Source organism: Nocardiopsis sp. CNZ308, assembly GCF_004217075.1.
On record NZ_SHKJ01000001.1, the window covers coordinates 4253493 to 4311163 of the forward strand.

The window sequence follows — 57671 nt, forward strand, 5'->3', positions numbered from 1 at the left end:
GCCCTCTGAGCGGGGGCGCGACGCCCCTTCCGCGGTGGACAAGGAGAAGCACATGCGCTGGGTGACCTACCTGTCGCCGAGCGGCGGCAGCGAGCGCGTCGGAGCCCTGGACGACGGCGACGTGCTGGGCAGCCCCGACCCCGTCCGCCTCGCCGACCTGCTGGAGGCGGGGGGTGAGGCCCTGACCGGGGCTCACGAACGCGCCGTCGCCTCGCCGATCGAGATCATCGTCGAGCCGGAGGCGCGCATGTGCGCCCCGCTGGTCCCCGCCGAGCCGGTGCCGGTCCGGGCGGGCGACGACGTCTGGCGGGTTCCCCCGGAACTGGTGCGGGGCTCGGACGACGCCGTGCCGCCCCGGGCGAGTTCGGCCCGCGTGGGCGTGGCCGCCGTCGCCGGGGGAGGGGCGTCGGTGAGCGCCTACACGCCCGCCTGCCTGTGGCTGGACGGTGAGGGGCAGCCGGTGCAGCTGACCCTGGGGCCGGTGCTGACCACCGCCGACGAGGTGCCCGGGGAGCCGCTGAACGTGAGCGCCTCGGTGGAGGAGGGGGAGCTGGGCCGCGGCCTGGCCGACCCCGCGCACGAGTGGCTGGTGTCGGGCCCCGGGCGGGTGCGCGCGCTGCTGCCGGTGGCGACACCGCCGCTGGAGACCGACGACGAGCTGTTCGTGGACGCCGACGTCCTGGGCACCTTCGAGGTCCGGGTCGGCTCCCAGGTCTGACCGCGACCGCGGCGCTTCCCGGCGGACCGGCCGGAAACGCCCTTGGCGTGTCACGGGAGCCCCGACCCGCGGTGATCGCGTACCCGTGGCAGTGGTCGGGGCTCGGAGCCCGCCACGGGTACGCGATCCCGGCGAACCTGGTGGTCAGGCGCTACGGCGTGAACTCCCAGTGCCAGGGCTCGAAGCCGCCCCGGGCCCAGGGCGGGTTGTGCCAGCCGTGGGCGGGCGCGTGGGCCAGCATCCACTGGTGCTCGGCGGTGCCGAGGCGGTTCACGCCGCCGCACAGGTCCACGGCCAGGCCCAGTCCGTGCTGGCTGGTGCCGGGCCGGGCGGCCATGCCGGGCACCATCTCCTGGAACAGGCGCACCTGCTCGTGGTAGGGCCGGTAGGAGTCGGCCACGCACATCGGCCGTCCGAACGCCTCGCGGTAGTCCCCGTCGAGTTCGATGAAGGCCTCGGCCGCGTCGGCGCGCAGCCGCTCGCCGGGCTGGGGCAGGGGGCACAGCAGCGACTCCGGGATCCGCCCGTTGGCGTGCGCGGTCGCGACGCCCCCGGTGCAACCCCGGTCGGCGCTCTCCACGGACGGAACCTCCTCCCCGCCCTCCTTCCCGTCCTCCGCCGAAACGGCGGTGACGGCGGACTCCGCCGACCCCCCGGAGGAGTTCGCCGCCCGCGCGTCGCGCAGGGCCTGCTCACGGCGCCTCTCGGCGGCCTCGGCGTCGCGCACCTCCGCGAGCCGGGCCTCCAGCCGGGTCTGCTCCTCCAGCAGCTCCTCCAGCGCCGCCTCCTGGTCGGCCACGGCCTCCACCGCGTCCTCCCGGGCGCTCCTGGCGTCCTCGACCGCCTCGGCCTGCTCCGTCCGCGCGGTCTCGGCGATCCCGGCGAGGGTGTCGGTGGCCACCCGCGCGGCCTCGGCGCGGCCCACGTCGGCCTCCCGGTGCGAACCGAGCAGGGTGAGGTAGGCGCCCCGTTCGAGCATCCCGGTGGGCCCCTCGGGTCCGGCCCAGGCGTTGACCATGCCCAGATCACCGCCCTTGTAGGCGGTGGCGGCCTGTCGGGCGGCGGCCAGGCGGGCCGTCTCGCCGCGCTCGTCGGCCTCCCCCGCGCGCTCCTGCGCCTCGCGGCTGCGCTCGGTCAGCTCGGTGAGGCGTTCGCGCTCGGCCTCGTAGTGCTCGATCTTCTCCGACGCCTCCTGGCGCAGCGTCTCCATGCCCGCGCGCAGCGCGGCCAGTTCCACCCGCACGCTCCCCAGCGCGCTCCCCGACGCGTCGCCGTCGGAGGCGGCGCCGGGCGCGGCGGTGGAGAGGCAGAGCAGTACCGCGAGGCCGGCCGGGAGCGCGGTACTGACCGAAAAGGCGCGTACGGAGGGTCCGCGGGTTTTCCCGCGAACGGAACCCTCCGCTTTCGTTTTGTCACCGAGTGTGTGTGATCCAGGACATGACGAGGTACGCATTTCCGCTTCCTCCCCGGGACCTGCGTCTACCGTCTTGTCACGATGTCATGTCGGTGGGGTGTTGGTGGGGAAGCTGGCGGTGTGTCCAAAAAGTTACCTCAGTCCCGGGGTGGTTTCGGACTCTATCCCTGACCTGGTGCATCGGCCATAATGCCGACAATGGCGGGCATTATGTGCCGGTCGGGGGAAGAAGATCCCACCGATCGCCATCAAACGGCCGAAGCGAGTCCTTCGCGCCCATTGGTACGCTATCCACCGCACGCGCACCTACGGAGATCTTCGGGTGCGCGGCTCCTCTCATCCCAGGCGAGTCCAGCGGACAGTCTTCACATCTCCCCACATTCCCGCCGCTTCCGGCTCGGCGGACCACCTGGTCTGTACCGATTTCCCCGAAGAGCCTTCGGTTGGAGCGGTCGACCCTGGGGTCCAACCAGCCGCCCGAAGCGGTGACACGAAAGGTTGCGAGGGTCCGTGTCGACACGAGCGACGAAAAACGGGGCCGGCGCGCAGAGCGAGGCAGCGCAGGCCGAACATGCCGATGCCACGCCCAAGCGCAGAGCCGACTGGTGGCGGCCACGTAACTGGCGGGTGCGCTCCCGACTGGTGGCCCTCATCGTCATCCCCACCGCGGTAGCCCTGGCACTCGGCGGCCTGCGGGTCTACGAGGCGGCGGTCTCCACCGTCACCCACGCGCACATCCAGGACCGCGCCGAGGTCGGCGTCCTCATCGTGGAGCTGGCCAACCAGCTGGGCCACGAGCGCAGCGCCAGCGCGGTCTACATCTCCGACAACGCCGACCCCGCGCGGCGCTCGGACGAGCTGCGCCAGCGGATGGAGGAGGAGCGCGACGCCTCCCGCGACCTCCAGCAGACCCTCACCGCCCGCCTGGACGACATGGGAGAGGTGGACACCGAGACCGCCTCGAGCCGCCTGTCCAGCATGCGCAGCCAGCTCTCCACGCTGGACGCCCTGCGCACCGAGGTCGACGAGACCCGTATCACCGTCCTGCCGGTGGTCACCAAGTACCGCACGATCACCCGCTCGCTGGCCGAGTTCAACCAGACGATGGCGGACGAGACCGGCGACACCGACCTGCGCGAGAGCGTGCGCACGCTGACCGCGCTCTCCACCGCCCGGGACCAGCTCTCCTACGAGACCGCGCTGATGGGCCACTCCCTGGCCCGCAACACGATGACCGGCGGTATCGCCGAGGCCATCGACTCCGCTCGCGCCCGCTACGAGAGCGAGATCTCCAACTTCGTCCAGGCCGCCTCCGAGGAGCAGCGGCAGATCTTCGACGACAACTTCACCGGTCTGGAGGTCAGCCAGGTCTCCACGATGCGCATGCGCGTGATGTACCGCGCCGACCGCGGCGACGACCTCACCGGTGTGACCGCCAACGACGGCCCCGAGGACTACCGCGAGATCGCCGACGTGGCACTGGGACGCCTCCAGACGGTCGAGGAGGGCATCGCCCAGGGCATCGCGGCCGACGCCAACACCCTGCGCGACGAGGCCATGGGCCGCGCCCTGATCGACCTCTTCGTCGTCGCGGCCGTGCTCCTGGCGGTCTTCGTCCTCACCTCCCTCGTGGTCCGCTCCCTGGTGCGCCCGCTGCGCGCCCTGGAGGACGGCGCGCGCCGGGTCGCCGAGCGCGACCTGCCCGACGCGATCAACCGGATGCAGGAGGCCGGGACGGTCCCCGAGAACGTCAAGGTCACCCCGATCGAGGTCGACACGCACGACGAGATCGGCGAGGTGGCCCGCGCCTTCGACGACGTCCACCGCGTCGCGCTCACCCTGGCCTCCGACGAGGCCGCGCTGCGCAGCAACGTCAACGCGATGTTCGTCAACCTGTCCCGCCGCAGCCAGACCCTGGTGGAACGGCAGCTGCGCCTCATCGACGGTCTGGAGCAGTCCGAGCAGGACGCCGACCGCCTCTCCGACCTGTTCCAGCTGGACCACCTCGCCACGCGCATGCGCCGCAACAACGAGAACCTGCTGGTCCTGTCCGGCCAGGACAACACCCGCAAGTGGGCCCAGCCCGTCCCGCTGGTCGACGTCCTGCGCGGCGCCGTCTCCGAGGTCGAGCAGTACGAGCGCGTCAACGTGCGCGCCCCCTCCCACATCTCGGTGCTCGGCCGCCCCGTCAACGACGTCATCCACCTGGTCGCCGAGCTGGTGGAGAACGCCACCTCGTTCTCCCCGCACGACACCGAGGTCCTGGTCAGCGCCAAGACCCTCGACAACGGCGGCGTCCAGGTCGACGTCACCGACAGCGGCATCGGCATGGCGCCCGAGGACATGGCGGCGATCAACGCCCGCCTGGCCGCCCCGCCGGTCATCGACGTCGCGGTCTCGCGCCGCATGGGCCTGTTCGTGGTCTCGCGCCTGGCCCACCGCCACGGCGTCAGGCTGCGCCTGGAGGAGGCGCACGGCGGCGGAACCACCGCGCACGTCATCTTCCCGCCGGACCTGCTGATCACCCCGGTCGAGGGCCAGCACGCCCTGGGCGGAGCGGACAGCCGTCCCGAGCTCACCTCGGGCGCGCCCAACACCTACGCCGACGCCGAGGCGGCCTTCGCCTCCACCCCGGCGCCCGTCGAGCCGAACGACCCCTGGCAGACCCAGGAGAGCGGCAGCGTCCCGGGCGACCTGGGCGGCCTGCCCAGGCGCCAGGCCACCGGTTCCCACACTGAGGAGCACCCGCCCAGCGGCCAGGACCTGTGGGGCAACACCGGCACCGGTTCGGTGTGGGACACCACCAGGGGAGCCGGGACCACCGGCACCTCCTCCGGCGGCGCCAACGGCCGACCCGTGGTCGACCCCTACGACGCCTCCGAGGACGACGAGCCCCAGCGCCCGCAGCCCGAGACGGGCGGACGCAACTTCTTCGACCCGAGCCCCCGCGGCGACTCCTTCGGCGGCGGCTCCGTGGGCCGCTCGACGGACACCGGGTCCTTCAGCAGGCCCTCCGACACGGGCTCCTTCCGCCGTCCCACCGGCGACACGGGCGAGTTCCGCCGGCCCGACACCGGCGCGTTCCGCTCCACGGCGAACGAGTCCTACGACGCGTTCGGCGGCGCCGGCGCGCAGTCGGGCGGCCACACCGGAGCCCCCGCCGACAACGGCGCGTCCGCGGGCAGCGGGGCCTTCTCCGGCAACGGCCCGGGCCACGCGTTCGACGGCCGCGACACCGGCACCCACGAGCGCCCCGCGTCCCGCGAGCGCGACGACAACACCGAGACCTTCCCGGCGATCCCCTCGTCCCAGGACGGCGGCAACTGGCGCTCCGGCGGCATCGACTCCCGCGAGGGGTACGGCTCGACCGCCTACCTCTCCCGCCGCTACGGCGGCGCCCAGGGGCCGAACAACACCGTCGTGCCGCCCACCCCTTCGGGTGAGGAGAGCGACTCGCTGCCGATCTTCGACGCGATCGAGTCCAACTGGTTCAAGCGCCGCACCGGCGGCCCCACGGTGGACACGACCGAGACCGGCCCGATCCAGCAGGTCCCGGCGGCCCAGGAGCAGCGCTCCCCGGCCAGTACCGACCAGGCGCCCCGTTCCACCCAGGAGTGGACCTCCGAGGCCGACCGCGGCTGGAAGGCCGCGCGGACCGCGGCGGAGCCCAAGGCGGACGGACTGACCCCCTCGGGCTTGCCAAAACGCGTTCCCAAGGCAAACCTTGTTCCGGGGACGGCGCCCAAGCCGGAGAACTTCAAGCAGATGCCCACGCGCAGCGCGGACCGCGTCCGCAACCGCTTCTCCGGCTTCCAGAAGGGCGTCCGCGAGGGACGGGACCGACTCGGGGAAGGCTCGACGGAGGGGTGACCTCAGTGGAACCTGGCGGGACGGGGTCCCCCTTAATCCCGGGGGCTGGATGCAATAGCATCTACCGAGCTTCTCGGACGCGTCTTACCCACAGCTCGACGAGAGCAGAACACCAGACTCCCGGCCACCCCCACGGGAGGGGCCGGGCAGTTCGTAGAGGCAGTGCTGTCACATGCCGTGCCGGCGGTAGCAGTGCCCAGAGACCAGCCGGCGAAACTGGACAGGAGATCAGATGAGTCGACAGGTGAATGAACTCAACTGGTTGATCACTGACTTTGCCGACCGTGTCCCCGATGTCGCCCACGCGATCGTCGTCTCCTCTGACGGCCTTCCGTTGGCCTCGTCGGCGGGCTTCCCAACGGACCGGGCCGACCAGCTGGCGGCCATCGCCTCCGGTCTGTCGAGCCTGACGCAGGGTGCTGCCCGGGTGTTCGAGGGGGGAGCGGTCGCCCAGACCGTCGTGGAGATGGAGCGGGGGCTGATGCTCATCATGGCCATCAGCGACGGCTCCTGCCTGGCGGTCCTGGCGTCGGCTGAGAGCGACCTGGGTCTGGTCGCGTACGAGATGACCCTGCTCGTCGAGCGGGCGGGGCGGGCGCTGACACCAACGGCGCGCACCTCGGGAATCCACTGAACCACCACCGACAGGAGGAAGTGGTGGCACCTCACAGTAGAGATGCCGGGAGCGCCTCGTGGTTCGGACAACAGCCGAGCGGTCCCCCCACGGGGGGAATGCCGGCGGTTCCGGGCGGCGGAGATGTTCCCCGACCAATCCAACAACCATACGACCAACGATCCGCTGCGGGGAGCGCGCCCAGTTCTCTGGTCCGTCCCTACGCGGTGACCAAGGGCCGCACCAAGCCGAAGTCTCAGCTTCCCCTGGAAGCCCTGATCTCGGCCACCGCGGCGGCCCGCAACGAGTCTGGGACGCTGACGCCCGAATGGCAGGCGATCAGCGACCTGTGCCGGGAATGGCGTTCCGTGGCGGAGATCTCCGCGCTGTTGCGGATGCCGCTCGGTGTGGCGCGGGTGCTTGTGGCGGACATGTCCGAGCAGGGACTGGTCCAGATCAGGTCCTCGCTCAACAACGACGCCCGTCCCAACACCAACCTGCTTGAAAGGGTGCTCAGTGGACTTCGCAAGCTCTAGCCCAGCCGAGGAAGGCGGTGCTGGGGGGAACGCGATGACGTCGGTCAAGATCGTCGTCGCCGGGGGCTTCGGTGTCGGGAAGACGACATTCGTTGGCTCCGTCTCCGAGATCGTGCCGCTGACCACCGAGGCGGTCATGACCAGCGCCAGCGTCGGGGTGGACGACCTCGCAAAGACGCCGGACAAGCAGACCACCACCGTGGCGATGGACTTCGGCCGAGTCTCCCTCGACTCCGACCTGATCCTGTACCTGTTCGGCACCCCCGGACAGCACCGGTTCTGGTTCATGTGGGACGACCTGGTCAAGGGCGCCATCGGTGCCGTCGTCCTGGTGGACACCCGCCGTCTGGCGGACTGCTTCCCCGCGATCGACTACTTCGAGGAGGCGCGTCTGCCCTTCATCGTGGGGATCAACGGGTTCGACGGCTACTACCCCCACGCGGCCGACGAGGTCCGGGACGCGCTGACGCTCAGCCCGGAGATCCCGATCGTCCAGGTGGACGCCCGTGACAAGGCCTCCACCAAGTCGACGCTCATCACCCTCGTCGAGCACGCCATCACGGTGGGGGACCCCGAGGGCGCGGCCGGACAGCCCACTTCCACGGGCGGCCAGAGCTCCTGGCGCTAGGAGGGCCACCCGGGCCGGGGTCCCGCACAGAGCACGGCCCGGTTCCCGTCGGACGGGAACCGGGCGTCCGTGCTGGCATCATGGCGCCATGAGCTCTTCCTCCCAGCCCGACCCAGAGGCGATGACCCGGCGGTTCCGCGAGGTGGCCGAGCGCGTGCTCGACTCCCTGCTCCACGACGCCCCCGAGTGGGCGCTGGACCTGGGCGACACCCGTGGCGCCTCCCGTCTGTCCGACCACTCGGCCGAGGCCGACGTGCGCCGCGTCTCCGTGCTCACCGACGCCCTCGGATCCCTGGACGAGATCGACCCCGACCTCGTCCCCGCCGGCGACCGGGTCGACCTGGAGGTGCTGCGGACCCGCGTCAGCGCCGACCTGTGGCACACCGCGGAACTGCGCCCGCACACGTGGGATCCGCTGCTGTACTCGCCGGGAGAGGCCCTGCACGCCCTCGTGGAGCGCGAGGTCCTGCCCCTCCCCGAACGCCTGTCGGCGCTCGCCGCGCGCTGCGCGGCCCTGCCCGACCACCTCGCCACCGCGCGCTCGCGCCTGTCGGAGGGCCCCGGCATGCCCCGCGTGCACGTGGAGACGGCCCTGGCCCAGGCTGCCGGGGCCCGCGCCATGCTCACCTCCGACGTGCCCGCCCCGGCCGAGGGAGCGCCCTCCGCCCTGGAACCGGCCCGCGAGGCCGCCCTGGCCGCCGTGGAGGAACACGCCGCCTGGCTGCGGGACCGTCTGGAGACCGCCACCGCCGACCCCCGTCTGGGCGAGCGCGACTTCGCCGCCCAGCTCTGGTACACCCTCGACTCCGAGCTCTCGCCCGAGGCGCTGCTGGTGCGCGCCGAGAGCGACCTGCTGGCCACGGAGGAGGCGATCGCCGAGGCGGCGGCCGAGTACCTGGGCGGGGCGCGCCGCCGCGAGGGGGTGGCCGAGGCGCTCGCCGAGCTGGCCGCACGGGGCGCCACCGACGCGGGCACGGTCCGCCCCGTCTGCGCCGACGCCCTCCTGCACCTGAACGAGCGGGTGCGCGCGCTGGACATCGTGACGGTGCACGACGACCCGGTCCGGATCGTGCCGATGCCCGAGGCCCGCCGCGGGGTGTCGGTGGCCTACTGCGAGCCCCCCGGCCCCCTCGACCCGCGGTCCGGGGAGCAGCCGACCCTGGTCGCGGTGGCACCGCCGCCGGAGGACTGGCCCGCCGAGCGCCGGGAGTCCTTCTTCCGCGAGTACAACGCGGTCATGCTGCGCGACCTCATGGCCCACGAGGCCGTGCCGGGGCACGCGCTCCAGCTCGCCCACGCCGCCCGGCACGAGGGCGGCACCCGGGTGGGCCGGATCCTGTGGAGCGGCACCTTCGTAGAGGGCTGGGCGGTCTACGCCGAGGAGGTGCTGGCCCGCCACGGCTGGTCCGGCGACCGGCGCGAGGACCTGGCGCTGCGCCTGGTGCAGCTCAAGATGCGCCTGCGGATGATCATCAACGCGATCCTGGACGTGCGCCTGCACACCGGCGACCTCACCGAGGCCGAGGCGATCTCCCTGATGACGCAGCGCGGACACCAGGAGGAGGGCGAGGCCGTCGGCAAGTGGCGCCGCGCCCAGCTCACCAGCGCCCAGCTGTCCACCTACTACGTGGGCTACGCGGAGGTCTCCGACATCGCCAGCGACCTGGCCCTGGCCCGGCCCGCGCTCACCGAGCGCGAGCGCCACGACGCGATGCTCGCCCACGGCAGTCCGCCCCCGCGCCACCTGCGCACCCTGCTGGAGCTGTAGGGACGCGGCCACCCGACCGGACGGGCACTCCGGCCGCCCTCCACGCGTTGGCACACCGGCGGCCGCGGCGGGCACGACCGGTCCCCGCGGATCCCCGCGGGCGCCCGCGGAGTTGTCCACAGGCCGGGCGGGTCCGGCCCGCGGTCGCCATCGCGCTTCTATGCTGGAGGCGCGAGAGAGTACGGACAGGCGACGGAAACGGACGAGCCATGCGCGGTGCCGACGACGAGCACGGGGACGTTCCCGGCGACCCTCCCGCCGTGGGGACGGGAAGCCCCGACGGCTGGGAACGGCTGTGGACGCCGCACCGCATGGCCTACATCAAGGGCGAGGGCAAGCCCAGCGGCTCGCGCCCCGAGGACGGGTGCCCCTTCTGCCGCGCCCCCGGGCTGTCCGACCCCGAGGGCCTCGTGGTCGCCCGGGGCAAGTCGGCCTACGCGGTCCTCAACCTCTACCCCTACAACAGCGGCCACATCCTGATCTGCCCCTACCGCCACGTGTCCGACTACACCGCCCTGGACGAGGAGGAGACCGCCGAGGTGGCCGCCCTCACCCAGGAGGGCATCCGTGCGCTGGGCGCGGCCTACGGGCCGCAGGGCTTCAACGTCGGCATGAACCTCGGCGGCGCGGCCGGTGCCGGGATCGCGGCCCACCTGCACCAGCACATCGTCCCCCGCTGGGGAGGCGACGCCAACTTCATGCCCGTGATCGGCCGGACCAAGGTGCTGCCCGAGATGCTGGAGCAGACCCGGTCCAAGCTCGCCGCGCACTGGCCCAGAGAGTAGGGCGCGCCCCACGGGAGCACGCGACACGCCCCCCGGAGGCCGCCCCGGCTCCCCACGAGCCCACCCGTCCGGCCCCGCACGCCCGGCCCGACCCGCACACCCAGTCCGTCCCGTCCATCCGAGCCCGCACGGCCCGACCCCGAGCCGTTCCACCCGTGGGGTCCCCACTCCCGCGGTCGGGCTCCCACCTCCTCGGTGGGGTCCCCACTCCCGCCGGTGCGGTTCCCACCTCCATGACCGTTCCCGCCCTACGATTCCAAGAAGACATGCTGAGAATCCTTCGCCCCATGGTCTCCCGGGTCACCACTCCGCTCGGCCGGAGTCTGGCCCGCCTCGGCCTCACACCGAACATCGTCACCATCGTCGGCGCCCTCGGCGTCGTCGTCAGCGCCCTGTTCTTCTATCCGCAGGGACAGCTGTACGCCGGGTCGGTCGTCGTCACGGTCTTCGTGCTCTTCGACATGCTCGACGGGGCCGTGGCCAGGGCCCGCGACAGCGCCAGCGCGTTCGGCGCCTTCCTCGACTCCAGCCTCGACCGGGTGGCCGACGCCGCCATCCTCTCCGGGCTCCTGTGGTGGTTCATCGGCGAGGGCGACGACCCCCTGCTCGCCGGACTCACCCTCTTCTGCCTGGTCAGCGGCTTCATGGTGTCCTACATCAAGGCGCGCGCCGAGGGACTGGGCGTCAACTGCGACGTCGGCGTCGCCGAGCGCACCGAACGCCTGGTGGTCATCCTCGTCGCCGTGGGCCTGGGCGGCCTGGACGTGCCCTACGTGCTCGCGGGCGGTCTGTGGCTGCTGGCCGCGATGAGCCTGCTCACCGTCCTCCAGCGCCTGGTGGAGACCCGCGCCCGCCTCAACGACCCCGACTACGTCGAGGGCGCCGCGGGGACCGGCGAAGCCAACGGCGGAGCCTGAGCGCACGAGGGGACGGCGAAACGGGCAGAACGGGAAACGGGGACACGACGTGGACGAACGCACGGCCGACCTGGCCTACACGGCGGGGTGGGCGATGATCCGCCGCACGCCCGAGCGCGCGGGGCGGGCGCTGTTCCAACGCCTGGCCGACCGCTCCTGGCGCGCCCACGACGAGAGCACGCGCGGCCTGGAGCGCAACCTGAGGCGCCTGGTCGGCCCCGGGGCCACGGACGCCCAGCTGCGCGCGCTCTCCCGCGCGGGCATGCGCTCCTACATGCGCTACTACTACGAGATGTTCCGCCTCCCCGCCATGAGTGAGGAGTACGTCCTGGGCCGGACCCGCGTCACCGGGATCGAGGTCCTGGAGGAGCACGTCCGGTCGGGCCGCGGCGTGGTCGCCGCCCTGCCCCACATGGGCAACTGGGACCACGCCGGAGCCTGGATCGCGCTGAGGGGCACCCCCCTGACCACCGTCGCCCAGCGGCTGCGCCCCGAGAGCCTGTTCCAGCGCTTCACCGCCTACCGCGAGTCCCTGGGCATGGAGGTGCTGCCGCTGACCGGGGGCCCGAACACCGTGGGCACCCTGGCCCGGCGGCTGCGCGAGGGCGGACTGGTGTGCCTGCTCGCCGACCGCGACATCAGCGGCACCGGCCTGGAGGTGGACTTCTTCGGGGAGCGTGCGCGCGTGCCCGCCGGGCCCGCCGCGCTGGCCCTCAACACCGGCGCCGCCCTGATGCCGGTCTCGCTGTGGTACGACGGCCCGTACTGGAACATCCGGATCCACGACGAGATCCCCGTCGCAGGGGGAGCCACCCGCGCCGAGCGGGTCCAGGCCACGACCCAGGAGCTGGTCCGCGTCTTCGAGGGGGCGATCGCCGAGCACCCCGAGGACTGGCACATGCTCCAGCCGGTGTTCAGCGCCGACCACGCGCGCGTCTCGCGCGAGGCGACCGCGGAGACCGCCGTGCCCGCGGGGACGGACGAGAGCACCACGCCGGGAGGGGCGGGCGACGGCACAGCACCGGGCGGCGCTGTCCGGGAGGGCCCGGGCAACGGCACGGTGCCGGACGACGGCGTGCCGGGAGGGGCGGGCGACGGCACAGCACCGGGCACGCGGGGCGGGTTCCCCGCGGAGAACGGGGTAGGGGCCCCTCAAGGCAGCGGGGCGAGGCCCCCCGGACGAGACGAACGGAACGGGTGACCGTGGGCATGCGGGTCGGCCTGGTCTGCCCCTACGCCTGGGACGTCCCGGGCGGGGTGCAGCAGCACGTCGGCGACCTCGCCGAGGCGCTCATCGGCATGGGGCACGAGGTGTCGGTACTGGCGCCGGTGGGCGACGCGGACACCGGCGCCCTGCCGGACTACCTCGTTCCCGCCGGAAGACCGGTCCCGGTGCCCTACAACGGCTCGGTGGCCCGGCTCACCTTCGGCCCCAGGGCCGCCTCGCGGGTGCGCCGGTGGATCGCCGAGGGCGGGTTCGACGTCCTGCACATCCACGAGCCGTCCGCGCCGAGCGTCTCGCTGCTGGCGTGCTGGGCGGCCGACGGCCCCGTGGTGGCCACCTTCCACACCGCCAACCCCCGGTCGCGGGCGATGGCGGTGAGCTCCCCGGCGCTGCGTTCGGCCCTGGAGAAGATCAACGGCCGCATCGCCGTGTCCGAGGCCGCCAGGCGCACCCTGGTCGAACACCTGGGCGGCGACGCCGTGCTCATCCCCAACGGGGTCGCGGTGCGCAGGTTCGCGCACGCCGACCCCCTGCCCGGCTGGCCGGGGGAGGGCGGCTCGATCGGTTTCCTGGGACGCCTGGACGAACCCCGCAAGGGGCTGGGCGTCCTGCTGGAGGCCTTCGCGCTCATGGCCCCCGAACGCCCCGGCCTGCGCCTGATGGTGGCCGGGCCCGGCGACGCCTCGGCGGCCATGGAGGCCGTCCCCGGGCACCTGCGCGAACGCGTCGTGCTGCTCGGACGCCTGGACGACGCCGACAAGGCGCGCGCCTACCACTCCGCCGACGTGTTCTGCGCGCCCAACCTGGGCGGCGAGAGCTTCGGCATCGTGCTGACCGAGGCGATGGCTTCCGGAGCGGCCATCGCGGCCAGCGACATCCCCGCCTTCGCCGCGGTCCTGGACGGCGGGGCCGCCGGGGAGCTGTTCGCCGCGGGCGACCCCGCCCACCTGGCTGAACGCGCCGGTGCGCTGCTGGACGCACCCGCGAGGCGTGCCGAGCTCTCGTGTGCCGCCCGCCGCGCGGTGCGCGCCTACGACTGGGACACCGTGGCCGCCGACGTCGCCCACGTCTACCGGACCGTCCTGCTGTGGGACGGGGACGGCCACTCCGCGGGGGTGCGCCTGGACGGCGGGCCCCGGGCCACCGCCCTGCTGCGCCGGGGGACGACGTGACCGCGGCCGCCTCCCGGGCACCCGCCCCGGTCCTGCGCGCGCCCGCCCCCGCGGAACGGGGTGAGCGGCCCTGACCGAGGACGTCCTCTTCGCCGCCACCGTCGTCGGCATCCTCCTGGCCCTGGTGCTGTTCGGCTTCTACCTCTCCTGGCGGGCCACCCGCCTGCACCGCCTGCACCACCGGGTCGACACCGCCCGCGCGGCCCTGGAGGCCGCGCTGGAGCGGCGCCTGGACGCCGCGTCAGCGCTGGCCGCAGCCGACGGCACCGACGCCACGCGCGCCCTGCCCGGGGCCGCCGAGGCCGCCCGGGGGGCGCGCGACCGGCAACGCGAGCTGGCCGAGAGCGCGCTCTCGCGCACGCTGCGCGCGGCACTGGAATCTCCGGGTCCCGCTGAGCGTTCCAACATGCTGCGGCCCCACCTGATCGAGGTGGAGGCCGCCGCCAAGGGCGTCCACATGGCCCGCACGTTCTACAACGGCGCGGTCTCCGACACCCGCCGCGCCCGCCGTTCCCGGCTCGTCCGGACGTTCCGCCTGGCGGGCACGGCGCCCCTGCCGGACTTCTTCGAGATCGACGACCAGCCGCCGCGCATCCCGCTTCTCCCCGTCGGCCCCGACACCCCGTAGATACGGGCCCCGGCAAAACACCGATCTGGCCAAAACCCTCGAAAGGGGGTGGAAGTAGGATGGGGGGCTGGTCGACCAGGGTGCGCGGCGCCGACGGTGTCCGCGTACCGCCGCGTGGGGCCGCCGACTCCGCTGCCCGAGAGCAGCCCTCAGCAGAACCGAGACAACGGGAGTCCACCACCGTGGCCAACAACGCACCGAACACCTCCGACAACGCCGTCGGCACCGAGCGTGTCAAGCGCGGCATGGCCGAGCAGCTCAAGAACGGCGTCATCATGGACGTCGTCACGCCCGAGCAGGCCAAGATCGCCGAGGACGCCGGAGCCGTCGCGGTCATGGCGCTGGAGCGCGTCCCCGCCGACATCCGCAGGGACGGCGGTGTCGCCCGCATGTCCGACCCCGACATGATCGACGGCATCGTCGAGGCCGTCTCCATCCCGGTCATGGCCAAGGTCCGCATCGGCCACTTCGTCGAGGCCCAGGTCCTGGAGTCGCTCGGCGTCGACTTCATCGACGAGTCCGAGGTCCTCACCCCGGCCGACGAGGCCTACCACATCGACAAGTGGGCCTTCACCGTCCCCTTCGTGTGCGGGGCGACCAACCTGGGCGAGGCGCTGCGCCGCATCGGCGAGGGCGCGGCCATGATCCGTTCCAAGGGCGAGGCCGGAACCGGCAACGTCGTCGAGGCCACCCGCCACATGCGTTCCATCCGCGGCGAGATCCGGCGCCTGGGCACCCTGGACGAGGCCGAGCTGTTCGGCGCGGCCAAGGAGCTGCGCGCGCCCTACGAGGTCGTCAAGGAGGTGGCGGCGCTGGGCAAGCTCCCCGTCCCGCTGTTCTCCGCCGGAGGCGTGGCCACCCCGGCCGACGCCGCGCTCATGCGCCAGCTCGGCGCCGAGAGCGTGTTCGTGGGCTCGGGCATCTTCAAGTCCGGTGACCCGGCCAAGCGCGCCGACGCCATCGTGCAGGCCACCCTGCACTACGAGGACCCCGCGGTCATCGCGCGCGTGTCCCGCGGTCTGGGCGAGGCCATGGTCGGCATCAACCTGGACGAGCTGTCCGACTCCCAGCGCTACGCCGGCCGCGGCTGGTAGCCGCCGCCCGGCGGACGCCTCCCGCGTCCGTCGTGCGGGCGGCGGGGCCGGGCGCGGCCCCGCCGCCCGCACACGGCAGAACACGAGCCTACGTCCACGAGTGAGGCCGTACTTGACCGCGACACCCACCATCGGCGTCCTCGCCCTCCAGGGCGACGTCGCCGAACACCTGCGCGCGCTCCAGGCCCTGGACGCGCACACCGTCAAGGTGCTCTCCCCCGACCAACTCGACGCCCTGGACGGGTTGGTCATCCCCGGCGGGGAGTCCACCACCATGTCCAAGCTGGCCGTCCGCTACGGCCTGATGGAACCGCTGCGCAAGCGGATCGCCGCGGGGATGCCCGCCTACGGCACGTGCGCCGGGATGATCATGCTCGCCGACCGCATCCTGGGCGGGACCGCCGACCAGCAGACCGTCGGCGGGATCGACATGACGGTGCGCCGCAACGCGTTCGGACGCCAGACCGAGTCCTTCGAGGCCGCCGTGGACATCGACGGCCTGGAGGGGGACCCCTTCGACGCGGTGTTCATCCGCGCGCCCTGGGTGGAGTCGGTCGGGCCCGGGGCCGAGGTGCTCGGCGCAGTGCCCGGCCCCGACGAGGCCGGTAGGATCGTCGCCGTACGGCAGGGCGGCCTGATGGCCACGTCCTTCCATCCCGAACTGACCGGCGACACGCGCATCCACCGCCTCTTCGTCGACATCGTGAAAGGACATTCATGAGCGGCCACTCCAAGTGGGCCACCACCAAGCACAAGAAAGCCGTCATCGATGCCAAGCGCGGCAAGCTCTTCGCCAAGCTGATCAAGAACATCGAGGTGGCCGCGCGTACCGGCGGTGGAGACCCCGACGGGAACCCCACGCTCTACGACGCCATCCAGAAGGCGCGCAAGAACTCCGTACCGCTCGACAACATCGAGCGCGCCCGCAAGCGCGGCTCCGGCGAGGAGGCGGGCGGCGCCGAGTGGCAGACCATCATGTACGAGGGCTACGCCGCCGGTGGCGTCGCCCTGCTGGTGGAGTGCCTGACCGACAACCGCAACCGCGCCGCCTCCGAGGTGCGCGTGGCCGTGTCCCGCAACGGCGGCAACATGGCCGACGCCGGTTCGGTCTCCTACCTCTTCAACCGCAAGGGCGTCGTCATCGTGCCCAAGGAGGGCACCACCGAGGACGACGTGACCCTGGCGGTGCTGGAGGCCGGTGCCGAGGAGGTCGAGGACCTGGGCGAGTCCTTCGAGATCGTCTGCGAGGCCACCGACCTGGTCGCCGTGCGCACCGCGCTCCAGGAGGCGGGCATCGAGTACGACTCCGCCGAATCCAGCTTCCTGCCGACCATGGAGGTCCCGGTCGACGCCGAGACCGCCAAGAAGGTCATGCGGGTGGTGGACGCGCTTGAGGACTCCGACGACGTGCAGAACGTCTTCACCAACGCCGACATCCCCGACGAGGTCATGGCCGAGCTCGGCTGACCCTCCGGTCAGGCGACCTCCCGCAGCAGGTCGCGAACGCGCGCGGGCGCCTCGTGGAGTGCGAGGTGGCCCGCGCTCGCGATCGTGCGCACGTCGGTGCCCAGCAGTCTGCGCACCGCACCGCGCAGCAGCGCGGGGGTGAAGACGCGGTCGTGGGCTCCGGTGGCCACCGTGACGGGTGTGCCCGACCAGTCCCGGAAGTCCTCACCCCGCAGTATGCCCGGGACCGGGCTGGGGCGGCAGTGCCGCCCGACCAGGGTCGCCCACTCCGTGAGCGGGTGGGTCGCTCCGCCCGCGGCGACGGGCCCGCTGAGCAGGCCCAGGAGCCGCGAACTGGTCCGCTCGCCCGGTGAGAGCCGCCAGGAGAACGTGGCGCGCAGCCTCTCGCCGTCCATGACGGGGGCGGCCAGGCCCGCCGGACCGATCAGCACGAGCCCCGCCACCAGCGGCGAGGGCATCGCCGCCAGGGCGGCCGCGGCGCCCGTCGAGTGCCCGAGCAGGATCACCGGTTCGGTGGTGACCTGGGGTAACAGCGCGTCCAGCCAGGCGCCGTAGGCGTCCGCCCGGCCGAGCAGGGGGCGCCGGGAGTCGCTCGTGCCCGGGTGTCCGGGCAGGTCGGCCAGGAGCACGGTCCGGTCGGCGCGCAGCACCCGCGCGGTCGCGACCAGGTTCGCCGACCCCAGGAGGGCCCCGGACAGCAGCAGGACGGGGGTCCCCGGCCCGCCCGGGAGGACGTGCACCCGCGTGGCGCGTCCGGCGGAGGTCACCGCCCCCGGCGAGCGCAGGTCGCGGGCCCCGCCCAGTGCGCGCTCGCACCAGGAGCGCACCGCGATCTCACCGGCGTCGGACCGGTAGACCCGGGTGAGGGACAGCGTGGACATCGTTCACCTTCTCGTGACAGGGGCGTCTCCGCCGGAGAGCCGGGACGCGGGGCGGGGCGCGGGAAGGAGCCGGAGGGCGGGTGGGCCCGTCCACCGGCTCCGCGTTGGGGATCCCGCACGGAAGGGCCGGTGCCCCTCGGGGACATCGGCGCCGGCAGCGGGGGGTTTCAGCGCAGCGGGTCGAGCGCCTCCAACGCGCCCGGGCGGACGCCGGTCGTGATCTGCTCGGCCAGGAGGCCGCCGGTGACCGGGCCGTGCGTGAGCCCCCACATGCCGTGGCCGCCCGCGACGAAGACGCCGGGGGTGCGGGTGGCCCCCACCAGGGGCACACCGTCGGAGGTGACCGGCCTGGGCCCCACCCAGGCGTCGGTGCGCTCCTGCCAGCGCACCCCCCTGAGGTAGGGGCTGGCCGAGCGCCCGATGGCCTCGACCCGGCGCGGGTCGAGCGCGTCGTCGGGGCCCCGGAACTCCATCGTTCCGGCGACCCGCAGCGCCCCCTGGTAGGGGGTGCACGCCACGCGGGCCTCCGGCAGGTAGACGGGTCCGGGCACCGGCTCGTCGGTGGGGACGGTGAAGGAGTAGCCCCTCCCGGCGCGGACCCGGGCGCGTACGCCGTGCTCGGCGGCCAGCCGGTCGAACCAGGCGCCCGTGCACACCGCGACCGCGTCGGAGCGCAACCGCTCGCCGTCGCCGGAGACGGCGACGACCGCGCCGCCCTCCCGGTGGACGCCGACCGCCTCGAACCCGGTGCGCACCTGACCGCCGCGCTCGCGCACCGAGGCCGCCAGGTTGCGGACGAGGGTGCCGGGGTCCACGTGGCGCTGCCCGTCCAGGCGCACCGCCGCCCCCACGGCCCCCGAGGCGTGGGGGAGGACCTCGCGGACCGCCGCCCCGGTGAGGGCGGTGTGGCCGACGTCCAGCCCCGAGGCCGCGATCCGGTCCAGCTCGCGCAGGAGCGCGACGGCCGAACGCGGGGACCGGAACAGCGCGGTGACGGGTGCGGAGACCTCAGTGGTCTCCACGCCGCCCTTGGCCAGGGCGTCGAAGGCGTCCAGGGCCCCGGTGTTGAGGGGCAGGTTGGCGCGTACGGCCCTCTCCCAGGCGTCCCAGCGGCAGTGCGCGGCGAAGCGGGCCAGGAACAGCCACAGGTCCGGCGAGGGGGTCAGCGGAACCGACAGGGGCGCGTCGCGGTCGAGCAGGGAGCGCAGGCCGTAACGCAGCACGCCCGGCTCGTTCAGGGGGATGGCCAGGCCCGGCGAGAGCCACCCGGCGTTGCCCCAGGAGGCCCCGGAGCAGACCCCGTCCCGGTCCACGACGGTGACGCGGACGCCGCGCTCCTGGAGGAACCAGGCCGTCGACAGGCCGACCACCCCCGCGCCCACGACCAGCACGTGCTGGACCCCGCCGACACGCCCCACGTCCGCCATCGCGCCCGTTCCCCCTGTTCACCGTGTCCGTCGGTCCCCACCATGCTCGCTTTCCGCCGTGGGGGTCTTGTCGAGAAGCGACAATCAGGAGTGGGGTTCCTGTGCCGACCGGACAAAGGGGGTGGCGGGGTCCGCGCCCGGATCAGGGCAGGCGGGAGAGCACCTCGGCGGTGAACTCGTCCGTGCCCGCGCTGCCGCCCAGATCGGCCGTGCGCACGGGGGAGGAGGCCAGCACGGCGCGGACCGCGTCCATGACCTGCGCGCCCGCCTCGGGGTGGCCCAGGTGGTCGAGCATCATCGACGCCGACCAGATGGCCCCCAGCGGGTTGGCCAGCCCCCTGCCCGCGATGTCGGGCGCCGAGCCGTGCACCGGCTCGAACATCGACGGGTACTCGCGCTCGGGGTTGAGGTTGGCCGACGGCGCCACCCCGATACCGCCCGCCACGGCGGCGGCCAGGTCGCTGAGGATGTCGCCGAACAGGTTCGAGCCCACGATGACGTCGAACCGCGCCGGGTCCAGGACGATCTTGGCGGCCAGGGCGTCGATGTGCTCCTGCTCCCAGGCCACCTCCGGGTGGCGTGCCGCGCGCTCGGCCACCAGCTCGTCCCAGAACGGCATGGTGTGCACGATGCCGTTGGACTTGGTGGCCGAGGTCAGCCTGCCGCCGCGCCGCCCGGCCAGGGTGAAGGCGTGGTCGAGCACCCGTTCCACGCCCCTGCGGGTGAACACCGACTCCTGGAGGGCCGCCTCGTAGGGGGTGCCCTCGTGGATCCGTCCGCCCACGCGCGAGTACTCGCCCTCGTTGTTCTCGCGCACGACCACGAAGTCGACCTCGCCGGGCAGCGCCCGCGCGACCGGGCTGGGGACCCCCTCCAGGACGCTGATCGGCCGCAGGTTGACGTACTGGTGGAAGCCGCGGCGGATGGGGATGAGCAGCCCCCACAGCGACACGTGGTCGGGGACGCCGGGCCAGCCCACGGCGCCCAGCAGGACGGCGTCGTGGTGGCGGATCCGCTCCAGGCCGTCGTCGGGCATCATGGCGCCCTCGGCCAGGTAGCGCGCGCAGGACCAGTCGAACTCGTCGTAGGAGAAGGAGAGCGCGTGGTGGGCGCCGATCCGGTCCAGGACGGCCCTGGCGGGCGGCAGGACCTCCTTGCCGATGCCGTCACCGGGGATCGTGGCGACGCGGTAGTGCTTCATGGCGGTGTCCTTCCGTGGGGTGTTCGGGGGTGTTCGGGCCCGGCGGGGCCCTCGTCGTCCTGGCGGGGGCCGGTCCGTCTCATCGCGTCGGGGCCGACGGGGGCCCGGGGCCCGTCGGGGAGGGCCCGGCCGGGGGATGGGGACGCGGGAACCGCGCCCGGGGCGCGGGGCGTGTTCAGGGCGCGCAGCCCCCGCCCAGGAACGCGCGCAGGTGCCGTGCCGTGGCCTCGGGCGCCTCCTCGGGCACGTAGTGGTCGCAGTCCAGCGCGTGGCCGCGCACGTCGCGGGCGTATCCGCTCCAGGCGTCCGGCACGTCGTAGTGGCGGCCCACGAAGCCGTGCCGTCCCCACAGCAGCAGGACCGGGCACTCCAGGCGGCGCCCGGCGTCGGCCCGGTCGTGCTCCAGGTCGATCGAGGCCGCCGCCCGGTAGTCCTCGCAGGAGGCGTGGATCGCGGCCGGGTCGCGGAAGCAGCGCACGTACTCGTCCACGGCGGCGGGTGCGAAGGGGGTGCCGCCGTGGTGGCGGGCGTTCATGCGGGTGCGGACCCAGAAGTCCGGGTCCTGCCCGATGAGGTGCTCGGGGATGCCGTTGCCCGCCGCCAGGAAGAACCAGTGGTGGTACCCGAGGGCGAACTCGGCGTCGGCGTGCTCGAAGGCGTACCGGGTCGGCACGATGTCCAGCGCGCACAGCGCCGTCACCGCCTCCGGGTGGTCCAGGGCGAGGCGGTGGCCGACCCGGCCGCCGCGGTCGTGGCCCGCCACGGCGAAGGAGTCGAAGCCCAGTTCGCGCATGACGAGGTACTGGTCCCGCGCCATGGCCCGCTTGGCGTAGGGGGCGTGCCGCTCGTCGGAGGCGGGCTTGTCGCTGTCCCCGTAGCCGCGCAGGTCGGTCATGACCAGGGTGAACCGGTCCGCCAGGAGCGGTGCGACGCGGTGCCAGATCAGGTGCGTCTGCGGGTAGCCGTGCAGCAGCAGGAGCGGGGGGCCGTCCCCGCCCGTGCGGACGTTGACGCGCACGCCCCCGGCGTCCACGGTGCGGCGGGCGAAGCCGGAGGGGAGGAGGTCGCTCATGACTGGATTCCAGCAGGCTGGGGGCGCGGGCGTCCAAGACCGGCTGCCGATATCGTTGATAGGCCCGGCCTATAAGGAGGAGCGGTGGACGTCCGGCAGCTGGAGTACTTCCTGGCCGTGGTCGACCACGGCGGGGTGAACCGGGCGGCCTCGGCCCTGTACCTGTCCCAGCCGTCCCTGTCGCAGGCGGTCCGGGCCCTGGAGCGCGACCTGGGCAGCGACCTCTTCCACCGCATCGGCCGCCGCGTGGTGCTGACCGGGGCGGGACGCGCGCTGGTCGAGCCCGCCCGCGAGGCGGTGCGCGCCCTGGACCTGGCCCGCTCGGCGGTCGAGTCGGTGCGGGAGCTGCGCGGCGGACGGGTGGACGTGGCGGTGCTGCCCACCCAGGCGATCGAGCCGCTGACCGGCCTGGTGGCGGGCTTCACCCGGCGCCACCCGGAGGTGTCGGTGTCGGTCCGCAGCGCGCTGACCACGCGCGACGCCGTGGAGATGGTGCGCACCGGCGCCTGCGAACTCGGCGTGGTGGCCACCTCCGAGCCCTTCGCGCGGACGGGGGTGCGCGCCCATCCGCTGGTGCGCCAGAGCTTCGTGCTGCTCGCCCCGCCCGACGGGCCCTTCGCCGCGGGAGAACCCGTGCGCGCCGAGCGGCTGGAGGGGCAGCGGTTGATCGTGGGACAGCACGGTTCGGGCATGCGCCGGTTCGTCGACGAACTGGTCGCGGACGGCCTGGACGCCCGGGTCGCCGTGGAGAGCGAGCACCGGGTGTCCCTCCTGCCGCTGGTGCTGGGCGGGGCCGGGATCGCGGTGGTCACCGACGCCTGGCGGGACCTGGCCGAGCGGGCCGGGGCGCTGGTGCTGGACCTGGAGCCCACCGGCCACCTGTACGTGTCTCTGGTCAGCAGGAGGGGGCCGCTCACCGCGGCGGCGGAGGCGTTCGTGGCCCACGCGGTGGACTGGTCCGCGGGGGCGGACCCGGGCCCGCCGGGCGAACCCGGGAGCGACGTCCTCACCGGGGGTTCGGGCCGATCAGCTCTTCGGGGTCCGACGGGTTGAGGCTGCCCGGGCCGAGGTCCGACGCGGCGACCCCGAAACCGTGTCGGCGCGGTACCGCCACCGCGTCGTCCAGGGACTCGCGGTCGGTGACGAAGCCGCGATCACCCGCGCTGTTCGGCCTGAGGCCGTGGTACGGCTTCCTGCCGTCGTCGTTGCAGACGAACGGGACCGCGTTCCGGGGAGGTCCACGCGCGGGCGCTCAGCCGACCATGTCGAAGGCGGAGACCACCCTGGTCGGGCGCAGCCGCACCGCGAGCTCGCCGGGCACGCCGTTGCGCCGCCCGAACTCCTCGGCCCGCTCGGGCCCCATGTAGCGGCGGGCGATCGCGGTGGCGGTGCGCACCAGCTCGTCGGGGTCCTCGGACACGACGGCCTGGCCCTGCACCTGCACGAAGGCGTACGGCGGCTCGGGCAGGTCCACGGTGAGCGCCACCCTGGGGTCGCGCGCGATGGACCGGCCCTTCGCGGTGGAGGCGCCGGTGTTGAAGACGATGTCGCCGTCCTCGACGACGAACCACACCGGCGCCGCCAGCGGCCGTCCGTCCGAGGCGGTGTAGGCGAGCATCCCGGTACGGGTGCCCTGGAGCAGGAAGTCGCGGACCCGGGGGTCGGAGAGAGAAGTCACGGCCCCACGCTAGTGCGCGGGTCCTGATCCCTCCGGGAGGACGCGGCGCCGGGGTGCCCGCGTGTCGGCGCGACCCCGCGTATCGGTACGATCCGCGCAACACGGGCGTCCGCCTCGGGCGGTCGGACACGGGGAGGGGTGCCATGGGCGGGGTCGTGCCGGACGACGGGACGTGGCGGATCGGTGCCCGTGAGGGCGTCGCGCTCTCGGCGCGCTGGTGGAAGTGGGTGTGGTCGGCGCCGGAGGGGTGCGACCCGGTCAGGGACACCACCGGCGAGCACGCGGCCCGCAACCAGCCGGACGACCTGTGGTTCCTCGCCGGTACCTACGGGGGCAGGGTCGTGCGCCGGTGCGAGGTGCCCACGGGACGCCCCCTGTTCTTCCCGGTGTTCAACATGCAGTTCCCCTTCGAGTACTCCAGGCAGCCGATGGCCATGCCGGTCGCGCGGGCCGACGCGCACCTCAACGGCGTCGCTCTGCCGCTGGAGGAGTTCCAGGGGGTGTTCCGCAGCCCTCTGTGGGTCCGCAGGCACAGCTGGGGGCTGTGGGGCGCGGTCTCGCCGCTGAGCCCCGGCGGGTACGTGCTGGAGATCAGGGCGGACGATGGGCAGGGCTTCCGGGTGGACACCACCTACCACCTGACCGTCGTCTAGGGCCTGGTTTTTGAACCGTTCTCAGCTTGTGGGGGGTGGTTCGGGCGCCCACGGGGTTCTGGAGGTGGCGGAGGCGGGTTCGTGAGGAACGAGCGAACCCGCCGTAGGCACCGAAGGTTCCCGTGCTCCGGGCGCCCGAACACGGACCGAAGCGAAGCGGAGGTCCAAAAAACACTGCCTAGGCGCGCGGCACGGCGCGACGAGCCGGAACGGATCTGACCGGGCGGTCAGACACGGGGCGGAACGCGGGCGTCGGCGCGGGTCGGCCCCGAGAACACCGCCTCCAGGGGCAGGCCCAGCTCCTCGCCGACGGCCTCGGCGGAGGAGCCGGGCGCCGGGGCGAGCACGGGCCGCGCCGCCAGCAGGGCGCGGGCCAGGCGCTCCTGCCGGTCCAGGCGCGCCGCGGCGTCCGCCAGGGCCGCGCCCGTCACGGCGGAGCCAGGCCCGCTGGGCGCCGGGGCCGGTGCGGGGACCGGTTCCAGACCGGACCCGTCCGGCGAGGTGTAGCCCGTGCACCAGCGCAGTCGCCCGCCCGCCCGCGCGGGGGCGTCGGCGTGCGTGACCACCAGCGAGTCCACCCCGCCGGTGGCGGCGAGCGCGTACCGGTGCGCCACCGCGTCGAAGTGCCCGACCCGGAACACCCCCTGCCACGGGTGCGCGCCGTTGTGCGCCTCGGCCAGCACCGCGCCCAGTTCCGGGTCCTCGGCCACGAGCGGGCCCGCGCCGTGCCGGGTGGTGTAGGTGCGCACCACACCGATCCGTCGGGCGTCGCCGGGGCGCCCGGCCTCGGCCAGGAGCGCGAGCGGGTTCGCGGTGGTCGTCGTGGACCAGGTGGTGTACGGGTGGAACCCGTGCCACTCGTCCAGCAGCACCCCCTGCGCCCCCTCGAACACCACGGGGGAGCGGTCGAGCAGCCGGGGCAGGTGATCCTCGTCCACCAGCCGCACCCGCCGCGCGAAGGCCAGGTAGGCCTCCACGCACTCCTCGACGTCGGGGTCGGGCCCGGGCCGGGCCCCTGCTCCGGGGTCGGGGGCCGCGCCCGGGGGCTCCAGGGCGCGGCGCACCGCGTGCAGGTGGTCGGCCAGGCGGCGCAGCTTGCGGCGCAGCGCGTCCGGCCGCGCGCAGTCACCGGCGGTGGGCGCGTCCTCGGGGCGGGCCAGGGCGTAGGCCACGGCCTCGCCCACCCCCATCCCGCAGGAGCCGTGCCGGGCCTCGCCCCGCGCCCGCTCCCGCGCCTGGTTGGCCGCCCGGTGCCACGGCGTGCTGATCAGCGCCCGGCGGTCCACGGTGACCAGCGCGAACGGGTCGGCCACGCCGAGCGAGGCCAGGTGCCCGGCCTCGCCTGCCAGGGCGAAGGGGTCCACCACCATCCATCGCGACAGGTGCGTGGGCACCGGGCCGCCGGGGGCCAGCGTGCCCGCGCCGAACTGGGCGAACGTGTGGTGGCGGCCGTCGGGGGTCACCACGTTGTGCGCTGCCTGGGCTCCCCCGTTGGCGCGCACGACGGCGCCGAAGCGCCGCCGCGCGCACAGCAGGTCGACCGTCACGCCCTTGCCCGCGTCGCCGAACCCCAGGTCGACGACGACGGCGTTCCCGTCGGCCCACGGGGCGGTCTCGCCGGTCACAGCCGGTCCACCCCGCCCGCGTCGGCCGGACCGCCGAGCCCGGTCGGGGTGTCGGCCACGACCACGGAGCCTCGGCTCTCGGACAGCGTCCGCAGCGCCCTGCCCACCGCCTCGCCCGCGTCCGAGCCCGCCTCGGCCAGGTCGGCCAGGCCCTTCTCCAGGTCGATGGCCTCCTCGGCGAGTCCGACGGTGACCGCGATGGTCTCCGACACCGCGTCGAGGTCGTCCAGGTAGATGACGTTCTGGCCCAGCTGGGTGTCCCAGAAGCCGCGCACCTTGTCGTTGTGGTAGTGGCCGCTGCCGGTCGGCATGATGAAGTACACCTCGAAGCTGCGCCGCAGCTCGGCCAGGATCCGCGGGAAGGGGATGTCCTCGGTGAGGTCGTCGCCGATCACCTCGCGCACCTCCCGCGCCTTGACCGCCCCGTAGGCCATCTCGTCGCCGATGACGAAGAGGTGGCCGCGCCGTCCGCGCTTCTCCAGGCAGTCCATGGAGGTGTGCCGGGCCATGAAGTACATGGCCAGTTCGTAGGACTCCATCACCTGGCCGCCACCGCCGCCCTCCAGCAGGATGTTGCCAAGGTCGTCCTCCAGTTCGTTGCCGGACTCGAACTGCCCCACCTGGAGCGGGGCCCGGTCGCACGTGGCGTCGCCGATCGCGCCGAAGAGGATCTGCGGGTCCCGCACGTACCCCTTGCGCAGCAGCAGGCCGAACAGGTCGGGCAGCTTGGTCTGCAGCACGCGCGGCACGTTGCGCATGGACCCGGTGACGTCGAAGAGCACCGAGATGGCCAGCGACTCGGGGTGTTCGGCGGAGTCGCGGCTCTCGCGCACGCCCACCCCGTGGGGGTCGAGGCTGTCGTGGACCCGCCAGGCACTGCGCGGGGTCGAGGCGAGCACGTCGTCGGTGTAGCCGAAGCTGCTGGAGCCGACGGAGGCGTTGTAGGCCTGACGCGCGTGGTAGGCGTCGGTGGACCAGTTGCTGCTTCCCATGGGGTTCTCCTCGGGAGACGGGGCGGGCGGACGGGGCCGCCGGGGTCGGGGGCGGGGAAGGTGGTCGGGGAGGGGGTTCAGGCCCCGGCGGCCGGTGCCGGGTCCGGCATGGTGAAGGGGCGGAACCGGCGCGGTCCGTAGAGGCGTTCCAGCACGTCGTCCAGTTCGCGGAGCAGGGCGAACCCGTCGCGGGGCCGCCGCTCGGGGGCGGGCAGGGTGCAGCCGCGCGCGAAGGACCGCAGCTGCGGGGGCAGGCGGCCCGCGGTGACGTACTCCACGCACCGGGTCGCCATGTGGATGTCGGTCTGGGCCAGCGCGGGGCTGCGGGCGGTCACCTCGGGCGGGTAGAAGTCCGCGCGGCCGGGCACCATCGCCGGGATGTGCGGCGCGGTGCGCGGGGCGTGCGCCGTCACCGAGTAGCACCAGTCGACCAGGACCAGGCCGTGCTCGGCCGGGTGGATCATCACGTGCTCGGGCACGACCGCGCCGTGCACGACCCCCGCCAGGGCGGCGTTGCCGACGGCGACCAGCAGCCGCCGCCACATCCACGCCGCGTCGCGCGGGTCGACGCCGTCGGGGTGGGCGCGGCGCACCTCGGCCAGCGTGTGGAAGCCGTGCAGCCGTCCCAGGACGTTGGCCCGCCGCTCCACGCCGGTGGCGGCGTCGCGGTGCTTGAAGGACTCCACCAGTTCGGGGACGAAGGCCCGGTAGCGCTCGTGGCCGTGCTCCCGGACGCGGCGCAGCGCGGTCGCCTCGGCCTCCAGCAGGTCGTTGTCGCGGGGTGCGCGGGGCAGTTTGAGCACCGCGTCGCGCCACTCAGGGGCCCGGTAGCGCACCGGGTGCAGGTCGGCGACGTCGCCCCGGGCCAGCCGCTCCCGGCCGATCCGGTAGGTGTGCGCGCCGGTGGCCAGGGTGAGGTCGTCCAGGCGCAGGTCGCCCGCGGCCATCGCCCGGTACAGGTCCCACAGCTCCGAGAGCCGGGCGAAGGGGCCGGTGCCGCTTCCGGGCGGCGCCGTGTCGGGGTGCAGCGCCCGGGCCAGCTCGCGGTGGCGGGCCGTGGCCGCCGGGGGCACGCCGCCGTCCTCGGGCAGCGGGCCGAACAGTTCCACGGGGTCGCCCGCCAGGGCGACCTGGCGCTCGGCGTCCTCGAAGGCGGGGCCGGTGGCCGTCATCGGGCTCCTCTCGGGGGTCACTGCGTGCTCCGCAGCAGGGGAGGGTGCAGCAGGGCGGCGCCGCCCGCGCGGTAGAGCCGGGCGCGCCGTCCGCCGCCCGCGCCGCCGCGCTCGGCGAGTTCCCCGGTGTCCTCCACGAACCCGGGTGCGGCGAGGATCTTGCGGTGGAAGTTGGCCGCGTGCAGGGAGTGGCCCCACACGGCCTCGTACACCTCGCGCAGCGCCGTGATGGTGAAGGCGGGCGGCAGGAAGGCCGTGGCCAGCGGGGTGTACTCCAGCTTGGAGCGGGCGCGCTCGACGGCGTCGGCCAGGACGCGGCCGTGGTCGAAGGCCAGGTCGAGCCCGGCGCGTGCGCCGTCGCCGTGGCCGAGGTCGCGCCAGGGGATCCAGGCGGCCTCCTCGGTGCCCCGGCCGGTGTGCGGGTCGGGCAGGTCGGGGGCCAGCAGGACGTAGGCGACCGAGAAGACGCGCATGCGCGGGTCCCGGTCCCGGGCGCCGTAGGTGCCCAGCTGCTCCAGGTGCAGCTCGGTGGGCAGCAGGGTCTTCTCCGAGAGCACGCGCAGGGCGGCGTCGGGCAGGTCGGGGTCGGCGGGGCCGTCCGGTCCGTCCTGGGCCCGGACGAACCCGCCCGGCAGCGCCCACCAGCCGCGCTGGGGGCGCGCGGCGCGGCGCGTCAGCAGCACGTGCGGCACGCCCGACCTGATGGTGAGGGCGACGACGTCGACGGTGACCGCGGCCGGGGCGAACGCGTGCGGGTCGTAGTCGGCGAGGAACCGGCTCTCGCCCTCCTCGTCGCGCGGGTCGGCCACGTGCGCCTCCAGTTGTTCTCAAGTCGAGTATTTCTCGAACTGAGAGCAACTTAGCACGCGTTCGGCGTCCCGTCCATCCCTTTTCTCCGGAAGCGCGAAGGCGGCGCGCGGGCCCGGGCCGTGCTGCCGCACCCGGTCGGGCGGCTACGCTCGCGACGGGGCGGCCCGCGGCCGCGGCGGGTTCCGGCCCGGCCGGTGCCCCGGGAGCGGACACGCCCGGGCTGGCCGGAGGCGGACGTCGTGGCCCGCCGCTAGCATGTGGGCGAACGGACGTTCGAGAGGACAAGGGTGAGGCGCGTGCGCGTGTTGGGGATCGACCCCGGGCTGACCCGGTGCGGTGTCGCCGCCGTCGAGGGCGCCATCGGCCGACCGCTCACCCTGCTCGGCGCCGACGCCGTGCGCACCAGCCCCGACACCGACCTGCCCCACCGGCTCGTGGGGATCGAGCGCGGCATCGAGGAGTGGCTGGACCGCTACCAGCCCGACGCCGTCGCCGTCGAGCGCGTCTTCGCCCAGCACAACCTCAGCACCGTCATGGGCACCGCCCAGGCCAGCGGCATCGCCCTGGTCTGCGCCGCCCGCCGCGGCCTGCCCGTGGCCATGCACACCCCCAGCGAGGCCAAGGCCGCCATCACCGGCAACGGCCGCGCCGACAAGGCGCAGGTCGGCACGATGGTGGCGCGTATCCTCGGACTCGACGGACCCCCCAAGCCCGCCGACGCGGCCGACGCCGTCGCCCTGGCCATCTGCCACATCTGGCGCGGCGGGGCCCAGGCCCGCGTCGCCCAGGCCCAGCAGGACTTCGCCCGCAAGGTGGAGCTGGCCCGCCGCACCCGCGGCCGCTAGCGCCCCGCCCCCAGGAAGGAGAGGGGCACCGTCCCCGGTGCCCACACCAGATGATCGCGTTCCTCACCGGCCGGGTGGCCGCACGCGGCGCGGGCACCGCCGTCATCGACGTCGGCGGGGTCGGCATGACCGTGCAGTGCACGCCCTCCGCGCTCTCGCGCCTGCACGTGGGCGAGACCGGGACCGTGGCCACCAGCCTCGTCGTGCGCGAGGAGTCCCTGACCCTGTTCGGGTTCGCCGACGACGACGAGAAGCACCTGTTCGAGCAGCTCCAGACCGCCTCCGGAGTCGGCCCCCGCCTGGCCCTGGCCATGCTCTCCGTCCACAGCCCCTCCAGCCTGCGCCACGCCGTGTCCACCGAGGACACCACCGCCCTCACCCGCGTGCCCGGCATCGGCAAGAAGGGCGCCCAGCGCATCGTCCTGGAACTGCGCGGCAAGCTCGACGCGCCCGTGCTCACCGACGGCACCCTGCCCGGGTCCGATGCCGCCGGGACCGGCGGCGAACCCAACGGCGCGTGGCGCGGACAGGTGGTCTCCGGCCTGGTCAACCTCGGCTGGTCGGCCAAGGACGCCGAGGCCGCCGCCTCCGCCGTGGCGACCGAGGCCGAGCACACCGACGACGTCGCCGTCCTGCTGCGCAGCGCTCTGCGCAGGCTCAGCCGGGCCTAGGAAGGAGGAAGCCCCGTGTACGACTTCCACGAGGAAGACCCCCGAGGCTCGGTCCCCGGCGGGCCCCCGCCCTACGAGCGCGACGCGGTCTCGCCCGACGCGGGCACGGACGAGCGCCAGATCGAGGGCGCCCTGCGGCCCCGGGCCCTGGACGAGTTCGTCGGCCAGGAACGCGTGCGCGAACAGCTCTCCCTGGTGCTGCACAGCGCCAAGCGGCGCAACCGGGCGCCCGACCACATCCTCATGTCCGGCGGCCCGGGCCTGGGCAAGACCACCCTGGCCATGATCATCGCCGCCGAGATGGGGGCCCCGCTGCGCATCACCTCGGGCCCGGCCATCGAGCGCTCCGGGGACCTGGCCGCGGTGCTCTCCACCCTCCAGGAGGGCGAGGTGCTCTTCCTGGACGAGATCCACCGCATGGCCCGCCCCGCCGAGGAGATGCTCTACGTCGCGATGGAGGACTTCCGGGTCGACGTCGTGGTCGGCAAGGGCCCCGGCGCCACCGCCATCCCGCTGGACATCGCGCCGTTCACCCTGGTCGGGGCCACCACCCGCGCGGGCATGCTGCCCGCGCCCCTGCGCGACCGCTTCGGGTTCACCGCGCACATGGACTTCTACACCCCCCAGGAACTGGAGCTGATCCTCCAGCGCTCGGCGGGCCTGCTCGGCGCTCCCCTGGACGCGGACGCCGCCGTGGAGATCGCCGGGCGCTCGCGCGGCACCCCCCGGATCGCCAACCGGCTGCTGCGCCGGGTGCGCGACTACGCCGAGGTGCGCGGGGACGGGCGGCTGTCGCTGGACACCGCCCGCGCCGCCCTCGACCTCTACGAGGTGGACGAACTGGGCATGGACCGGCTGGACCGCGCCATCCTCGACGTGCTCATGAGGAGGTTCCGCGGCGGCCCGGTCGGCCTGTCCACGCTGGCGGTGTCGGTGGGGGAGGAGGCCGAGACGGTGGAGACCGTCGCCGAGCCCTTCCTGGTCCGCTCCGGCTTCCTGGCCCGCACCCCGCGCGGCCGGGTGGCCACCCCGCAGGCCTGGGCGCACATGGGGCTCACCCCGCCGCCGGACGCGGCCTTCGGCGCGGCGGCGGCCAACGGGGGCGGCGCCACCGGTAACTCCGCCCCCGCGGGCAACGCGGGTCACAACGGCACGGCGAGTCCCTGACCAGTGCGTCTGACACGGCGCCCCGGTCCGGGCACAATGGGTTCCGGCCGCGCGGACCGGGGACGAACCGTTAACACTCCGATCTCATCCGGTGGGATGCTGGTGACCCACGCCACGTAAGCTGGGACGAAACAGCCGATACGGGGCATGACTCCGTACGTGTCGTTCGACACCGGTGGAACGAGTCGGCCTTCTGGCGCGTTGTACGTGCCGGACAGGTCCGGACCACGCGGTTCGTACCGACGCGAAGAAGGTGGCCGCCGCGGTGTCCGATCCGACAGCCGTCGGCCACACGAAGAAACCTCAGGGAAGGACGCCCCCGTGCAGGGCCTTTACCACCTCGCTGCCCAAGGAGAGCCCACGGGCGGACTCCTCGGCATGCTGTTCCCGTTCCTGCTGATCCTTCTGGTGTTCTGGCTGCTGTTCTGGCGCCCGGCCCAGAAGCGCCGCCAGCAGGAGACGCAGATGCACAACGCCCTGGTCCCCGGTGTCGAGGTGATGACCAAGGCCGGCATCTTCGCCACCGTCGTCGAGATCCACGAGCAGGACGTCCTGCTGGAGATCGCGCCCGGGACCCGCATCCGCATGCTCAAGGCCGGTGTCGGAGAGGTCGTCACCCCGGCCGCCGACGACACCCCGGTGGAGGACCGCCCCGACTTCGGCGACGACGACAAGCCCAAGGGCTAGAAGTACTTCTTCGGGCCTCCGCCCCGCGCGGTGAGCGGACGGCCCGCACGCGTCCGACCCCGGTACCGGCCCCCCGCGCGGGGGGCCGGTACCGCCGTGTCCGGACCGCGGAGCGCCGCGGCGACTCCCGCGAGGCCCCGCCCACGTCGGCCCCGACAACACGAGAACCCAGCAGAAGGCCCATCCCACATGCCCGACGACACCGCCACCGCGGCGCCCGTCCCCAGCCCGGAGCTCATCCGGGCGCACATCCGCGACATCCCCGACTTCCCGAAGCCCGGCGTCCTGTTCAAGGACATCACGCCGCTGCTCAACCACCGGGAGGCCTTCGCCGCCGCCGTGGAGGGCCTCGCCGCGCCCTTCCGCGCCGCGGGGGTGGACCACGTGGTCGGACTGGAGGCGCGCGGGTTCATCTTCGGCGCCCCGGTCGCCATGGCGCTGGGGTCGGGCTTCGTCCCCGCGCGCAAAGCCGGGAAACTGCCCTCACGGACCATCGGGCAGGCCTATGATCTGGAGTACGGCACCGCGACCGTCGAGATCCACGCCGACGCGGTCTCCCCGGGCAGCCGTGTGCTGATCGTGGACGACGTCCTCGCCACCGGCGGCACCGGCAGGGCCGCGGTGGACCTGGTCCGCAAGGCGGGTGGTACGGTCGTGGGATTCTCCGTCCTGATGGAGCTCTCCGCGCTCCGGGGACGGGACAGGGTGCCCGACGTGGAGCTGCACACCCTCCTCACGGTCTGATCCGGCCGACCCGCGCCGCGGCCGACGCCCCTCCCCGAGGGGAATGCGCGACGGCCCGTCATCGTTGACGTACTCCACCACCGGGGGTGAACCCCCGGTGGCCAGTGTCACACCCGCCGCCGGGCGCGGCGGGAGCGGGGAGGCCGAGGCCGTTCCCGACGGGAACGGCCCCACTAGACTGGTGGGAGAGGTACCGCGGCGGCCACGTCACGACTGGCCCTGATGACACGCACGTGCACCGGTGGAGCCGGGCGGCGCTGACGGCGCCCGCGCGACCGGACGGATCCGCGGGAGGTAGGCATGCCAAGCGAAGTGGTTTCGACCGGGGCGGCAGCGACGGACGAGACGCGGCGGGGCGCCTCCCACGAACCGCGGCCGAACGCGTCCCAGGGGCGCGCGGACGGCACCGGCGCGCGGGGCGCCACCACAAGTCCACAGGGAGACCGGCCGGAGGGCGCCGCGAACGGAGCGGCGCCCTCCGACGTCTCCGGAGCGGGGGCCACGCGGCAGCCGTCCCCCTCCACCACGCCCTCCACGGTGCGAGTACGCAGAAGGCTCGCCCGACTCGGCGCCCAGCGGGGAGTGACGATGAACCCGGTGCTCGAACCACTGATCAAGACAGTGCGGGCCACCCATCCCAAGGTGGACGTGCGGCTGGTCGAGCGCGCCTACGAGGTCGCGGCCCACCACCACCGCGACCAGAAGCGCAAGAGCGGCGACCCCTACATCACCCACCCCCTCGCCGTCGCCACGATCCTCGCCGAGCTGGGCATGCAGGAGGCCACCCTGGCCGCCGCCCTCCTGCACGACACCGTCGAGGACACCGACTACTCCCTGGGCGAGCTGCGCTCGGACTTCGGCGACGAGATCGCCGAGCTGGTCGACGGGGTCACCAAGCTCGACAAGGTCAAGTACGGCGAGGCCACCCAGGCCGAGACCGTGCGCAAGATGGTCGTGGCCATGGCCCGCGACATCCGCGTGCTGGTCATCAAGCTGTGCGACCGGCTGCACAACATGCGCACCCTGCGCTACCTGCCCTCCCGCGCCAAACGGGAGAAGAAGGCCCGCGAGACCCTGGAGATCTTCGCCCCCCTCGCCCACCGGCTGGGCATGAACACCATCAAGTGGGAGCTGGAGGACCTGGCCTTCGCCACCCTCTACCCCAAGCGCTTCGACGAGATCGCCCGCCTGGTGTCCGAGCGCGCCCCGCGCCGCGACGTCTACCTCCAGGAGGTCATCGAGGCGGTCTCGGCCGACCTGCGCGAGTCCAAGCTCAAGGCCACCGTGCGCGGGCGGCCCAAGCACTACTACTCGATCTACCAGAAGATGATCGCCCGCAACTGCGGCTTCGACGAGATCTACGACCTCATCGCCGTGCGGGTCCTGGTGGACAGCGTCCGCGACTGCTACGCGGCCCTGGGGACCATCCACGCGCGGTGGAACCCGGTGCCCGGCCGGTTCAAGGACTACATCGCGATGCCCAAGTTCAACATGTACCAGTCGCTGCACACGACGGTCATAGGGCCCTCGGGCAACCCGGTCGAGCTCCAGATCCGCACACGCGCGATGCACCGGCGCGCCGAGTACGGCATCGCCGCGCACTGGAAGTACAAGGAGGACCGGGGCAGCGGGGGCGAGAGCAAGCCCCGGGGCAGCTCCGACATGCAGTGGCTGCGCCAGCTCATCGACTGGCAGCAGGAGACCAAGGACCCGGGCGAGTTCCTGGAGTCGCTGCGCTTCGACCTGTCGGTGCAGGAGGTGTTCGTCTTCACCCCGGGCGGCGACGTCATCTCGCTGCCCCAGGGCGCCACCGCCGTGGACTTCGCCTACGCCGTGCACACCGAGGTCGGCCACCGCACCGTGGGCGCCCGCATCAACGGCCGCCTCGTGCCGCTGGAGAACGAGCTGCACAACGGCGAGACGGTGGAGATCCTCACCTCCAAGACGCCCGACGCCGGGCCCAGCCGGGACTGGCTGAACTTCGTCAAGAGCGCCCGGGCCCGCAACAAGATCCGGCACTGGTTCACCAAGGAGCGCCGCGAGGCCGCCATCGAGCAGGGCAAGGACGAGATCGCCAAGGTCATGCGCAAGCAGGAGCTTCCGGTCAAGCGCCTGTTCAGCGGTGAGGCGATCATCGGCCTGGCCAGCGACCTGCGCTACCCGGACGTGGACTCGCTGTACGCGGCCGTGGGGGAGCGCCAGGTCAGCGCCCAGCACGTGGTCGGCAAGCTCGTCGACTCCATGGGCGGCCTGGAGAACCACACCGAGGACATCGCCGAGTCGGCGCTGCCCACCAAGGCGGCCACCCGCCAGCGCCAGCACGGCAACCCGGGCGTGGTCGTGGAGGGCGACGCCGACGTGTGGGCGCGCCTGTCCAAGTGCTGTACCCCCGTGCCGGGCGACGAGATCGTCGGCTTCGTGACCCGGGGCAACGGGGTGTCGGTGCACCGCCGGGACTGCGTGAACACCGCGACGCTGGACACCGACCGTATGGTCAAGGTGGAGTGGTCGCCCACCGAGGACTCGATGTTCCTGGTGGCGCTGCACGTGGAGGCCCTGGACCGGTCCCGGCTGCTGTCGGACATCACGCGGGTGCTGAGCGACCAGCACGTCAACATCCTGTCCGCGACCGTCCAGACCAGCCGCGACCGCGTGGCGCAGAGCCGCTTCACCTTCGAGATGGCCGACCCCGCCCACCTGGGCAGCGTGCTGCGCGCGGTGCGGGGCGTGGACGGCGTCTACGACGTCTTCCGCGTCCGCAACTGACCCGGCCGGACACGGCCGGGCCCCGGACGCCCGCGCGGGGAGCCCGGAGCCCGTGCGCTCCGGTCAGATGCGGATCGTGGTCGAGCGCACGATCTCGAACACCGGGTGGCGTTCGGCCTCGGCCGCGAACGCCTCCTCGGGGGCGTCCGGCGGCGTCTCGAAGTACAGGCCCACCATGGCGGCGCGCGGGTGGTCCAGGTACTCCTTGAGCAGCGGGGCGGCCTCCTCGGCCCCCAGTTCGCGCACGCTGATCAGCTCGATCCAGCCGCCCTGGCGCAGCGTCGCGAAACCGTCCTGACGCAGGTTGCGGACCCAGTCCACCTCCCCGTAGGGGGAGACCAGGAACCGTCCGCGGTCGCTGTCCAGCACACTGAGCGGGATGGTGCGCAGGAAGCCCGACTTGCGCCCACGCGTGGTGAGCAGGTGCAACTCGGGCAGGCACACCCCGTACTTGACGAAGCCGCTGACGACGGCGTTGGCGGTCCGCCGCAGCCCCGTCATCTCGAACCGCTTCGTCGGCTCGTTCCCCATCTCGGCAACTCCCTCGCTCGGCTGCTCCCCATTCTGGTGGCTGCGCGCGCCCGGCGGCACCGGGGGAGGCGCGCGACCCGCGGCGGACCACCGCCGACCGGCCCTGACCCGGGCCGAAGAGCGGGCCCCGGAGGCGGGATTCAGCGGAAGGCCGAGATCCCCGTCACCGACTGGCCGATGCTGAGCGCGTGGATCTCCTCGGTGCCCTCGTAGGTGGCGACCGTCTCCAGGTTCAGCATGTGCCGCATCACCGGGTACTCCAGGGTGATGCCGTTGGCGCCGTGCACCGAGCGCGCCGCCGCGGCCACCCGCTGGGCGGCGGCCACGCACGAGAGCTTGCCGAAGCTCACGTGGTTGTGGTGGCACCGGCCCTCGTCCTTCAGGCGCCCGATCCGCAGCGCGGTCATGGCCGCCTGGTTGACGTCCACCACCATGTCGGCGAGCTTGCGCTGGGTCAGCTGGAACCCGGCGATCGGCCGGCCGAACTGCTCACGGCTCAGCGCGTACTCCAGGGCGGCCTCGTAGCAGGCGCGCGCGGCGCCGGCCGCGCCCCACACGATGCCGTAGCGGGCCTCGTTCAGGCACGACAGCGGCGAGCCCAGGCCGCGCGACCCCGGCAGCACCGCGTCGGCGGGCAGGCGCACGCCCTCCAGCACCAGTTCGGAGGTGATGGACGCGCGCAGCGACAGCTTGCGGTGGATGACGTTGGCCGAGAACCCGGGCGTGTCGGCGGGCACCACGAACCCGCGCACGCCCTCGTCGGTGGCGGCCCACACCACGGCCACGTCGGCGACCGATCCGTTGGTGATCCACATCTTGGTGCCGTCGAGCACCCAGTCCGACCCGTCCCTGCGGGCGCGGGTGCGCATCGAGCCCGGGTCGGAACCGGAGTCGGGCTCGGTCAGCCCGAAGCAGCCGATCGCCTCACCGGCGGCCATGCGCGGCAGCCACTCCTGCTTCTGCTCCTCGGAGCCGAACTTGTGGACGGCCGCCATCGCCAGCGAGCCCTGCACCGACACGAAGCTGCGCAGGCCCGAGTCCACGGCCTCCAGTTCGCGGCAGGCCAGACCGTAGGCGACCGCGCTGGAGCCGCCGCAGCCGTACCCCTCCAGGTGCATGCCCAGCACTCCGAGGGAGCCGAAGGCCCTGGCCAGCCCGCGCGGGTCGGGCAGGGTGCCCGCCTCGAACCACTCGGCGACGTTCGGCGCCAGCTCGCGCGAGGCGAAGTCGCGCACGGCGTCGCGGACGTCGCGCTCGGTGTCGGACAGGTCGGCGTCCACGGCCAGGAAGTCGTGCGGGTCCGGGGCGGCGGGCTTGCGGGAGTCGCTCATGGTGGGGTGTCCCTTCGTGGTGCTGACGGCCGGTGCGGCCGTGCGGGAGGTGGACGGTGTCCTCGGACCCGGGTGCGGGGCCCGGAAGGACGGGCGGTGGTCCGCGGACCGGGTGCGGAGCCCCGAACGGCCCCGGGGCGCGGCCGGGCGGATCCGGTGCGGTCCGCTGGGACCTCAGGACGGGTCGGACTGCTGGACGGCGCCGCGCGCGACCATCGCGTCCACGTCGGCCCCGTCCACGCCGAGTTCGGCCAGGATCTGCCGGGAGTGCTGCCCCAGCAGCGGCGGCGCGCCGAGCGGCGGCGGGGTGCCCTCCAACCGGAACCCCGCGCGGACCTGTTCGATCAGCCCGGCGGTGGGGTGCTTCACGGTGCGCAGGACGTCGTCGCCGCTGGCGTCGGCGGTGCGCAGCGCGTCGAGCACCCCGCGCACCCGTCCCACCGGCACCCCGGCCCCCACCAGCAGCTCCATCCAGTGGTCGGCGGGCCGCGAGCGCAGGGTCGCCGACAGTTCGCCGACCAGCTCCTCCCGGTGCGCCACCCGGCCGGGGTTGGTGGTGTAGCGCGGGTCGGCGCCCAGGTCGGGGCGGTCCAGGGCCGCGCACAGCCGCTGGTACAGGGCGTCGTTCCCGGCGGCGACGACGATCTCGGCGTCCGCGGTCGCGAAGGTCTGGTAGGGCACGATCGTGGTGTGCGCGTTGCCGACCCGGGCGGGTTCGGCCCCCGTCACCAGCGCCTGCTGGGTGAGGTTGACCAGGCCGGAGAGGGTGGAGTTGATCAGCGACACGCTGATGTTCTCGCCGCGCCCGGTGACGCGGGCCCGCATGAGCGCGCCCAGGACGCCCACGGCGGCGTTGAGCCCGGTGAGCACGTCGGTCAGGGCCACGCCCACCTTGCTCGCCGGTCCCTCCGCGGGCCCCGTGGCGGCCATGAGCCCGCTCTCGGCCTGCACCACGATGTCGAAGCCGGGGCGCGTCGCGGGCTCGTGCTCGGGTCCGAACCCGCTCACCGAGCAGTACACGACGGCCGGGTTGCGGGCGCTGACGGCCTCGTAGCCGAGCCCGAGCCGGTCGATCACCCCGGGCCGGAAGTTCTGGATGACCACGTCGGAGGCCGCGCACAGCTCCTGGACCGCGGCCAGGCCCCCGGGGTCCTTCAGGTCCACGGCCAGGCTGCGCTTGTTGCGGTTCACCGACAGGAAGTAGGCGGCCTCGCCGTGCCCCTCCGGTCCGGCCTCCCCGGCCCAGGGCGGGCCCCAGGAACGGGTGTCGTCGCCGCGTCTGGGCTGCTCCACCTTGACCACCTCGGCGCCCATGTCGGCGAGCAGCATGGTGGCGTAGGGGCCGGCCAGCACGCGGGACAGGTCGGCGACGCGCACGCCCGCCAGCGGCAGCGGCGCGGCCCCGGTCGCGCTCCCGGTTCCGGTCCGGGGCTCGGCCCCGCCTCCGGCCCTGGCGCCGGTTCCGGCCCGGGCTCCGACGGGGGATCCGTCCGCGCGCAGGTCGTCGGTCACGGCCGCGCCTCCTGCCCGGCCCCGGGGTCCGCGGGCAACTGGTCGCCCTCCCGGAGCTGGACGTAGGTCTCCAGACAGCGGCGCAGGGCCGTGGTCAGCGCGGCGCCGGACTGGCCCGCGTACCGGGTCTGCACCCGCCGCACCAGTTCGGCGACGTCCTCGGTCACCGACTCCCCCTCGACCAGGGCGCGGAAGAAGTCCCTGGCCAGCTCGGTGAGCAGGGTGGTGTCCGCGGCGACGACGCGCCCGTCGGCGGTGTCCACGGCCAGCACGACGCCGAGCCGCTGGTACTGGGAGTGGCTCGCCACCGAGTCGGGCAGGCGGGCGTAGCCGGACACCAGGACGACCCTGGGATTGCGCAGAACCTGCTGGATACGGTCGTCGCCGTACAAGGTGCACACCTCTCGCTCACGGGCACGCGAAAACTCCGACGCTCTGGAGTCTCGCGCCTGGAGGGCGGCCGGGGGAAACCGGACACCCGCGGCGTGAGGGCAGGCAGGCACAAGTATGTCCCCACCGCGCGCGCCGCTGTCAAGCGGATCGGTGGTCCGGGCCACATCCGTTCCCCCTGCCGCGGGCCGGAAGGCTGTGTTAGTGTGCCTCGCAGGTCACGAGTACCAGCGTCAAGCCCCGGCTAGCTGGTCGGCAACCCTCCTACCGCGGTGGGGTGCCCCGGGTGAGGACCAGGTCCCGACACGACCGTGTCGGACAAGCGCGGACCCCTGAGGCGTTACCGGAGTGACATCTCCGCGGGTCCCACGACCCACAGGAGAGGTGCCCCATGACCACTGCCGTTTCCGTCCACGCCGCCCGTTCCGCCGAGCCCCCGGCCGACGCCGCCGCGTGCACCGTCGTCACCTCCGACGAGGGCGTCCCCCTGGTCACCGGCGAACGCGTCGAGTACGCCAACTTCGACTACGCGGCCAGCGCCCCGTGTCTGACCCCGGTGGCCGAGGCCCTGTCCGCGGCGCTGCCCTACTACGCCAGCGTGCACCGCGGCGCGGGCCACCACTCCCAGGTCAGCACCGACGCCTACGAGCGCGCCCGCCGCAGCGTCGCCCGCTTCGTGGGCGTGCGCGCACAGCCCGCCGACGCCGTGGTGTTCGTGCGCGGCACCACCGACGCCCTCAACCTGCTGGCCCGTTCGGTGCCCGAGGGCTGCACGGTGGTCGTGTTCGAGTCCGAGCACCACGCCAGCCTGCTGCCCTGGGAGCACCCCGCCGCCCGCGCCGGACGGGTGGTGCGCCTGCCGCTGCCCGCTTCCCCGGAGGGCGCCGTGGAGGCCGCGCGCGCAGCGCTGCGCGGGGCCCCCGAGGGCCCGCGCCTGCTGTGCGTGACCGCCGCCTCCAACGTCACCGGCGAGATCTGGCCGGTGGAGGAACTGGTGCGGGCCGCCCACGCCGAGGACGCGCGCGTGGTCGTGGACGCCGCCCAGTACGTGCCGCACCTGCCCTTCAGCCTGGAGGAGACCGGCGCCGACTACGTCGCCCTGTCCGCCCACAAGCTCTACGCCCCCTTCGGCTCCGGGGTGCTGGCCGGTCGCGCCGACTGGCTGCGCGAGGCCGCGCCCTACCTGTCCGGCGGCGGAGCCACGCGGCTGGTCAGCGAACACGACGTGGTGTGGAACGACCTGCCCGCGCGGCACGAGGCGGGCAGCCCCAACGTGCTGGGCGCCGTGGCGCTGGCCGCCGCCTGCGACACCCTCGCCCCCGCCGTCCAGGAACTCCTGCACGTGCGCGAGTCGGCGCTGCTGGAGCGGCTGCGCGCGGGGCTGACGGCGATCGACGGCGTCACCGAGCTGACCCTGTGGGGCGGGGACCACCCGCGGGTGGGCATCGTGTCGTTCACCGTGGACGGCCTGCCCGCCGACCTGCTGGCCGCGGCCCTGTCCGCCGAGTACGGGATCGGGGTGCGCGACGGCCTGTTCTGCGCCCACCCCCTCACCCGGCACCTGCTGCCCCGGGGGCACGGCCAGGCGGTGCGGGCGAGCCTGGGAGTGGGCACCACGCGGGAGCACGTGGACCGCCTCGTCGGCGCGGTCGCCGAACTCGTGGCCCGCGGACCGCGCTGGGAGTACGCCGACTGCGACGGCCGCCTGGCCCCGGTGCCCGACCCCGCGCGGGTGCTCTGACGGAGGTCGCGGGCGCGGGCGCCCCGTCGGCCCCCGGGCCGGAAGCGGCGGGGAGGCCGCCTCGCGGTTCGCGGCGGTGGGTGCCAGCGGCCGTCCCCGGCCCGGTCGCAGGGCGTCGCGGTGGCGCGGTGGGCGGGGGGCGGTACGTGCGCCGTGGCGGCGGAGCGCTCCACGCGTCGGCGGGGCTCCGCTTCGGCGGAGGCGGCGGACGCGGTCGGGAGCGCGCGTCGCGGCTGGTCAGAGGGGTTCGGGTCGGCGCTGCTACAGCTGGCTGTAACAGGGATCGACTGGTGGGCGGGATGTTTCGGCGGGCCGCGCCTTCGTAGCGTCGGAGACGACACGGCGGGCGGTACACCGGCCGTGTCCAGCCACCCACCGAACCCCGGGAGCAGCCGTGTCCGACGACCCCTACCGCATCGACGCTCCGACCGCCGGAGCCCCGTCGCCCTCCGTTCCGCGGGCGCCCGCGCGCGCCCCCCGGCCCCGGCGCGCACCCGCCCGCAAGGCCCTGCTGGTCCTGCTCGGCGTCGTCCTCGCCGGGACCGCCACGGCCAACGGCACGCTGTCCCTGCTCGGCCACGAGCTGATCGGGTCGGCCTTCGGACTCGCGGCGCTGGTCTCGCTCGTCGCGCTGATCCTCCTGGTCCGCAGGGGAGACCGGTGAGCGGCGCGAACGGGGCGGCCGCCGCCCCGGCCTCCACCGCACCGGGTTCCGCCGGTCCGGACGCCGACGGCGAGGCCGTCCGGCTCACCGACGTCCACCGCGTCTACTCCGACGGCGAGGGCGCCGTCTCCGCCCTGGCCGGGGTGTCGCTGCGGGTTCCCCGCGGCTCGTTCCTCGCCGTCATGGGGCCGTCCGGGTCGGGCAAGAGCACCCTGCTCAACTGCGCGTCCGGCATGGACCGCCCCACCTCGGGCTCGGTGGTGGTGGGCGGCACCGACATCAGCTCCCTGCGCGAGCCCCGCCGCACCGAGTTCCGCCGCGAGCGGGTCGGCTTCGTGTTCCAGTCCTACAACCTGGTGCCCACGCTCACCGCGGAGGAGAACATCACCCTGCCGCTGCGCCTGGCCGGACGGACCCCCGACCAGGGCTGGCTGCGCGCGCTCGTCGGCCGGGTGGGGGTGGGGCAGCGGCTGCGCCACCGGCCCACCGAACTCTCCGGCGGCCAGCAGCAGCGGGTCGCGATCGTGCGCGCCCTGGCCTCCCGCCCCGACATCGTCTTCGCCGACGAACCCACCGGAGCGCTCGACGGCGCGACCGCCGACAGCGTCCTGGGCCTGCTGAGGGAGGTCGTGGACGAACTCGGCCAGACCGTCGTCATGGTGACCCACGACCCCAAGGCCGCCGCCCGGGCGCACGCCACCGCAGTCATGGCCGACGGCCGCCTCGCCGACGTCCTGCACGCCCCCTCCGCGGCCGACCTGGCCGGACGCCTGGCCTCCCTGGAGACGGCCGGGGCGGAGGCGGACCGATGACGGCGACCCCCGGCCCGAGCCCGGCTTCCGACCCCGGTCCGGCCTCTGGCTCCGGCCCCGCCTGCGATCAGGGTCCCGTGGGCGGACGCGGCCCCCTCGCGCTGAAGCTGGCGCGCGGCCGTGCCGGAGTGCTGGCCGCCGTCGCCGTCGCGGTCCTGGGCGGATCGGCGTTCGTCACCGTCGGCGGCGTGCTGGCCGATACCGGGCTGCGCTCCTCGGTCCCCGCCGAACGCCTCCGGGGAGCGGACGCCGTGGTCACCGCCCCCCAGACGGTCGAGCAGGCCGAGGACCTGGACCTGCCCCTGCCCGAGCGGGCCGCCCTGCCCGAGGAGCTCACCGCACGGCTGGCCGCCCTGCCCGAGGTCGGCACCGCCGTCGGCGACGTCGGGTTCCCGGCCGCCGTGCACACCGGGGACGGGCCCGCCACGGGAGCCGACCCCCGCACCACCGGCCACGGGTGGTCCTCCGCCGCACTGCTGGAGGAAGCCTCCTTGGAAGGGGAGGCGCCGCGGGGGCCGGGGGAGGTGGTCCTGGACGCCGCCACGGCGGCCGCCGCCGACGCCGGGGTCGGCGACCGGGTGCGGGTCACCGCGGCGGGGCGCACCGGCGACCACCGGCTCTCCGGGGTGCTGGACACCGGCGCCACCGTGGTCCTGTTCGACGACGATGCCGCCGCCGAACTGGCCGGACGCACCGAGGGCCCGCGCGAGGGCACCGTGGACCTGGTGGCCCTGCGCGCCGCGCCCGGCGTGTCGCAGGAGCGGTTCACCGGGGCGGTGCGGGAGGCCCTGGCGGGCGAGGACGCGCTCGTGCGGACCGGGGACCGGATCGGCGACGCCGAGTTCCCGGCCGCCGGAGCCGCACGCGGTGTCCTGGTCGCGGTAGCCGGTTCGCTCAGCGGTGTCCTGGTGATGACCATCGGCCTGACCGTCGCCGGAGCGCTGTCGGTCTCCGTGGCCGCCCAGCGCCGCGACCTGGCGCTGCTGCGGGCCGTGGGCGCCACGCCCCGGCAGGTCCGCCGCCTGGTCGCCGCCCCCAACCTGCTCGTCACCCTGGCGGCCCTGCCCTTCGGCGTGGCCGGCGGCTACCCGCTGGCCGGGCTCGTGCTGGACTGGTTCGCCTCCCTGGGGCTCGTGCCTCCGGGCCTGCCGCCGGTGTTCGGACCGCTGCCCGCCCTGGCCACGGCGGTGCTGATGGTGCTCGCCGTGTGGCTGGCCTCGCTGGCCGCGGTCGGCCGGACCGCGGCCGCGCCGCCCACCGACGCGCTCGCCGAGTCCGTCGCCGAACCGCGCGCTCCCGGCCGGGCGCGGACCTGGACGGGGGCGGCGCTGCTCCTGGCCTCGGTGGGGGCGTCGGTCCCGGCGCTGGTGCTGGGTGACGAGACGGCGGCGGTCGGCCCGGCCTCGGCCAGCCTGCTCGCGGTGATCGGGCTGGCCCTGGTCGGCCCCGCCCTGCTGCGGGCGGTGAGCGGGGCGCTCGGCCGCCGCCTGCCCGCGCGTTCGTCCGCCCTGACCTGGCTGGCGGTGCGCAACCTGCACGGCCACTCCCACCGGGTGGCGGGCGCGGTCAGCGCGCTGGCGATGCTGGTGGCCTTCGCCCTCAGCCAGGGCTACGTCAACACCACGCTGCTGGCCGCGCAGACGGAGCAGCGGCAGGACGGCGAGCTGGCCGCGAGCACGCTGACGGCGCCCGCGCTCGGCGGGCTTCCGTCGGGGCTGGCCGAGACCGTCCGGGAGGACCCGTCCGTCGCCGCGGCCGTCACCGCCACGCCGACCGCCCTCGTGTGGACCACCGAGCTGCCGTTCGATGAGGGGGTGCTGCACCAGGAGACGCCCGCGCTGGTCCTGGGGCCGGGCGCCCCGGAGGTCGTCGACGTGGGCGTCACCGGGGGCGACCTGGGCGCGCTGACCGGCGACACCGTCGCGCTGGGCGCGCAGATCGCGCGCTCCCTCGGCGCGGAGCCGGGGCAGAGGGTGACGTTCCGGATGGGGGACGGGGCCGAGGTCAGCGCCGAGGTGGTCGCGCTGTACAAGCGCGAACTCGGTTTCGGTCCGGTCCTGGTCTCGCGGGACCTGGCCCGGGGACACCTGACCGGGGACCTGCCCGCCGAGTTGCGGGTGCTCGCCGAACCCGGGCGGGAGTCCGAGGTCCGCGAGGCCCTCGACGGCCTGGCCTCGGCCCATCCGGGGGTGGAGGTCGCCGACACCGCCCCGGACGCGGCCGGGAGCGGGCTCGCGGCGAACACGGTGCTCAACCTCGTGGTGCTGCTCTGCCTGGCGGGGTACGTGCTGCTCTCGGTGGCCAACCGCCTGTCCGCCCAGACCCTGCGCCGCCGCGCGGAGACGGACGCGCTGCACGCCGTGGGCATGACCCCCGCGCAGGTCCGGTCGCTGCTGCGCAGGGAGGCCGCCCTGATCACGGTCGGCGCGGTCGTCGCCGGTGTCCTGACCTCGGCGGTCCCGCTCGCCTTCGCCGGGATGGGGCTCCTGGGGCGCCCGTGGCCCGGCGGCCCGTTCTGGCTGCTGCCCGCGACCGTGCTGGTGGTCGCGGTGGTGTCCTGGCTGTGCGCGGAGCTGCCCGCGAGGAGGCTGACCGCGGACCGGTGGCGCGCCGGGGCCGAGGTCTGACGGGCTTCCCCCGGGAGCGGTCCTCTGCGCGGAGCGGCGTTCCCGCGGGGACCGCCTCCGGTCGGGGCCGGAGCCCGGGGGCGCGGGGACCCCCTTACCTCCCGGACCGTTTCCCGGGAAGCGCGGCAGAAAGAGCGCTTTCCCGGACGATCCGGCCGTGCCGTGGAGCTTTCCCGGGAACACACGGCGGTGACCTGCCGGAACCGCGGGGGAGCGGGGCGTGACGCCCCCTCCCCGTTCGCGGAGCCGAGTTCGTTTACCAGAAACACTTGTGCCCCAGGAGTTCTCAAAGGGCGAAATAGGGCGCATAACACCCAAGTGTGTGCTGAGGATCACTTTCACAGGAGGTACCATCGGGCCCTGACGGCATGGCGCGACGCTGTCCGGGCCCGACCGGCCCGCCCCGCCGAGCGTCTGCCTCCCGCGAGCGAACCGGCTGGGGGAGCGTGAACGTGACCAACGTCCGAGGGCCCAAGACGGGTCGGCTCACGGCCGTGTTCCGAGGGCGCGGGTCCGTGCCCGTCCCCGGCCAGCGGTCCGGTGTGGTCGACCTCGGCTCCCGCGCGGGCGGACGCCCCGACCCCCGGCACGCCGAGCACACCCGCCTGCACCAGGCCTTCCTGGGGCGCGTGATCGACTACCTGTCCGCCGACGCGGGTGTACGCCAGTTCGTCGACTGGGGGTGCCCGGTGCCCGGAACCGCCGAGCGCGTGCACGCCACCGCCCCCGACGCCTCCGTCGTCCACGTCGCCCCGCACGGCGCGGCGGGCATGCTCTCCACCCCCGGCGCCCGCGTGCTCTCCGGCGACGGGTCCGGCACGGACACGCTCCTGCGCCGCCTCGGCACCTCCGGGCTCGTCGACTTCGACGAGCCCGTCGCCGTTCTGATGACCCGCCCCTTCACCGCGGACGACCCGCCCGCCCGGATCGACGCCCTGCACGCCCTCATGCGCGGGGGCGGCTACCTCGCCCTCACCTCCCCGGCGCCCCGCGCCGCGGTGGAGCGCGCCTTCGACCCCTTCCAGCCCATCGAGCCGGGCGTGGCCGACCTGCGGTGGTGGCCCTACCCGGACGAGGACGTGTCCGACCCGGGCACCGGCGTCCTGGCGGGGCTGGGCCGCGCGCCAAGACGCCGAGGGGGCGTTCGCGGGTGGCGGTGAACTGGACCGGAGAGGTCCTGGCGCAGCTGCGGTTCTACTGGGACTTCTCCCTGTGGCCCCGCCTGGAGGGGCTCACCGACGAGGAGTTCCACTGGGCTCCGGTGCCCGGGGCCTGGACCGTGCGCGAGGGGCCGGACGGGCGCCACCGGCCCGACACGGCCGTCCCCGAACCCGAGCCGCCGCCGGTGACCACCATCGCCTGGCGGCTCGGGCACATCGTCGTCGAGGTCCTGGAGACCCGCGTCAACTGGCACTTCGGCGACCGCACCGCCACGCGGGAGAACGCCGACTGGCCCGCGACCGCCGCCGAGGCCCGGCAGCGGCTGCGCCACGCCTACACGGCCTGGACCGCGCACGTCCAGGAGCTGGACGAGAGCGGCCTGGCCGCGCCGGTGGGCGGCGCCGAGGCGCCCCAGTGGGGGGACTTCCCGATGGTCGCCCTCGTGCTCCACGTCAACCGGGAGGTCATCCACCACGCGGCGGAGGTGGCCGCGCTGCGCGACCTGTACCGCGCGGAGTACGGCCGCTGAGCCCGACGGCCGCTCCCGTCGGACCCCGGGCCGGGCCGCCCCGGCCGAGGCCCCCGACGCGTTCCCTGCCGCGACGACAGCCTGACCCCGAGGCGCCCGGACCCGCTACGGGTACAAGGCCGCCACGGGCCAGACCCCGTGTTCCGCACCGGTGACACGTTCGGAGGGGCGGGCCCCGGTGCTCCCCCGGACGGCCCCGACACCGCCTAGATCGTTGATGGGAAATCCCTGAAACGCCTGCGCCCATGACGAAGGGCGTCGAGGATCGGTGTGTGACGACCAACCTTGACGCCCTTCTGACAGCACTCTACGTCCATCTGGACGACGACGTGATCCCTTCGGCCAACTCACGCACCGGCCCGGGCCGCCCACCCCTGCTCACCGACGCCGAACTCATCTGCGTCGCCACCGCCCAGGTACTCCTGCGCTGTGACGACGAGCGCCGCTGGCTGCGCCTGGCACCAACCCGGATCGGTCACCTCTTCGGCCGCCTACCGCACCAATCCGAGTACAACCGGCGCCTGACCCACCTGGCCCCGCTGCTGTTCACCGCCGCGGGCTGGCTGGCCCGCCACACCCCCACCTGGCACGAGAAACTGCGGCTGATGGACGGCACCCCCGTGCCGTGCGGGGCCTCGCGCACCACCGTGCAGCGCTCGAACCTGGGCCAGGTGTGCGGCTACGGGCGCGACGCCTCCCACCACCGGTTCTACTGGGGGTCCAAGCTGATGCTCATCACCACCACCGACGGGGCGGTGGTCTCCTTCTCTTTGGCCAACCCCAAGGAGCTGGACGAACGCAAGCAGGCACTGCATCTGCTCCACGTCCAGCGGTGCGCGCAGGGGCCGTGCCCGATCGTGTGCGACAAGGGTTTCGCCGGGGCCGGTATCGAAAAGGCCGCGGCGGACCTGGGGCATGTGCTCGTGCGTCCCGCGCGCAAGGACGAGGTCGACACCGGGGTGTTCCCGGCCTGGTTGCGTCAGCGGGTGGAGGCGATCATCTGGACGTTGAAGAACCAGCTCGGGCTGGAGCGTCACAACGCCCGTACCAGCGAGGGGCTCTGGGCCCGGGTGTGCCAGCGGGTTCTGGCGCTGAACGCGGCGATCTGGCACAACTGGCTGGTGGGTGCCCCGGTCAAGCGGTCGTTGATCGCTTACGACCACTGACCAGGACACATTTTCCCATCAACGATCTAGACCACGTGCAGCGGATCCATCCGCACCTGCGCCAGGTGCTCGTCGCGGCGCGCGCTGCGCGCCGAGGCCGCCACCTTGAGCGACCGGGACAGCGCCCCCACCCCGGCCCGGGGCACCCGCAGCAGCGCGCGCTCCGTGGGGTGGGCGCCGTCCGGGCCGACCGCCCGGTCCGCGCCCACCGGCACCGGCCCCAGGAGTTCGGCGCCCTCGGGCAGTTGGATCTGGTCGAGCAGCTCGCGCACGTGCTCGGGAGCGCCGGTGACCGAGGCCATCGCCACCGCGGGGGGGAACCCCAGCTCGCGGCGCTCGGCCAGCTCGCGCTCGGCGAAGCCCGCCGGGTCCCAGCGCACGAACGACTGCACCACCGGCAGCGAGGCGTCGGCCGACACCACCACCGTGCCGCCCGGCCGCACCAGGGCCCCCGCGTTCAGCCAGCGCCGCAGCGCCTCCTCCGAAGCGCGCAGGTCCATCCGGTTCAGCAGCGCCCAGCCGTCCAGCAGGACCGCCGCCGCGTACCCGTTGTCGGCCACCGGTTCGGCCCCCGGCGTGGCCACCACCAGCGACGGCGCGTCCGCCACCCGTGACAGCACCTCCTCGCGGCCCGAGGTGCGCACGGTCAGCGAGGGGAACGCGCGGCCCAGCTCCTCGGCGGTGCGGCGGGCGCCCACCACCACGGCGCGCATGCGGGTGACGCCGCACTCCGGGCACGCCCACTGCCCGGCGACCCGGCCGCACCAGCCGCACGAGGGCATGGCGTGCGAACCGCGCACGGCCAGCGGGCCCCGGCAGGAGTCGCAGCGCGCGGGCTCGCGGCACCCGGCGCAGGCCAGCGTGTTCAGGTAGCCCCGGCGCGGAACCTGGAAGAGCACCGGACCGGTCCGTGCGGCCTCGCGGGCCGCGCGCAGGGCCACGCTCGGCATCCGCGCCGACCTCGCCGCCTCGTCGCGGGCCAGCTCCCGGTCGTCCCCGGCCGCCCGGACCACGGGCGCGCGGCGGCGCAGGGTCGTCCGGTCGGCGGTCAGCGGGTGCGCCCACCCCGACTCCACCAGCAGCTGGGCGTCGGTGGTGCGCGTGTGCCCGCCGATCAGGGCACCGGCCCCGGCGCGGTGCGCGCGCATCGACAGCACCGTGCGAGCGTGGGGGTAGGGGGCGTGCGGGTCGGCGTGCACGTCGTCGCCGTCGTCCCACAGCACCACCAGCCCCAGGTCACGCACCGGCGCGAACACCGCCGCGCGCGTGCCGACCACGACCCGTACCCCTCCGCGCAGCACCGAGAGCCAGCGCCGGTAGCGCTCGGCCGGTCCGAGGTCGGCGGTGAGCGCCACGTACCGGCCCCCGCCCAGGCGCTGTTCCAGGGCGTGGTCGACGGCCCGCACGTCGCGGCCGTCGGGCACCACGACCACGGTGCCGCGCCCGGCGGCCAGGGTCTCCACTGCGGCGACCGCCACCGCGTCCGCCCACTCGGTTCCGGGCAGGGCGTTCCACACCGCGCGGGCGGGTTGGCCCGCGCGCAGCGCGCGCAGGAACGAGGGGCCCTCGGGGTAGTCGGCCCAGGGACCGGGATCGAAGTCGGCCCCGGTGGCGTCCTGTGCCGCTGCCGCACCGGAGGGCGGGGCCGTCACGGTTGCGGACACCTGCGGGGTGTCGGTGGTGTTCGGCGCGGTGTCGGGGCCCGTCCGGGTGCTGTGCGGGACCGCCTCGGGGGCCTTGCCCGGGGCCGTCCCGGAAGGGGAGTCGTTCGGGTCCGCTCCGGTCGCCGCGATTTCCCAGGAGGGCGCCGTCCCCGCTGCCTTCGGACCCGTACTGGGCCCCGCCGTCTCCGGATTCGCGCTGACCCCCGTGGCCTCCGAAGACGCTTCGGCCCCTGGCATCTCCGGATTCACTCCGGACTCCGTTGTCCCCAGGGTCGTCGCGGTCGCTGTCGTCTCGGAGTTCGCGCCAGAACCCGCTGTCTCCGGGAGCGCGCCGGTCACAGCTGTCTCGGGTTCCGCATCAGGATCCGCTGCCTCCGGAGCCGCACTGGTCACGGTCGTCCCAGGATGTGCCCCGGAGTCCGCTGTCTCCGGGACCTCGCTGACCTCGGTCGCCTCCGGAACCGCGTCGGCCCCCGACCCGACTCCGGTTGCCTCCGCAGGCGCGTCGGCCCCCGTTGCCTCCGCGGCCTCCGCTGCCTTGGCCGCCTCCTTCTCCACGCGGGCGTGGCGGGGCGGCACCGCCAGCCGCAGCACGTCGCTCAGCGTGCCCGCGTAGCGGTCGGCGACCGCGCGGGCCAGGCCCAGGATCTCGGGGGTGAGCACGGGCTCGGGGGAGACGACCGCCTCCAGGTAGGCCAGCCGCCCCGAGAACTCCGAGGTCCCCACCCGTTCGGCCAGGAAACCGCCCAGCTGGCGGTTGTTGAACCGCACCTTCACCCGGCAGCCGGGCACCGCCGCCTCGTCCATGTCGGCGGGCACCCGGTAGTCGAAGTACCGGTCCAGGTGGGGCAGCGGGGTGTCCACCACCACGCGCGCGACGGGCAGCCGCTCGGCGGGCCTGCGTGGGGCCGGGCGGCGGGACCTGCTTGCCGCCCGAGCCGTGGCCTTCTCCTGTTCCGGCTCCTGTTCCGGAAGCTCGAAGAGGACCCCGTCGGGCTGACCGGGCTGCGCTGTCATCCTCCTCTGTCTACCAGAACCGTGCGACACCGCCCCGCGCACCGGGCGGCGCGGCCCGGCGCCACTGGTAGAACTGGGGAACCGACAGACCTCGGTGGAGGGGAACCCACGTTGAAGCTTGTCTTTGCCGGAACACCGCAGGTGGCGGTACCGTCCCTGCGCGCACTGATCGACTCCGGCCACGAGGTCGCCGCCGTGGTCACCCGCCCCGACGCCCGCTCCGGGCGCGGCCGGAAGGTCTCCGCCAGCCCGGTCGGCGAACTCGCCGCGAGCGAGGGCATCGAGGTCCTCAAACCCGCCAAGGCCGGAGACCCCGAGTTCCTGGAGCGGCTGGCACACATCGCCCCCGACTGCTGCCCCGTGGTCGCCTACGGCGCCCTGCTGCCCCAGTCCGCGCTCGACATCCCCCGCCACGGCTGGGTCAACCTGCACTTCTCCCTGCTGCCCGCCTGGCGCGGCGCCGCCCCCGTCCAGCACGCGGTCCTGCACGGCGACGACATCACCGGCGCGTCCACCTTCCGGATCGTCAAGGAACTCGACGCCGGTCCCGTCTTCGGCACCCTCACCGAGACCGTGCGCCCCACCGACACCAGCGGCGAACTCCTCGACCGGCTCTCCGTCTCCGGCGCCGAACTCCTCGTCCGCACGATCGACGGCATCGCCGCCGACCGGCTCAGCCCGGTGGAGCAGCCCGCCGACGGAATCTCCTACGCGTCCAAGCTCACCCCCGAGGACGCCGAACTCGACTTCACCGCCCCCGCCCTGCGCGTGGACCGCACGGCCCGCGCCTGCACCCCCGCCCCGGGCGCCTGGACCACCTTCCGCGGCGGCCGCCTCAAGGTGGGGCCGGTCACCCCCCTCACCGACGCCGACACACCCGCGCTCGACCCCGGCCAGCTGCACGCCGACAAGAAGCGGGTCCTGGTCGGGACCGCCACCCACCCGGTCGTCCTGGGCGAGGTGCAGCCGCAGGGCAAGCGCGCCATGGCCGCGGTCGACTGGGCGCGCGGCGTGCGCCCCGGCGACGAGGACCGCCTGGGGCGCTGAGCTGCCGTAGTCTCGACCTGGCGGCTGAGCCCGCCGGTCCCGTCCCCGGTTTGTTGAGGCAGCACACGTTGAGCGAGCAGTCCCGATCCCCGTACCGCCGTCCCCGCCGCGGCGGGAAGCCCGCGCAGGGCGGCGGCAGGGGCGGGGACGGACAGTCCCCGCCCCGCGACCCCGCCCGCCGCGTCGCCTACGACGTGCTGCGCGCGGTGGGCCAGCGCGACGCCTACGCCAACCTGCTGCTGCCCGCCCTGCTCAGCGAACGCGGCATCAGCGGCCGCGACGCGGCCCTGGCCACCGAGCTGACCTACGGGACCCTGCGCCTCCAGGGCACCTACGACGCGATCCTGGAGGCCTGCGTGGACCGCACGCTCGCCTCCGTGGACACCGAGGCGCTGCCGCTGCTGCGCCTGGGCGCCCACCAGCTGCTGTCCACCAAGATCCCGCCGCACGCCGCGGTCAGCGCCACCGTGGACCTGGCCCGCAGGGTCGTGGGCCACCACCGCGGCCGGTTCGTCAACGCCGTCCTGCGCAAGGTCTCCGCCCGCGACCTGGACGAGTGGACGGCCGTGGTCGCCCCCGACCGCGCCACCGACCCCAGCGGGTACCTGTCGGTCGTGCACAGCCACCCGCGCTGGATGGTCAAGGCGCTGGCCCGGGCGCTGGGGGAGCGGTCCGCCAACGGATTGGTCGAGACCGAGCGCCTGCTCGCCGCGCACAACGAGCGCCCCCGCGTGACCCTCGTGGCCAAGCCGGGCCGCGCCACCGTCGCCGACCTGGTGGCCGCCGGTGCCGAGGAGGCCCGCTACTCGCCGTTCGCCGCCTACCTGCCCGAGGGAGACCCGGCGGCGATCCGCGAGGTGCACCAGAACCGGGCCGCGGTGCAGGACGAGGCCAGCCAGCTGGTCGCCCTCGCCCTGACCAGGGTGGACGCCCACGGCGACGACGCGCGCTGGCTCGACATGTGCGCGGGACCGGGCGGCAAGGCCGGTCTGCTGGCGTCCCTGGCCGGGCAGCGCGACGCCCGCCTGCTGGCCGCCGAGGTGCAGCCCGCGCGGGCCGGACTGGTGGCCGGTGCGGTGCGCCGCTCCCCGCGCGACGCGGGCCGGGTCGTGGTCGCCGACGGAACCAGGCCCGCCTGGCGGCCGGGGGCCTTCGACCGGGTGCTGGTGGACGCGCCGTGCACGGGCCTGGGCGCGCTGCGCCGACGCCCGGAGTCGCGCTGGCGGCGCACCGAGGGCTCGGCCGCCGAGCTGGCGCCGCTCCAGCACGGCCTGTTGACGAGCGCGGTCGAGGCCGTGCGCCCCGGCGGCGTGGTCGCCTACGTCACCTGCTCGCCGCACCTGGACGAGACCGACGGGATCGTGGGCCGGGTGCTCTCCGAGCGCGACGACCTCACGCTGCTGCGCGCCGCCGACTACCTGGACGGGGTGCCCGACCTCGCGGCCGGTCCGGAGGGAAGGTACGTCCAGTTCTGGCCGCACGTGCACGGGACCGACGCGATGTTCCTGGCGCTGCTGCGCAGGTCCGAGCGGTCCTAGGTCCGAGCAGCCCCGGGGCCGAGCGGTCCTGAAGCCGTGGGGGCCGCTCGCGCGGCGGTCCCCTCACCGGCCCGGTCCGGGGAGTCCTGGGACTTGTCCACAGGAGGGGATCCGGGGTGGGCGGGAGCGGGACGGCCGGTCACACTGGGACACGGGGGCATGTCACCGCGCCGACGGACGCCCGCGGCGCCCCCGATACCAGGGTAGGGGCCTGCGCGCTCTTCCGCGGAGCCCTGTGGACAACCCGTCCGGGGCGGCGGGGCGTCCTTCGTCCTCCGGCCCGGGGCGACGGCGTCCGGTGCCGACCGAGGCGTTCGCCACCTATAGGGGTCCTTCGCCCTCCGGCCCGGGGGCGGCGGCGTCCGCTGTCGACGGCGGCGCGGGCTCGGGTACCGGAGGCGGCGCGGGCCCCGGCGGAGGTGCGGCCACCGGCGGGGGCCCGGACACCAGGGGTGCGAGCACGGGCACCGGCGGGATGCTCGCGCGCAGGCGCAGGGTCAGCCGCTCGCCCAGTTCCCCGCTGAACGTTCCCTCATGCGCGACCCCCACGCGGTCGCCCAGTTCCACCGCGTGCAGGCGCACGACGGCCTCCACCAGCGTGGCGTAGTTCCCGGCCGCCGATCGGGCACGCACCCACGCGATCCCCGCCACGGCCGTCGCGACGAGCGCGGCGGGCCACCACCACACGGTCAGAGGCAGGTACAGCAGTGCCCACGCCGTCAGCCCGGTGGCGCGGGACAGGTCCTCGCGGGCCGCGGTGACCTCCACGCGCTCCTCCTCCGGCAGGACCAGCCACAGGTGCGGCCACAGCACGGCCAGGTCCGCCCGGTGGTCGCGGGCCAACCGCGTGCGCACGGCCGCGATCCGGTCACCGCACCAGGTGGGGCGCTCCGGCCGCTCGGGGGAGACCCTCGCCATGCGGTCGTAGGCCTTCGCGAACGCCTCCTCCCGGCCGCTGTCCCGCGCCTGCCCGACCTCGCCGCCCCCGCGCCGAGCCTCCCCGCCTTCACGCCGTGTCCGTTCCGCCTCCCCGTTCCGCGCCCGCTCGACCTCCCCGTTCCGCGTCCGTTCCGCCTCCCCGCTCCGCGTCCGTTCCGCCTCCCCGCTCCGCGCCCGCTCGACCTCCCCGCGCAGCCGGTCCCACCGCGCGCGGCGCGAGCGCACCCACCACCCGGTCCAGCCGCGCAGCGGCGGCGGCCACCGCTCCCAGTCCGCGGCGGTCCACAGGCGCTCGACCAGCCAGCCCACCCCCTGGGCGGCCAGACCCACGGCGGTGCTCCCGGCCAGCACGGCGGCCAGTACCAGGGCCTGGCCGCCGAAGGTGTCCACGCGCGGATCCGCGGCCCATCCGGTGACCCGCTCGGCCAGGTGCCCCACGTCCCACGCCCCGGACCAGCCCAGGGCGTAGGCGGCGGTGGCGACCGCCAGGTAGAGGGCGCCGGGCAGCGCGAGGGTGCCGACCCACCTCTCGGTGAGCCTGCGGCCCAGTTCCGCCCACAGGCCGCCCACCGCCTACCGCCCCCGCGGCGGGCGCAGGGCGGCGCCGCTGACCAGGCAGACCGGCACGTCCTCGGCCGGTGTGGGCTCCCACGTGCGCGCGCACCTGCCCTGGGGGCACCCGTACAGGGCGAAGGCGGGGCGGGGCAGGCCGATCCCGGCCACCCCCGCGCCCCCGGACCCCACCCGGTGCACTCCGTCGGCGTGGGCGGCCAGCCCGCGCCCGTCGAGGGCGACCAGAGCCTCCTGGAGTCCGGCCAGCTCCGCCGACGCGTCCCCGCCGCCGCGCGCGGCCCCCAGCACCGCGTCGACCAGCGCGGGGCCGCCCGGCACCGGTTCCAGCCGATCCCTGATGTCGCGGGCGTGCTCGCAGACCACGCCCAGCTCCGCCGCGGTGTCCTCGCTCACGGATCTCCCATTCCTCCCGGCCGCTCCTGCGCGCGGGTGCCCGCCACGGCACCTGGCACGGGCCCCACCTCCCCGGGAGCCGTGCCAGGTGCGCTCGGACGCCCTCCCCCCACTCCTCTCGGCCACTCCACATGTCCGAAAAGGGCGATTTGTGATCTACGTCGTAAAGATCCTCCACGAAGACACCCCGAACAGTGAGGGGGAGAGGGAAGAACCTCTTCGCATCCCCGCAGTTCCGGGCCCCGCACCCGGACCACCCGCCCCCGTCCGCCGTGGCTACACTGCACGCGTGGCCATCCAGATCTCACCCAGCATCCTGAGCGCCGACTTCGCGCACCTCGCCGACGAAGCGGCCGCCGTGTCCCCGTCCGCCGACTGGCTCCACGTCGACGTGATGGACAACCACTTCGTCCCGAACCTGACGCTCGGCCTGCCCATCGTGGAGTCCCTGCTCAAGGCGACCGACACCCCCCTGGACTGCCACCTGATGATCGAGGAGCCCGACCGCTGGGCCCCCGCCTACGCCGAAGCGGGCGCGGGCAGCGTCACCATCCACGCCAAGGCCGCCGGGGCCCCCGTGCGCACGCTGCGCGAGATCCGCCGCCTCGGCGCCCGGGCGGGCCTGGCCCTCAACCCCGCCGAGCCCGTCGAGCCCTACGCCGACCTCGTCGGTGAGATGGACATGCTCCTGCTCATGACCGTCGAACCCGGCTTCGGCGGACAGAAGTTCCTCGACGTGGTCCTGCCCAAGATCCGCCGCGCCCGCGAGATCCTCGACAGCCGCGAGGCCTCCGTCTGGCTCCAGGTCGACGGCGGCGTCAGCGACGAGACCATCGAGCGGGCCGCCGAGGCCGGAGCCGACGTCTTCGTCGCCGGTTCGGCCGTCTACGGGGCCCAGGACCCGGCCAAGGCCGTGGAGTCCCTGCGCGCCCTCGCCGCCGGGGCCGCCAAGTCCTGAACCCGAAGCCCGACCCTCCACAACCGAACGTCCGTCTGCGCAACGATCGCGACACGGTTCCGCCCTTCGCTGGCCCCGCCCGGCGTCTCCCCCTAAGCTGTGCGACTCGTAGTCGTGAATCTCGCTTGGTCGCGGCTCCGTCTTCCCCTCCGCCTTCGCGCGCGCGGGGGAGCGGCGCGGCGTGAGCGCGTTGCCAGGCGCGGACCCCCGGGAGTACGCGTTGAACGCTTGGACCGCCGAGCACCTGGCCATGGACGCGCTGTGGGAGGCGGAGACCGTCCCCATCCTCTGGCTCCAGGACCTGGGGGACTGGCTCGTCCACCCGCTGGGCCTGGTCACCCACCTGGGCTCCCACACGCTCGTCATCCTCGCCCTCACCCTGGTCTTCTGGTGCGTCAACCCCGGCCTGGGGGCGCGCCTGTTCGTCGTGGTGGCCTGCTCCGGCGTGGTCAACCAGCTGTTCAAGTCCCTGCTCTACGGGGCCCGGCCGCCCTGGTTCGACGCCCGCGTCACGGCCCACACGAGTTCGGACAGCTTCGGGATCCCCTCCGGGCACACCCAGGGCGCCACCGTCACCTGGGGCTACCTCGGCATCAGGTCCGGCCGCCGCGCCGTGCTGTGGGCGGCGGTCGCGGTGATCGCGCTCGTCTCGCTCTCGCGGGTCTACCTGGGCGCCCACTTCATCAGCGACGTCGTGGCCGGACTGGTGCTGGGCGCCGCCCTGCTGTGGGCGGTCCTGCGCTGGGAGGAGCGCGTCATCGCCTGGTGGCTGGGGCTGGACACCGCCCGCTGGGCGGGTTACGCCCTGGCCGCCGCCCTGCTGCCCTGCCTGGCGGCCACCCTGTGGCAGCTGCTGGCGCGCGGTGACTGGACGGTCCCCCAGGAGTGGATCGGCGCCGTCCCCGCCGACCCGGCCGCCGAAACCCTCACCGGCCTGTACACCGTGGCCGGAACCCTGCTGGGCGGGCTGGTGGGTTTCACCCTGCTCGCCCGGCGCGGATGGTACAGCGCCGCGGGCGCCCTGGCCTCCCGGGCCGCCCGCTTCGTCCTGGGCGTCTCGGTGATCGTGCTGGTGCAGGTGTTCGTGAGCGTGCTCTTCGGCCACCTGGGCGGGCTCGCCGACGCCGCCGTGTCCTTCGTCGCCTACGGCGCGATCACCTTCTGGGCCTCCTTCCTGGCCCCGGAGGCCTTCGTCCGCAGCGGCCTGGCCACCCGGCCCGGGGCCGCGGCCGAGACCTCCTAGCGGGCGGGACGCGCGGTCGCGGCGACACGCCCGCCGGGGCCGCCGGGCCGGGCGCGCGCCGTCCGCGCCGCCGCCGGTGGGGCCCGATGATTCGCGTCACACCGGCTAGGCGCTCCTGTTGACGAGGGGTTAGGATCCCTACCAGCAAGTTCAACACGTGCTCCGGGGTCGGTGTAATTCCGAACCGGCGGTGACAGTCCGCGACCCGGCCGAGTCCATCGGCCGGTTGAACCGGTGGAATTCCGGTACCGACGGTGAAAGTCCGGATGGGAGGCAGTACGTGTCGGGACGGTCCCTCGCCGCCCGCGTCCGCTGACGCGCGGCCCCGGTGCCGTCCTGTTCGTGGACCCTTCTCCACGCGTCCCCTCACCCCGGAGCCACCAGGCGAAGGGAAGGCAAGGGCGTGTTCACCGGAATCGTCGAGGAACTCGGCGAGGTCGTCTCCATCCAGGCCGCGGGAACCACGGGTGAGGCCGTAATCCTCACCGTCCGGGGCCCCCTGGTCAGCTCGGACGCCGCACACGGCGACTCCATCGCGGTCAACGGCGTGTGCCTGACCGTCGTCGACCGGGGCGAGGGCACCTTCGCCGCCGACGTCATGAAGGAGTC

General features: G+C 74.4%; 51 protein-coding genes, 1 pseudogene and 2 riboswitches (2 of these 54 cut by a window edge). Of the genes and pseudogenes, 35 read left to right on the forward strand and 17 right to left on the reverse strand.

The annotated features are described in order from the left end of the window. On the forward strand, positions 1-9 hold the 3' end of the coding sequence (locus tag EV372_RS29470; protein ID WP_026337935.1) for a hypothetical protein. Its footprint begins 210 nt before the window's first position; only the last 9 of its 219 coding nucleotides appear in the window; the start codon falls outside the window, past its left edge; its stop codon occupies positions 7-9. 43 nt (positions 10-52) lie between these two features. Continuing rightward, positions 53-718, forward strand: coding sequence for a hypothetical protein (locus EV372_RS18345; RefSeq protein WP_130396971.1), 666 nt, complete (start codon positions 53-55; stop codon positions 716-718). 151 nt (positions 719-869) lie between these two features. Here the strand turns inward: EV372_RS18345 and EV372_RS18350 are convergent, their stop codons facing one another. Then, positions 870-1955: a M15 family metallopeptidase gene (locus tag EV372_RS18350; protein WP_130396972.1), complete on the reverse strand. Its 1086-nt coding sequence runs from the start codon at positions 1953-1955 to the stop codon at positions 870-872. Positions 1956-2759: 804 nt separating this feature from the next. Between EV372_RS18350 and EV372_RS18355 the strand changes: the two genes are divergently transcribed. The 13 genes and pseudogenes from EV372_RS18355 (at position 2760) to EV372_RS18415 (ending at position 16835) form a co-directional block, all read left to right on the forward strand. Further along, positions 2760-6002: a sensor histidine kinase gene (locus EV372_RS18355; protein ID WP_197044446.1), complete on the forward strand. Its 3243-nt coding sequence runs from the start codon at positions 2760-2762 to the stop codon at positions 6000-6002. Positions 6003-6234: 232 nt separating this feature from the next. Continuing rightward, positions 6235-6636 (forward strand): roadblock/LC7 domain-containing protein, encoded by a 402-nt coding sequence (locus EV372_RS18360; RefSeq protein WP_017565654.1) that lies wholly within the window; start codon positions 6235-6237, stop codon positions 6634-6636. A 98-nt stretch (positions 6637-6734) separates the two neighbouring features. After that, positions 6735-7151: a DUF742 domain-containing protein gene (locus EV372_RS18365; protein ID WP_223839293.1), complete on the forward strand. Its 417-nt coding sequence runs from the start codon at positions 6735-6737 to the stop codon at positions 7149-7151. Positions 7152-7185: 34 nt separating this feature from the next. Continuing rightward, positions 7186-7779, forward strand: a complete 594-nt coding sequence (locus tag EV372_RS18370) for a GTP-binding protein (protein WP_013151867.1) — start codon at positions 7186-7188, stop codon at positions 7777-7779. Positions 7780-7900: 121 nt separating this feature from the next. Beyond that, complete coding sequence (locus EV372_RS18375) at positions 7901-9547, forward strand: DUF885 domain-containing protein (RefSeq protein WP_130398988.1); 1647 nt, start codon at positions 7901-7903, stop codon at positions 9545-9547. Between the two features lie 209 nt (positions 9548-9756). Beyond that, on the forward strand, positions 9757-10332 hold the full coding sequence (locus EV372_RS18380) for an HIT family protein (protein WP_130396974.1): 576 nt from the start codon (positions 9757-9759) through the stop codon (positions 10330-10332). Positions 10333-10619: 287 nt separating this feature from the next. Further along, positions 10620-11249, forward strand: a complete 630-nt coding sequence (pgsA, locus tag EV372_RS18385) for a phosphatidylinositol phosphate synthase (RefSeq protein WP_019606993.1) — start codon at positions 10620-10622, stop codon at positions 11247-11249. 49 nt (positions 11250-11298) lie between these two features. Next, a pseudogene (locus EV372_RS18390) lies at positions 11299-12177 on the forward strand (phosphatidylinositol mannoside acyltransferase); the annotation flags it as partial. A gap of 269 nt (positions 12178-12446) precedes the next feature. After that, positions 12447-13646, forward strand: coding sequence for a glycosyltransferase family 4 protein (locus EV372_RS18395; RefSeq protein ID WP_130396976.1), 1200 nt, complete (start codon positions 12447-12449; stop codon positions 13644-13646). Between the two features lie 124 nt (positions 13647-13770). Continuing rightward, complete coding sequence (locus tag EV372_RS18400) at positions 13771-14274, forward strand: hypothetical protein (RefSeq protein ID WP_130396977.1); 504 nt, start codon at positions 13771-13773, stop codon at positions 14272-14274. Positions 14275-14456: 182 nt separating this feature from the next. Then, the gene (gene pdxS, locus EV372_RS18405; protein WP_019606997.1) at positions 14457-15368 is read left to right on the forward strand and encodes a pyridoxal 5'-phosphate synthase lyase subunit PdxS; all 912 of its coding nucleotides are present in this window, start codon (positions 14457-14459) and stop codon (positions 15366-15368) included. A gap of 112 nt (positions 15369-15480) precedes the next feature. Continuing rightward, positions 15481-16089 carry a pyridoxal 5'-phosphate synthase glutaminase subunit PdxT gene (gene pdxT, locus EV372_RS18410; protein ID WP_130396978.1) on the forward strand — a complete coding sequence of 203 codons (609 nt, stop codon included), beginning with the start codon at positions 15481-15483 and terminating at the stop codon, positions 16087-16089. Further along, entirely contained in the window at positions 16086-16835 is a 750-nt protein-coding gene (locus EV372_RS18415) for a YebC/PmpR family DNA-binding transcriptional regulator (RefSeq protein ID WP_130396979.1), read from the forward strand. The genes pdxT and EV372_RS18415 overlap by 4 nt, the downstream gene beginning before the upstream one ends. Before the next feature lie 8 nt (positions 16836-16843). Here EV372_RS18415 and EV372_RS18420 read toward each other — a convergent pair whose 3' ends face one another. From EV372_RS18420 to EV372_RS18435, 4 genes are all read right to left on the reverse strand, one after another. Further along, the gene (locus EV372_RS18420; RefSeq protein WP_130396980.1) at positions 16844-17716 is read right to left on the reverse strand and encodes an alpha/beta fold hydrolase; all 873 of its coding nucleotides are present in this window, start codon (positions 17714-17716) and stop codon (positions 16844-16846) included. A 167-nt stretch (positions 17717-17883) separates the two neighbouring features. Then, positions 17884-19143, reverse strand: a complete 1260-nt coding sequence (locus EV372_RS18425) for an NAD(P)/FAD-dependent oxidoreductase (RefSeq protein WP_130396981.1) — start codon at positions 19141-19143, stop codon at positions 17884-17886. Positions 19144-19285: 142 nt separating this feature from the next. Further along, the gene (locus EV372_RS18430) at positions 19286-20344 is read right to left on the reverse strand and encodes a tartrate dehydrogenase (protein WP_130396982.1); all 1059 of its coding nucleotides are present in this window, start codon (positions 20342-20344) and stop codon (positions 19286-19288) included. Positions 20345-20519: 175 nt separating this feature from the next. Further along, a complete protein-coding gene (locus EV372_RS18435) occupies positions 20520-21416 on the reverse strand; it encodes an alpha/beta fold hydrolase (protein WP_130396983.1) in 897 nt (298 codons plus the stop codon). Positions 21417-21500: 84 nt separating this feature from the next. Here EV372_RS18435 and EV372_RS18440 point away from each other — a divergent pair, with 84 nt between their 5' ends. Then, positions 21501-22469, forward strand: a complete 969-nt coding sequence (locus EV372_RS18440) for a LysR family transcriptional regulator (protein ID WP_130396984.1) — start codon at positions 21501-21503, stop codon at positions 22467-22469. Between the two features lie 199 nt (positions 22470-22668). Here the strand turns inward: EV372_RS18440 and EV372_RS18445 are convergent, their stop codons facing one another. After that, positions 22669-23094 (reverse strand): PPOX class F420-dependent oxidoreductase, encoded by a 426-nt coding sequence (locus EV372_RS18445; protein ID WP_130396985.1) that lies wholly within the window; start codon positions 23092-23094, stop codon positions 22669-22671. Between the two features lie 143 nt (positions 23095-23237). Here EV372_RS18445 and EV372_RS18450 point away from each other — a divergent pair, with 143 nt between their 5' ends. Beyond that, positions 23238-23747 carry a hypothetical protein gene (locus EV372_RS18450; RefSeq protein ID WP_130396986.1) on the forward strand — a complete coding sequence of 170 codons (510 nt, stop codon included), beginning with the start codon at positions 23238-23240 and terminating at the stop codon, positions 23745-23747. A 227-nt stretch (positions 23748-23974) separates the two neighbouring features. Here EV372_RS18450 and EV372_RS18455 read toward each other — a convergent pair whose 3' ends face one another. The 4 genes from EV372_RS18455 to EV372_RS18470 form a co-directional block, all read right to left on the reverse strand. Then, positions 23975-25372, reverse strand: coding sequence for an adenylosuccinate synthetase (locus tag EV372_RS18455; RefSeq protein ID WP_130396987.1), 1398 nt, complete (start codon positions 25370-25372; stop codon positions 23975-23977). Next, on the reverse strand, positions 25369-26364 hold the full coding sequence (locus tag EV372_RS18460; RefSeq protein ID WP_130396988.1) for a hypothetical protein: 996 nt from the start codon (positions 26362-26364) through the stop codon (positions 25369-25371). The genes EV372_RS18455 and EV372_RS18460 overlap by 4 nt, the downstream gene beginning before the upstream one ends. 77 nt (positions 26365-26441) lie before the next feature. Further along, positions 26442-27536: a molecular chaperone DnaJ gene (locus EV372_RS18465; protein ID WP_130396989.1), complete on the reverse strand. Its 1095-nt coding sequence runs from the start codon at positions 27534-27536 to the stop codon at positions 26442-26444. Between the two features lie 17 nt (positions 27537-27553). Then, on the reverse strand, positions 27554-28345 hold the full coding sequence (locus EV372_RS18470) for an NUDIX hydrolase (RefSeq protein WP_130396990.1): 792 nt from the start codon (positions 28343-28345) through the stop codon (positions 27554-27556). Positions 28346-28642: 297 nt separating this feature from the next. Here EV372_RS18470 and ruvC point away from each other — a divergent pair, with 297 nt between their 5' ends. The 6 genes from ruvC to EV372_RS18500 all read left to right on the forward strand — a co-directional run bounded on the left by ruvC (position 28643) and on the right by EV372_RS18500 (position 35226). After that, positions 28643-29191, forward strand: coding sequence for a crossover junction endodeoxyribonuclease RuvC (ruvC, locus tag EV372_RS18475; protein WP_019607009.1), 549 nt, complete (start codon positions 28643-28645; stop codon positions 29189-29191). Positions 29192-29241: 50 nt separating this feature from the next. Continuing rightward, positions 29242-29862: a Holliday junction branch migration protein RuvA gene (ruvA, locus tag EV372_RS18480; RefSeq protein WP_130396991.1), complete on the forward strand. Its 621-nt coding sequence runs from the start codon at positions 29242-29244 to the stop codon at positions 29860-29862. A 15-nt stretch (positions 29863-29877) separates the two neighbouring features. Continuing rightward, positions 29878-31029 (forward strand): Holliday junction branch migration DNA helicase RuvB, encoded by a 1152-nt coding sequence (gene ruvB / locus EV372_RS18485; RefSeq protein WP_130396992.1) that lies wholly within the window; start codon positions 29878-29880, stop codon positions 31027-31029. A 321-nt stretch (positions 31030-31350) separates the two neighbouring features. Continuing rightward, on the forward strand, positions 31351-31716 hold the full coding sequence (gene yajC, locus EV372_RS18490) for a preprotein translocase subunit YajC (protein ID WP_165436002.1): 366 nt from the start codon (positions 31351-31353) through the stop codon (positions 31714-31716). 189 nt (positions 31717-31905) lie between these two features. Beyond that, positions 31906-32460, forward strand: a complete 555-nt coding sequence (locus EV372_RS18495) for an adenine phosphoribosyltransferase (RefSeq protein ID WP_061078435.1) — start codon at positions 31906-31908, stop codon at positions 32458-32460. 588 nt (positions 32461-33048) lie between these two features. Further along, positions 33049-35226: a RelA/SpoT family protein gene (locus tag EV372_RS18500; protein ID WP_130396993.1), complete on the forward strand. Its 2178-nt coding sequence runs from the start codon at positions 33049-33051 to the stop codon at positions 35224-35226. 63 nt (positions 35227-35289) lie between these two features. Here the strand turns inward: EV372_RS18500 and EV372_RS18505 are convergent, their stop codons facing one another. From EV372_RS18505 to EV372_RS18520, 4 genes are all read right to left on the reverse strand, one after another. Continuing rightward, positions 35290-35757 carry a nitroreductase/quinone reductase family protein gene (locus tag EV372_RS18505; RefSeq protein ID WP_013151894.1) on the reverse strand — a complete coding sequence of 156 codons (468 nt, stop codon included), beginning with the start codon at positions 35755-35757 and terminating at the stop codon, positions 35290-35292. 140 nt (positions 35758-35897) lie between these two features. Then, positions 35898-37088, reverse strand: coding sequence for an acyl-CoA dehydrogenase family protein (locus tag EV372_RS18510; RefSeq protein ID WP_130396994.1), 1191 nt, complete (start codon positions 37086-37088; stop codon positions 35898-35900). 174 nt (positions 37089-37262) lie between these two features. Continuing rightward, positions 37263-38600 carry a CoA transferase gene (locus EV372_RS18515; protein WP_130396995.1) on the reverse strand — a complete coding sequence of 446 codons (1338 nt, stop codon included), beginning with the start codon at positions 38598-38600 and terminating at the stop codon, positions 37263-37265. After that, positions 38597-38992: a DUF3870 domain-containing protein gene (locus EV372_RS18520; protein ID WP_130396996.1), complete on the reverse strand. Its 396-nt coding sequence runs from the start codon at positions 38990-38992 to the stop codon at positions 38597-38599. The genes EV372_RS18515 and EV372_RS18520 overlap by 4 nt, the downstream gene beginning before the upstream one ends. A gap of 214 nt (positions 38993-39206) precedes the next feature. Then, positions 39207-39321: riboswitch (SAM riboswitch) on the forward strand. Between the two features lie 60 nt (positions 39322-39381). Here EV372_RS18520 and EV372_RS18525 point away from each other — a divergent pair. The 7 genes from EV372_RS18525 to EV372_RS18555 all read left to right on the forward strand — a co-directional run bounded on the left by EV372_RS18525 (position 39382) and on the right by EV372_RS18555 (position 47690). Continuing rightward, complete coding sequence (locus EV372_RS18525; RefSeq protein ID WP_130396997.1) at positions 39382-40731, forward strand: aminotransferase class V-fold PLP-dependent enzyme; 1350 nt, start codon at positions 39382-39384, stop codon at positions 40729-40731. A 394-nt stretch (positions 40732-41125) separates the two neighbouring features. After that, entirely contained in the window at positions 41126-41395 is a 270-nt protein-coding gene (locus tag EV372_RS18530) for a hypothetical protein (RefSeq protein WP_130396998.1), read from the forward strand. Beyond that, a complete protein-coding gene (locus EV372_RS18535; protein ID WP_130396999.1) occupies positions 41392-42207 on the forward strand; it encodes an ABC transporter ATP-binding protein in 816 nt (271 codons plus the stop codon). The genes EV372_RS18530 and EV372_RS18535 overlap by 4 nt, the downstream gene beginning before the upstream one ends. A gap of 77 nt (positions 42208-42284) precedes the next feature. After that, positions 42285-44834, forward strand: coding sequence for an FtsX-like permease family protein (locus EV372_RS18540; protein WP_130397000.1), 2550 nt, complete (start codon positions 42285-42287; stop codon positions 44832-44834). Between the two features lie 452 nt (positions 44835-45286). After that, positions 45287-45994, forward strand: a complete 708-nt coding sequence (locus EV372_RS18545; protein ID WP_197044279.1) for an SAM-dependent methyltransferase — start codon at positions 45287-45289, stop codon at positions 45992-45994. Then, on the forward strand, positions 45985-46524 hold the full coding sequence (locus EV372_RS18550) for a DinB family protein (protein ID WP_130397002.1): 540 nt from the start codon (positions 45985-45987) through the stop codon (positions 46522-46524). The genes EV372_RS18545 and EV372_RS18550 overlap by 10 nt, the downstream gene beginning before the upstream one ends. Before the next feature lie 272 nt (positions 46525-46796). Continuing rightward, the gene (locus EV372_RS18555) at positions 46797-47690 is read left to right on the forward strand and encodes a hypothetical protein (RefSeq protein WP_130397003.1); all 894 of its coding nucleotides are present in this window, start codon (positions 46797-46799) and stop codon (positions 47688-47690) included. 26 nt (positions 47691-47716) lie between these two features. Here the strand turns inward: EV372_RS18555 and EV372_RS18560 are convergent, their stop codons facing one another. Continuing rightward, positions 47717-50371 (reverse strand): primosomal protein N' family DNA-binding protein, encoded by a 2655-nt coding sequence (locus EV372_RS18560; RefSeq protein ID WP_130397004.1) that lies wholly within the window; start codon positions 50369-50371, stop codon positions 47717-47719. Between the two features lie 111 nt (positions 50372-50482). Between EV372_RS18560 and fmt the strand changes: the two genes are divergently transcribed. Together fmt and EV372_RS18570 are read left to right on the forward strand one after the other, a co-directional pair. Continuing rightward, positions 50483-51418 (forward strand): methionyl-tRNA formyltransferase, encoded by a 936-nt coding sequence (gene fmt / locus EV372_RS18565; RefSeq protein WP_130397005.1) that lies wholly within the window; start codon positions 50483-50485, stop codon positions 51416-51418. A gap of 68 nt (positions 51419-51486) precedes the next feature. Next, entirely contained in the window at positions 51487-52956 is a 1470-nt protein-coding gene (locus EV372_RS18570; RefSeq protein ID WP_130397006.1) for an RsmB/NOP family class I SAM-dependent RNA methyltransferase, read from the forward strand. 321 nt (positions 52957-53277) lie between these two features. Here EV372_RS18570 and EV372_RS18575 read toward each other — a convergent pair whose 3' ends face one another. Together EV372_RS18575 and EV372_RS18580 are read right to left on the reverse strand one after the other, a co-directional pair. Beyond that, positions 53278-54465 carry a hypothetical protein gene (locus EV372_RS18575; protein ID WP_130397007.1) on the reverse strand — a complete coding sequence of 396 codons (1188 nt, stop codon included), beginning with the start codon at positions 54463-54465 and terminating at the stop codon, positions 53278-53280. Between the two features lie 3 nt (positions 54466-54468). Then, positions 54469-54861 carry a hypothetical protein gene (locus tag EV372_RS18580; RefSeq protein ID WP_130397008.1) on the reverse strand — a complete coding sequence of 131 codons (393 nt, stop codon included), beginning with the start codon at positions 54859-54861 and terminating at the stop codon, positions 54469-54471. 289 nt (positions 54862-55150) lie between these two features. On the opposite strand from EV372_RS18580, the gene rpe reads away from it, so the two are divergent. The 3 genes from rpe to EV372_RS18595 all read left to right on the forward strand — a co-directional run. Further along, positions 55151-55819: a ribulose-phosphate 3-epimerase gene (gene rpe / locus EV372_RS18585; RefSeq protein ID WP_130397009.1), complete on the forward strand. Its 669-nt coding sequence runs from the start codon at positions 55151-55153 to the stop codon at positions 55817-55819. A gap of 220 nt (positions 55820-56039) precedes the next feature. Continuing rightward, a complete protein-coding gene (locus EV372_RS18590; RefSeq protein WP_197044280.1) occupies positions 56040-57062 on the forward strand; it encodes a phosphatase PAP2 family protein in 1023 nt (340 codons plus the stop codon). A gap of 153 nt (positions 57063-57215) precedes the next feature. Next, positions 57216-57346, forward strand: a riboswitch (FMN riboswitch). Between the two features lie 119 nt (positions 57347-57465). Continuing rightward, positions 57466-57671: the beginning of a riboflavin synthase gene (locus EV372_RS18595; protein ID WP_130397010.1), read on the forward strand. 427 nt of this gene lie beyond the right edge of the window; 206 of the gene's 633 nt are visible here — the first part of the coding sequence; it begins with the start codon at positions 57466-57468; its stop codon lies beyond the right edge, outside the window.

What these genes read in the sequence shown, in the direction of transcription:
- EV372_RS18345 (WP_130396971.1), top strand. Translation starts at nt 53, where the DNA reads ATGCGCTGGGTGACCTACCTGTCGCCGAGCGGCGGCAGCGAGCGCGTC.
- EV372_RS18360 (WP_017565654.1), top strand. Translation starts at nt 6,235, where the DNA reads ATGAGTCGACAGGTGAATGAACTCAACTGGTTGATCACTGACTTTGCC.
- EV372_RS18365 (WP_223839293.1), top strand. Translation starts at nt 6,735, where the DNA reads ATGCCGGCGGTTCCGGGCGGCGGAGATGTTCCCCGACCAATCCAACAA.
- EV372_RS18370 (WP_013151867.1), top strand. Translation starts at nt 7,186, where the DNA reads ATGACGTCGGTCAAGATCGTCGTCGCCGGGGGCTTCGGTGTCGGGAAG.
- EV372_RS18375 (WP_130398988.1), top strand. Translation starts at nt 7,901, where the DNA reads ATGACCCGGCGGTTCCGCGAGGTGGCCGAGCGCGTGCTCGACTCCCTG.
- EV372_RS18380 (WP_130396974.1), top strand. Translation starts at nt 9,757, where the DNA reads ATGCGCGGTGCCGACGACGAGCACGGGGACGTTCCCGGCGACCCTCCC.
- pgsA (WP_019606993.1), top strand. Translation starts at nt 10,620, where the DNA reads ATGGTCTCCCGGGTCACCACTCCGCTCGGCCGGAGTCTGGCCCGCCTC.
- EV372_RS18415 (WP_130396979.1), top strand. Translation starts at nt 16,086, where the DNA reads ATGAGCGGCCACTCCAAGTGGGCCACCACCAAGCACAAGAAAGCCGTC.
- EV372_RS18420 (WP_130396980.1), bottom strand. Translation starts at nt 17,716, where the DNA reads ATGTCCACGCTGTCCCTCACCCGGGTCTACCGGTCCGACGCCGGTGAG.
- EV372_RS18425 (WP_130396981.1), bottom strand. Translation starts at nt 19,143, where the DNA reads ATGGCGGACGTGGGGCGTGTCGGCGGGGTCCAGCACGTGCTGGTCGTG.
- EV372_RS18430 (WP_130396982.1), bottom strand. Translation starts at nt 20,344, where the DNA reads ATGAAGCACTACCGCGTCGCCACGATCCCCGGTGACGGCATCGGCAAG.
- EV372_RS18435 (WP_130396983.1), bottom strand. Translation starts at nt 21,416, where the DNA reads ATGAGCGACCTCCTCCCCTCCGGCTTCGCCCGCCGCACCGTGGACGCC.
- EV372_RS18450 (WP_130396986.1), top strand. Translation starts at nt 23,238, where the DNA reads ATGGGCGGGGTCGTGCCGGACGACGGGACGTGGCGGATCGGTGCCCGT.
- EV372_RS18460 (WP_130396988.1), bottom strand. Translation starts at nt 26,364, where the DNA reads ATGGGAAGCAGCAACTGGTCCACCGACGCCTACCACGCGCGTCAGGCC.
- EV372_RS18465 (WP_130396989.1), bottom strand. Translation starts at nt 27,536, where the DNA reads ATGACGGCCACCGGCCCCGCCTTCGAGGACGCCGAGCGCCAGGTCGCC.
- ruvA (WP_130396991.1), top strand. Translation starts at nt 29,242, where the DNA reads ATGATCGCGTTCCTCACCGGCCGGGTGGCCGCACGCGGCGCGGGCACC.
- EV372_RS18495 (WP_061078435.1), top strand. Translation starts at nt 31,906, where the DNA reads ATGCCCGACGACACCGCCACCGCGGCGCCCGTCCCCAGCCCGGAGCTC.
- EV372_RS18500 (WP_130396993.1), top strand. Translation starts at nt 33,049, where the DNA reads ATGAACCCGGTGCTCGAACCACTGATCAAGACAGTGCGGGCCACCCAT.
- EV372_RS18505 (WP_013151894.1), bottom strand. Translation starts at nt 35,757, where the DNA reads ATGGGGAACGAGCCGACGAAGCGGTTCGAGATGACGGGGCTGCGGCGG.
- EV372_RS18510 (WP_130396994.1), bottom strand. Translation starts at nt 37,088, where the DNA reads ATGAGCGACTCCCGCAAGCCCGCCGCCCCGGACCCGCACGACTTCCTG.
- EV372_RS18525 (WP_130396997.1), top strand. Translation starts at nt 39,382, where the DNA reads ATGACCACTGCCGTTTCCGTCCACGCCGCCCGTTCCGCCGAGCCCCCG.
- EV372_RS18560 (WP_130397004.1), bottom strand. Translation starts at nt 50,371, where the DNA reads ATGACAGCGCAGCCCGGTCAGCCCGACGGGGTCCTCTTCGAGCTTCCG.